The 49,669-nt window shown below is 72.5% G+C and carries 49 protein-coding genes and 1 pseudogene; 30 read left to right on the forward strand and 20 right to left on the reverse strand.

The genetic code is table 11. The annotated features are described in order from the left end of the window. The 7 genes and pseudogenes from AMY39116_RS46665 to AMY39116_RS0335650 form a co-directional block, all read left to right on the forward strand. Positions 1 to 594: pseudogene (locus AMY39116_RS46665) on the forward strand (serine/threonine protein kinase); the annotation flags it as partial. Between the two features lie 15 nt (positions 595 to 609). Beyond that, on the forward strand, positions 610 to 900 hold the full coding sequence (locus AMY39116_RS0335625) for a hypothetical protein (protein ID WP_020422370.1): 291 nt from the start codon (positions 610 to 612) through the stop codon (positions 898 to 900). Between the two features lie 22 nt (positions 901 to 922). Beyond that, a complete protein-coding gene (gene msrB / locus AMY39116_RS0335630) occupies positions 923 to 1,345 on the forward strand; it encodes a peptide-methionine (R)-S-oxide reductase MsrB (protein ID WP_020422371.1) in 423 nt (140 codons plus the stop codon). 43 nt (positions 1,346 to 1,388) lie between these two features. Further along, positions 1,389 to 2,105, forward strand: a complete 717-nt coding sequence (locus tag AMY39116_RS44140) for a TIGR04222 domain-containing membrane protein (protein WP_020422372.1) — start codon at positions 1,389 to 1,391, stop codon at positions 2,103 to 2,105. Next, on the forward strand, positions 2,074 to 2,985 hold the full coding sequence (locus AMY39116_RS47985) for a TIGR04222 domain-containing membrane protein (protein WP_304413089.1): 912 nt from the start codon (positions 2,074 to 2,076) through the stop codon (positions 2,983 to 2,985). The genes AMY39116_RS44140 and AMY39116_RS47985 overlap by 32 nt, the downstream gene beginning before the upstream one ends. Positions 2,986 to 3,080: 95 nt before the next feature. Continuing rightward, positions 3,081 to 3,899: a DUF692 domain-containing protein gene (locus AMY39116_RS0335645; protein ID WP_027936510.1), complete on the forward strand. Its 819-nt coding sequence runs from the start codon at positions 3,081 to 3,083 to the stop codon at positions 3,897 to 3,899. 475 nt (positions 3,900 to 4,374) lie between these two features. Beyond that, complete coding sequence (locus tag AMY39116_RS0335650) at positions 4,375 to 4,707, forward strand: hypothetical protein (protein ID WP_020422375.1); 333 nt, start codon at positions 4,375 to 4,377, stop codon at positions 4,705 to 4,707. Positions 4,708 to 4,728: 21 nt separating this feature from the next. Here AMY39116_RS0335650 and AMY39116_RS0335655 read toward each other — a convergent pair whose 3' ends face one another. The 5 genes from AMY39116_RS0335655 to hemE all read right to left on the reverse strand — a co-directional run bounded on the left by AMY39116_RS0335655 (position 4,729) and on the right by hemE (position 10,036). Next, the gene (locus tag AMY39116_RS0335655) at positions 4,729 to 5,457 is read right to left on the reverse strand and encodes an SDR family NAD(P)-dependent oxidoreductase (RefSeq protein ID WP_020422376.1); all 729 of its coding nucleotides are present in this window, start codon (positions 5,455 to 5,457) and stop codon (positions 4,729 to 4,731) included. An 86-nt stretch (positions 5,458 to 5,543) separates the two neighbouring features. Next, the gene (locus tag AMY39116_RS0335660; protein WP_020422377.1) at positions 5,544 to 6,863 is read right to left on the reverse strand and encodes a CoA transferase; all 1,320 of its coding nucleotides are present in this window, start codon (positions 6,861 to 6,863) and stop codon (positions 5,544 to 5,546) included. Continuing rightward, positions 6,864 to 7,556, reverse strand: coding sequence for a hydrogen peroxide-dependent heme synthase (hemQ, locus tag AMY39116_RS0335665; RefSeq protein ID WP_017983668.1), 693 nt, complete (start codon positions 7,554 to 7,556; stop codon positions 6,864 to 6,866). Positions 7,557 to 7,589: 33 nt separating this feature from the next. After that, complete coding sequence (gene hemG / locus AMY39116_RS0335670) at positions 7,590 to 8,957, reverse strand: protoporphyrinogen oxidase (protein WP_020422378.1); 1,368 nt, start codon at positions 8,955 to 8,957, stop codon at positions 7,590 to 7,592. Next, positions 8,957 to 10,036 carry a uroporphyrinogen decarboxylase gene (hemE, locus tag AMY39116_RS0335675; protein ID WP_027936511.1) on the reverse strand — a complete coding sequence of 360 codons (1,080 nt, stop codon included), beginning with the start codon at positions 10,034 to 10,036 and terminating at the stop codon, positions 8,957 to 8,959. Before hemE ends, hemG begins: the two co-directional genes overlap by 1 nt. 87 nt (positions 10,037 to 10,123) lie before the next feature. Between hemE and AMY39116_RS0335680 the strand changes: the two genes are divergently transcribed. The 5 genes from AMY39116_RS0335680 to AMY39116_RS0335700 all read left to right on the forward strand — a co-directional run bounded on the left by AMY39116_RS0335680 (position 10,124) and on the right by AMY39116_RS0335700 (position 17,205). Then, positions 10,124 to 10,687 carry a DUF3000 domain-containing protein gene (locus tag AMY39116_RS0335680; protein WP_027935123.1) on the forward strand — a complete coding sequence of 188 codons (564 nt, stop codon included), beginning with the start codon at positions 10,124 to 10,126 and terminating at the stop codon, positions 10,685 to 10,687. Between the two features lie 577 nt (positions 10,688 to 11,264). Next, positions 11,265 to 11,918 (forward strand): response regulator transcription factor, encoded by a 654-nt coding sequence (locus tag AMY39116_RS44145; protein ID WP_020422381.1) that lies wholly within the window; start codon positions 11,265 to 11,267, stop codon positions 11,916 to 11,918. A gap of 73 nt (positions 11,919 to 11,991) precedes the next feature. Next, a complete protein-coding gene (locus AMY39116_RS0335690; protein ID WP_369794395.1) occupies positions 11,992 to 13,233 on the forward strand; it encodes an HRDC domain-containing protein in 1,242 nt (413 codons plus the stop codon). 676 nt (positions 13,234 to 13,909) lie between these two features. Further along, positions 13,910 to 15,100: a thiolase family protein gene (locus tag AMY39116_RS0335695; RefSeq protein WP_020422383.1), complete on the forward strand. Its 1,191-nt coding sequence runs from the start codon at positions 13,910 to 13,912 to the stop codon at positions 15,098 to 15,100. Further along, a complete protein-coding gene (locus AMY39116_RS0335700) occupies positions 15,097 to 17,205 on the forward strand; it encodes a 3-hydroxyacyl-CoA dehydrogenase NAD-binding domain-containing protein (RefSeq protein ID WP_020422384.1) in 2,109 nt (702 codons plus the stop codon). The genes AMY39116_RS0335695 and AMY39116_RS0335700 overlap by 4 nt, the downstream gene beginning before the upstream one ends. Positions 17,206 to 17,437: 232 nt before the next feature. On the opposite strand, the gene AMY39116_RS0335705 is transcribed toward AMY39116_RS0335700, so the two are convergent. Next, the gene (locus AMY39116_RS0335705; protein WP_020422385.1) at positions 17,438 to 18,466 is read right to left on the reverse strand and encodes a LacI family DNA-binding transcriptional regulator; all 1,029 of its coding nucleotides are present in this window, start codon (positions 18,464 to 18,466) and stop codon (positions 17,438 to 17,440) included. Between the two features lie 131 nt (positions 18,467 to 18,597). Here AMY39116_RS0335705 and AMY39116_RS0335710 point away from each other — a divergent pair, with 131 nt between their 5' ends. The 6 genes from AMY39116_RS0335710 to AMY39116_RS44150 all read left to right on the forward strand — a co-directional run bounded on the left by AMY39116_RS0335710 (position 18,598) and on the right by AMY39116_RS44150 (position 24,983). Then, positions 18,598 to 19,914 carry an amidase gene (locus AMY39116_RS0335710; protein ID WP_020422386.1) on the forward strand — a complete coding sequence of 439 codons (1,317 nt, stop codon included), beginning with the start codon at positions 18,598 to 18,600 and terminating at the stop codon, positions 19,912 to 19,914. Positions 19,915 to 19,927: 13 nt separating this feature from the next. Continuing rightward, positions 19,928 to 20,806, forward strand: coding sequence for a nitrilase family protein (locus AMY39116_RS0335715; protein WP_020422387.1), 879 nt, complete (start codon positions 19,928 to 19,930; stop codon positions 20,804 to 20,806). Positions 20,807 to 20,811: 5 nt separating this feature from the next. Then, positions 20,812 to 21,990, forward strand: coding sequence for a hypothetical protein (locus AMY39116_RS0335720; RefSeq protein WP_235716281.1), 1,179 nt, complete (start codon positions 20,812 to 20,814; stop codon positions 21,988 to 21,990). Positions 21,991 to 22,001: 11 nt separating this feature from the next. After that, positions 22,002 to 22,781, forward strand: a complete 780-nt coding sequence (locus tag AMY39116_RS0335725) for an alpha/beta fold hydrolase (RefSeq protein ID WP_020422389.1) — start codon at positions 22,002 to 22,004, stop codon at positions 22,779 to 22,781. Positions 22,782 to 23,203: 422 nt separating this feature from the next. Next, positions 23,204 to 24,007 (forward strand): SDR family oxidoreductase, encoded by an 804-nt coding sequence (locus tag AMY39116_RS0335730; RefSeq protein WP_020422390.1) that lies wholly within the window; start codon positions 23,204 to 23,206, stop codon positions 24,005 to 24,007. Positions 24,008 to 24,089: 82 nt separating this feature from the next. Then, positions 24,090 to 24,983, forward strand: coding sequence for a helix-turn-helix transcriptional regulator (locus tag AMY39116_RS44150; RefSeq protein ID WP_020422391.1), 894 nt, complete (start codon positions 24,090 to 24,092; stop codon positions 24,981 to 24,983). 1 nt (position 24,984) lies between these two features. Here the strand turns inward: AMY39116_RS44150 and AMY39116_RS0335740 are convergent, their stop codons facing one another. The 5 genes from AMY39116_RS0335740 to AMY39116_RS0335760 are packed head-to-tail and all read right to left on the reverse strand — an operon-like array spanning position 24,985 to position 29,083. Continuing rightward, the gene (locus tag AMY39116_RS0335740; protein ID WP_027936512.1) at positions 24,985 to 25,896 is read right to left on the reverse strand and encodes an LLM class flavin-dependent oxidoreductase; all 912 of its coding nucleotides are present in this window, start codon (positions 25,894 to 25,896) and stop codon (positions 24,985 to 24,987) included. A 58-nt stretch (positions 25,897 to 25,954) separates the two neighbouring features. Next, positions 25,955 to 26,383, reverse strand: a complete 429-nt coding sequence (locus AMY39116_RS0335745; protein ID WP_020422393.1) for a MarR family winged helix-turn-helix transcriptional regulator — start codon at positions 26,381 to 26,383, stop codon at positions 25,955 to 25,957. A gap of 58 nt (positions 26,384 to 26,441) precedes the next feature. Next, complete coding sequence (locus AMY39116_RS0335750; protein WP_027936513.1) at positions 26,442 to 27,254, reverse strand: aldo/keto reductase; 813 nt, start codon at positions 27,252 to 27,254, stop codon at positions 26,442 to 26,444. Positions 27,255 to 27,269: 15 nt separating this feature from the next. After that, complete coding sequence (locus AMY39116_RS0335755) at positions 27,270 to 28,409, reverse strand: cell wall metabolism sensor histidine kinase WalK (RefSeq protein ID WP_020422395.1); 1,140 nt, start codon at positions 28,407 to 28,409, stop codon at positions 27,270 to 27,272. Continuing rightward, on the reverse strand, positions 28,406 to 29,083 hold the full coding sequence (locus tag AMY39116_RS0335760) for a response regulator transcription factor (RefSeq protein ID WP_017983685.1): 678 nt from the start codon (positions 29,081 to 29,083) through the stop codon (positions 28,406 to 28,408). Before AMY39116_RS0335760 ends, AMY39116_RS0335755 begins: the two co-directional genes overlap by 4 nt. 82 nt (positions 29,084 to 29,165) lie before the next feature. On the opposite strand from AMY39116_RS0335760, the gene AMY39116_RS0335765 reads away from it, so the two are divergent. Continuing rightward, complete coding sequence (locus AMY39116_RS0335765; RefSeq protein ID WP_020422396.1) at positions 29,166 to 29,585, forward strand: hypothetical protein; 420 nt, start codon at positions 29,166 to 29,168, stop codon at positions 29,583 to 29,585. Between the two features lie 178 nt (positions 29,586 to 29,763). On the opposite strand, the gene AMY39116_RS0335770 is transcribed toward AMY39116_RS0335765, so the two are convergent. The 6 genes from AMY39116_RS0335770 to AMY39116_RS0335795 form a co-directional block, all read right to left on the reverse strand. Beyond that, complete coding sequence (locus AMY39116_RS0335770) at positions 29,764 to 30,438, reverse strand: hypothetical protein (RefSeq protein WP_020422397.1); 675 nt, start codon at positions 30,436 to 30,438, stop codon at positions 29,764 to 29,766. Beyond that, the gene (locus AMY39116_RS0335775) at positions 30,435 to 30,986 is read right to left on the reverse strand and encodes a sigma-70 family RNA polymerase sigma factor (RefSeq protein ID WP_020422398.1); all 552 of its coding nucleotides are present in this window, start codon (positions 30,984 to 30,986) and stop codon (positions 30,435 to 30,437) included. The genes AMY39116_RS0335770 and AMY39116_RS0335775 overlap by 4 nt, the downstream gene beginning before the upstream one ends. 23 nt (positions 30,987 to 31,009) lie before the next feature. After that, complete coding sequence (locus AMY39116_RS0335780; RefSeq protein WP_020422399.1) at positions 31,010 to 31,888, reverse strand: SCO0930 family lipoprotein; 879 nt, start codon at positions 31,886 to 31,888, stop codon at positions 31,010 to 31,012. 75 nt (positions 31,889 to 31,963) lie between these two features. Continuing rightward, a complete protein-coding gene (locus AMY39116_RS0335785) occupies positions 31,964 to 33,373 on the reverse strand; it encodes a DUF1996 domain-containing protein (RefSeq protein WP_020422400.1) in 1,410 nt (469 codons plus the stop codon). Between the two features lie 165 nt (positions 33,374 to 33,538). Further along, complete coding sequence (locus tag AMY39116_RS0335790) at positions 33,539 to 34,231, reverse strand: anti-sigma factor (protein WP_027936515.1); 693 nt, start codon at positions 34,229 to 34,231, stop codon at positions 33,539 to 33,541. Between the two features lie 5 nt (positions 34,232 to 34,236). After that, the gene (locus AMY39116_RS0335795; RefSeq protein WP_027936516.1) at positions 34,237 to 34,788 is read right to left on the reverse strand and encodes a sigma-70 family RNA polymerase sigma factor; all 552 of its coding nucleotides are present in this window, start codon (positions 34,786 to 34,788) and stop codon (positions 34,237 to 34,239) included. 170 nt (positions 34,789 to 34,958) lie between these two features. Here AMY39116_RS0335795 and AMY39116_RS0335800 point away from each other — a divergent pair, with 170 nt between their 5' ends. From AMY39116_RS0335800 to AMY39116_RS0335825, 6 genes are all read left to right on the forward strand, one after another. Continuing rightward, complete coding sequence (locus tag AMY39116_RS0335800) at positions 34,959 to 35,474, forward strand: hypothetical protein (RefSeq protein ID WP_039791945.1); 516 nt, start codon at positions 34,959 to 34,961, stop codon at positions 35,472 to 35,474. 58 nt (positions 35,475 to 35,532) lie between these two features. Next, on the forward strand, positions 35,533 to 36,168 hold the full coding sequence (locus AMY39116_RS44155; protein WP_020422404.1) for a DUF4142 domain-containing protein: 636 nt from the start codon (positions 35,533 to 35,535) through the stop codon (positions 36,166 to 36,168). A 14-nt stretch (positions 36,169 to 36,182) separates the two neighbouring features. After that, the gene (locus tag AMY39116_RS0335810) at positions 36,183 to 36,755 is read left to right on the forward strand and encodes a ferric reductase-like transmembrane domain-containing protein (RefSeq protein WP_039791948.1); all 573 of its coding nucleotides are present in this window, start codon (positions 36,183 to 36,185) and stop codon (positions 36,753 to 36,755) included. After that, on the forward strand, positions 36,752 to 36,970 hold the full coding sequence (locus tag AMY39116_RS0335815; protein WP_020422406.1) for a ferredoxin: 219 nt from the start codon (positions 36,752 to 36,754) through the stop codon (positions 36,968 to 36,970). The genes AMY39116_RS0335810 and AMY39116_RS0335815 overlap by 4 nt, the downstream gene beginning before the upstream one ends. Next, a complete protein-coding gene (locus AMY39116_RS0335820; RefSeq protein ID WP_020422407.1) occupies positions 36,963 to 38,204 on the forward strand; it encodes an NAD(P)/FAD-dependent oxidoreductase in 1,242 nt (413 codons plus the stop codon). Before AMY39116_RS0335815 ends, AMY39116_RS0335820 begins: the two co-directional genes overlap by 8 nt. Before the next feature lie 205 nt (positions 38,205 to 38,409). After that, positions 38,410 to 40,023, forward strand: coding sequence for a cytosine permease (locus AMY39116_RS0335825; protein WP_020422408.1), 1,614 nt, complete (start codon positions 38,410 to 38,412; stop codon positions 40,021 to 40,023). Here the strand turns inward: AMY39116_RS0335825 and AMY39116_RS0335830 are convergent, their stop codons facing one another. Further along, positions 40,024 to 40,830 carry a LysR family transcriptional regulator gene (locus AMY39116_RS0335830; protein ID WP_020422409.1) on the reverse strand — a complete coding sequence of 269 codons (807 nt, stop codon included), beginning with the start codon at positions 40,828 to 40,830 and terminating at the stop codon, positions 40,024 to 40,026. Positions 40,831 to 40,900: 70 nt separating this feature from the next. Here AMY39116_RS0335830 and AMY39116_RS0335835 point away from each other — a divergent pair, with 70 nt between their 5' ends. Both AMY39116_RS0335835 and AMY39116_RS0335840 read left to right on the forward strand, forming a co-directional pair. Next, complete coding sequence (locus AMY39116_RS0335835) at positions 40,901 to 41,782, forward strand: NAD(P)H-binding protein (protein WP_020422410.1); 882 nt, start codon at positions 40,901 to 40,903, stop codon at positions 41,780 to 41,782. Then, positions 41,779 to 42,420: an SUMF1/EgtB/PvdO family nonheme iron enzyme gene (locus AMY39116_RS0335840; protein WP_020422411.1), complete on the forward strand. Its 642-nt coding sequence runs from the start codon at positions 41,779 to 41,781 to the stop codon at positions 42,418 to 42,420. Before AMY39116_RS0335835 ends, AMY39116_RS0335840 begins: the two co-directional genes overlap by 4 nt. 550 nt (positions 42,421 to 42,970) lie before the next feature. Here AMY39116_RS0335840 and dxs read toward each other — a convergent pair. After that, positions 42,971 to 44,887 (reverse strand): 1-deoxy-D-xylulose-5-phosphate synthase, encoded by a 1,917-nt coding sequence (dxs, locus tag AMY39116_RS0335845; RefSeq protein ID WP_020422412.1) that lies wholly within the window; start codon positions 44,885 to 44,887, stop codon positions 42,971 to 42,973. A gap of 412 nt (positions 44,888 to 45,299) precedes the next feature. Further along, positions 45,300 to 46,220 carry a LysR family transcriptional regulator gene (locus AMY39116_RS0335850; RefSeq protein WP_020422413.1) on the reverse strand — a complete coding sequence of 307 codons (921 nt, stop codon included), beginning with the start codon at positions 46,218 to 46,220 and terminating at the stop codon, positions 45,300 to 45,302. Between the two features lie 71 nt (positions 46,221 to 46,291). On the opposite strand from AMY39116_RS0335850, the gene AMY39116_RS0335855 reads away from it, so the two are divergent. Genes AMY39116_RS0335855 through AMY39116_RS0335865 form a run of 3 tightly spaced genes read left to right on the forward strand, consistent with a single transcriptional unit; the run spans position 46,292 to position 49,658 of the window. Continuing rightward, positions 46,292 to 46,990, forward strand: a complete 699-nt coding sequence (locus tag AMY39116_RS0335855; protein ID WP_084506212.1) for a succinate dehydrogenase cytochrome b subunit — start codon at positions 46,292 to 46,294, stop codon at positions 46,988 to 46,990. Further along, positions 46,987 to 48,915 (forward strand): fumarate reductase/succinate dehydrogenase flavoprotein subunit, encoded by a 1,929-nt coding sequence (locus tag AMY39116_RS0335860; protein ID WP_020422415.1) that lies wholly within the window; start codon positions 46,987 to 46,989, stop codon positions 48,913 to 48,915. Before AMY39116_RS0335855 ends, AMY39116_RS0335860 begins: the two co-directional genes overlap by 4 nt. Then, positions 48,912 to 49,658 carry a succinate dehydrogenase/fumarate reductase iron-sulfur subunit gene (locus tag AMY39116_RS0335865; protein ID WP_020422416.1) on the forward strand — a complete coding sequence of 249 codons (747 nt, stop codon included), beginning with the start codon at positions 48,912 to 48,914 and terminating at the stop codon, positions 49,656 to 49,658. Before AMY39116_RS0335860 ends, AMY39116_RS0335865 begins: the two co-directional genes overlap by 4 nt. Positions 49,659 to 49,669: the final 11 nt, after the last annotated feature.

Consider the following 49,669-nt stretch of genomic DNA (forward strand, 5'->3'; position numbering starts at 1 on the left):
CCGCCGCAGCGCAGCCCGCGCAACCCGACCGCCGCGTTCATCCCGCCGCCGAAGCCGCCCCAGCAGGCCAAGCAGTCCCCGCTGAAGCGCAAGGGCGTGCTGGCCGGATCGGCGGTGGCCGTGGTCGCCGTGCTCGTCGTCGTGCTGGTCGTCCTGCTCAACGGCGACGACAAGACCAACGGCGGCGCCTCGCAGGCCAACGCGGGCGGCATCACCGCCCCCACCTCCGCGCCGCCCAGCACGCCCAGCAGCGCCGCCCCGGCCGACCTCGGCCAGACGGCCAACACCGGATCGGTGGACTTCGGCTCGGCGGGCCAGGTGGTCAAGGCCTACCTCGACAGCTCGGGATCGCCCCAGGCGTGGGGCCTGCTCACGCCCGCCGCGCAGGCCGTGTTCGGCAGCCAGCAGGCGTTCCAGCAGTACTGGGACGAGCACGAGATCGAGGGCTACAACTCGATCCGCGCGGACAAGGGCGCCAACGCCGACGGTTCCGCCGACATGTCCGTTTCGATCGACGGGGTCGGCCGCGTCTCCTGGCGCGTGGTCAACACCGCGGCCGGGCTGCGGATCGACGCGAACACGAAACTCGGCTGACCTACCCTGGTCGGTATGACCGAGAGCGGCCGCAACCCGCGCTTCGACGACGACCTGGTCGGGCTCGACCCCGACGATCCGGAGGCCCAGGCGTTCGCGCGGCACCTGGACCGGATGCAGCGGTGCGAGCCGGGTTTCACGGTCGAGGGGACCCTGCACAACGTGGCGGAGTTCGCCGAGTCCAGCACCCGGGTCGGCGGGCTGCGGTGGTGGATCGCGGCCACCGTCGTGGTGCTGCTGGTCCTCGGCGTGATCGTCGCCTCGTGGGACATCGTGGTACGGGCCGTGCAGTGGCTCGCCGAGTAGCCTGAAGCATATGAAACCTCGCATGGAACCCGTCGTGGGAGCCACCCCGAAGGTGGTCAAGTCGGACCAGGAGTGGCGCGAGCAGCTCTCCCCCGAGGAGTACGCCGTGCTGCGCCAGGCGGGCACCGAGCGGCCGTTCACCGGCGAGTACACCGACACCAAGACCACCGGCATCTACGAGTGCCGCGCGTGTGGCGCCGAGCTGTTCCGCAGCGACACCAAGTTCGAGAGCCACTGCGGCTGGCCGTCGTTCTTCGACCCGTCCTCCTCGGACGCCGTGCTGCTGCGCGAGGACCGGTCGCTGGGCATGGTGCGCACCGAGGTGCTGTGCGCGACCTGCCACAGCCACCTGGGCCACCTCTTCGAGGGCGAGGGCTACCCGACGCCGACCGACCAGCGGTACTGCATCAACTCGATCTCCCTGCGCCTGGTGCCCGCGGAGTAAAACCCGCGCCACGACACGCACCCGCCCGCTACCCTGCGGGTGTATGGGGGCGTACTGGGGGTTGTCCGCCCGGGAGTTCGCCGCGCTCTACGCGGCGCTGATCCTGGTGCCGCCGGTGGTGCGGCTGCTCGGCCCGGTCCTGCTGCGGTACCGCCGGATACGGCCCGGTGCCGAGCGGGTCACCGCGGTCGAGCTGGCGGTGCTGGCCGGCGGGCCGGACCGGGCCGTCGACCTGGTGCTCGCGGACCTGGTCGCGCGCCGGTGGATCCGCGTGGACGCCGGTGGCCGGCTGACCACCACGACGACGCGGTCCCCAGGGGAACCACTCGCCATCGCCGTGGTGCTGGCGGTGTCGTTCTGGCGCGGCCTGGCGACCGCGCAGACCCTGCGCCTGCACCTGGCGGACAGCCCGCAAATCGGGGAGGTCGTGCGCGGGCTCGCCGCCCGCGGGCTGGTGGTGCCGCCCGGTGACGTGTCCGGCATCCGGGTCGCGTCCCGGGTCCTGCTGGTCGGGGTCGTGATCAGCACGTTCGTCGGCGGCTACGCGGTGGCCGCCATCCCGGTGATGCTGGCCGGGGTGCTCGTCCTCGGGGCGGCCGAGCTCGTCCCGTCGCCGAGGCGCACCGTCGCGGGGAGCCGCTTGCTGCGTGGCGCCACGGTTCTGGGAACCACCGCCGGGCCGGGTCCGTCGAACGGCCAAGTCCGGGGGTGGATTCGGAGGTGGCGGGGTGGCTGGTCCGGTGATCCTGGCGGTCGGTGACGGGCCCGCGTTCTGGGGCCTGCCCGCTTCGACGTTCCTCCCGCTCTTCGCCGCGTTGCTGGTGCTGCCCGTGGTGGTGCGCTTGTTCGGTTCGCGGCTGCTCAAGCGGCGCGGCGGCGGGCCGCACCACCCGCCCGGGCTGATCGAGCTGGGGTTCCTGGCGGGCGGCCCGGTGCGGGCGACCGACACCGCGCTCGCGGATCTCGTGGAGCGGCAGCGGATCCGGGTGAGCAGTGGCGGGAGGCTGTCCACGACCGGCGGCCACGCCCCGGCCGACCGGCTGAGCGCGGCGGTCTGGACCGCGGTGCGCGACGGCCGCGGCACGTGGACCCTGCACGACGTGCGCGCGGCGGTGGTGGGCCGCGCCGAGTTCGACGAGCTGCGCGACCGGCTCGCCGGGGAAGGGCTCCTGGTCACGCCCGGGGCGGTGCGCAACGTCCGGCGGCTGGCGACGCTCCTGCTCTTCGCGGTCGTGGTCCTCGCGTTCCTGGCCTTCCCGGACGGCACGTTCGTGCTGGCGGTGCTGCCGGCCGGGCTCCTCTGGGCGCTCACCGACCGGCGGCCACGCGGCCCGGCCAGGACTTCGACCGGTGACACCGCGCTGCGGGTGGCGGGCATGACCACGGGCGGGGCCGCGCAGGCGGTGGCCCTCGGTGGCCTCGCCCGCCACCCGGACCAGGCCATCGCGCAGGCGCTGCTGTCGGCGCCGCCGCCGCGGAAGCCACGGCGCCGCGGAGGCTGGTCCGGCTCGTCGTCGGGCTACGGCTGCGGGTCGTCGGGCAGCTCCTGCGGAAGCAGCTCGTGCGGAAGCGGTTCGTGCGGCGGAGGCAGCTCGTGCGGCGGCGGTGGTGGTTGCGGGGGTGGCGGCGGTGGTGACTGAGCGCTTCGGGCCGATCGGCTTCACCGACTACGCGGGCCTGCGGGTGGGTGGGCTTGCGGCGGGTTCGACCTCGGGGCTCGACGACTGCGGTGGCGATGGTGGAGGCGGTTGCGGTGGCGGTTGAGCGGCTGGGCGTGGGCATCGGGTGGCGGCCGGAGATCGACCTGTCGATCGCGCGGCTGCCGGGTGTGGAGTGGGTCGAGGTGATCGCCGAGAACCTGCACCCGGGTCGCCTGCCCGCGGCGCTGGTGGAGCTGCGGGAGCGTGGCATGCCGGTGTTGCCGCACGCGGTGTCGCTGTCCCTGGGCGGCGCGGAGCCGCTGGACACGCGGCGGGTGGAGCACCTCGCGGCGGTCGCCGACGAGCTGGACGCGCCGCTGGCCAGCGACCACGTGTGTTTCGTGCGCGCGGGCGGGCTGGACGCGGGGCACCTGGTGCCGCTCCCCCGCACACGGGAGGCGCTCGATGTGCTGGTGGAGAACGTGCGGCTGGCGCAGTCGATCGTGGGCAGGCCGTTCGCGCTGGAGAACATCGCCGCGCTGCTGGAGTGGCCGGACGCCGAGATGAGCGAGGCCGCGTTCCTGGCCGAGCTGACGTCGCGGACCGGGTGCCTGCTGATCGTGGACGTGGCGAACCTGTACGCGAACGCGCGGAACCTGGGCGCGGACCCGGTGGGGTTCCTGGAGGAGGTGCCGCTGGAGCGGGTGGCGTACGTGCACGTCGCCGGGGGCGTCGAGGCCGACGGCATCTACCACGACACGCACACCCACCCGGTGCTGCCGGAGGTGCTCGACCTGCTGAGCGAACTGCGGCGCCGACGGGAGCCCCCCGGAGCGCTCCTGGAACGCGACGGCGCCTACCCACCGGACGACGAACTGGCCGCGGAACTGGCCGCGATCCGGGAGCGCCTGTGAGCGGGCGCGAGGGGCTGGCCGCCCAGCGGGCCGAGCTGCTGCGCGCCCCGATCCGGGAACACCCCGGAACCTACCGGGATGCCCGGCGAGCCAAACTGCTGGCGCCTGGTTGGCCACCGAACCTGCCACGCCCCGGGAGTACCAGTGAGCGGCCGGAACGAGCGCGGCGGCCCGCCAAGCCAACTGCTACACGCCCCGCTGACCCCACCCCGGGAGCACCTGTGCCCAACCGGAAGGAACTCGCGACCCAGCAAGCCGAACTGCCACACGACCCGCCGGCCGCCGAACCCACCGCGACCCGGAAGCACCTGTGCCCAGCCGGGAAGAACTCGCCACCCAGCAGCCAAACGGCTGCGCGCCCGGCCGGCCACCGAACCCGCCACGCCCCGGGAGTACCAGTGAGCGGCCGGAACGACCGCGGCGGCCCGCCAAGCCAACCACTGCACGCCCCGCTGACCGCGACGCGGGAGCACCTGTGACCAGCCGGGAAGAACTCGCCGCCCGGCAGGCTGAGTTGCTGCGCGCCCTGCTGGCCGGCGGGGTTCCTCCGGCGGGCTTCGACCCCGGCCGGGTGGCCGCCGAGGTGCTCGCCCTGCGAGCCAAGCGCCGCTCCATCGTCGCCGACCTCAGGCCCGATCTCTTCCGCCTGCTCGGCGACCGGTTCCGCCCCCTGTTCGACGCCTACGCCGAAGCCACACCCCGCACGGACGGCACCGGCTACCGCCAGGACGCCGCGAACTTCGCCGCCTGGCTCGCCGAGCGCGGCGAACTCCCCCGGCGGCGCTGGTGGTCCCGCTTCACCCGCTGACCGACGGCCACGCCAACCACGCTAGTGCGCCGTGATGCCGCCGTCGACGACGATCTCCGCGCCCGTGACGAAGGACGACTCGTCGGAGGCGAGGAACAGGATCGCCGCGGCGATCTCGTCCGCTGTGCCCGCTCGTTTCATCGGGGTGCGCAGGATGTCGGCCTGCTGGTCGCCCTCGATGTCGAGGATGTCCTGGATCATCGGTGTCGCGATGACGCCGGGGTGCACGGAGTTGACCCGCACCCCCCTCGTCGCGTACTCGACGGCCGCCGTCTTGGTCAGCAGCCGCACCGCGCCCTTCGAGGCGTGGTAGGCCGCGGCCGACCCGCCGCCGATGATGCCCAGGATCGACGACACGTTGACCACCGACGCGTTCCCGCTCGCGCGCAGCAACGGCATCGCGGTCTTCATGCCCAGCCAGGTGCCCTTCTGGTTCACCGCGATCACCCGGTCCCAATCGGCCTCGGCGGTGTCCTCGATGCCCGGCCAGTCCACGATTCCCGCCACGTTGACCAGCACGTCCAGCCTGCCGAAGCGCTCCGCCGTCCTGGCCAGGGCCGCCTGCCAGTCCCGCGCCGAGGAGACGTCGAGGTGCACGCGCAGCGCGTCCTCCCGCTCCGGCCCGCTCCCGGTGACATCACCCAGCACCAGCCGCGCCCCCTCCCGGGCGAACAGGGCCGCCGTGGCCGCCCCGATCCCACCCGACGCGCCCGTGATCAACGCGACCTTGCCGTCCAGCCGTCCCGGCATCCCGCTCCCTACTACCGCTGCCATCACCCCCCGATCCTGCAGCGACGGGAGCGGGCCAGCCAGGGTGCGTTACTCCCAGGACCGCGCTAAAGCCACTCCGCGACCGCACTCCCTGGCAGCGGCGGCCCGGAAGTCCACATCGGACGCGGCACCATCCCACCCGGACAGGTCACGTGACGCACCAAGCCGAACTCACTCCCGGTCTCGGCAAGGAAATCCGAGAAGTCCACAGTGGATCCACCAGGAACCCGGCCCAGTCCGTCGAGCCACCGCCCCGTCCGGGCCAGCGCGAGGCGCACCCGCCTGCTGCCGCCCTCGACGGCCCGGTTCCGCAGCGCGACCATGGCGGCAGCCGCGGCCAGCCAGCCCGTCGCGTGGTCCAGCGCCTGCACGGGCAACGGCCGGGGTTCCTCGGCGCCCCAAGCGATTCCCGACGCCATCTGCGCCAGGCTGTCGAACCCGCGCCGACCCCGCCACGGGCCTTCCCAGCCCCACGCGTTCAGCTCCACCAGCACGATCCCGGGCCGCGCCGCCGCCAGCCGCTCCGCCGTGAACCCCAGCCCGGCCAGCGCGCCCGGCCGGAACGACTGCAACACGACATCCGCGGACCCGATCAGACCCCACAACGCGGAACGCCCGGCCTCGGTGCGCAGGTCCAGGTGCGCCGAGCGCTTGCCCATTCCGGTGTCGACCACCAGCGGGTGCACGACCGGCAGGTGCGCGGCCCCGATGTGCAGGACGTCCGCGCCGTGCGCGGCCAGCACCCGGCCCGCGACCGGACCGGCGATCACGTGCGTCAGGTCCAGCACCCGCACCCCGCCCAGCGGCCGCGGCGACTCCGGCAGTGGCCGCGCCGGGGCCGTCCCCACCAGCTCCTGCACCACGAGCGGTCCGTCCAGCGCCCGCCCCATCGCGCTGTCCAGCCACTCTTCGCGGGTGCGCATGGCTGCCGCCGCCCCGCCCGCGGCGACCACCGCCTCCTGCACGTCCCACGCGTCCCGTGCGGCGACCGCCGACGCCACCGCCGCGCGGTCCTCGGTCACCCCGAGTGCGCGGCACACCGCCGCAGCGTGGTGGGGGTAGTTGCAGTGCAGCCGGACCCAGCCGTCGGCCGCGCGGTAGTCGCCGGACAGCGGCGCCCACGCGTCCCCGGGCGGCTCGCCGTCCACCCGCACCAGCTTCTCGCTGGAGAACGCCGCCGCGGCGTGCCGCGTGTCGGCCGACACCGCACCGGGGTCGATTCCACGCAGCCGCAACAATTCCGCGGCGGCCAGGGTGGCCGCGGCGACGCTCATCGACGCGGCCGCCGCCACCCGGTACGGCCCGGGCAGCACCGTTTCCGGGCCGGTGATCTCGACCGGGCCGGGCGCCTCACCGGTCAGATCGCGCCACAGCGCGCCGAACACCTACGGCAGGTTCAGGATCAGCTCGGCCGGAACGACCTTCGTGCCGGTGTAGAACGGGATCTCCTCCCGCACGTGCCGCCGCGCCTCGGTGCCGCGCAGGTGCCGCATCAGGTCGACGATGCGGTGCAGCTCGTCGGCCTCGAAGGCGAGGATCCACTCGTAGTCGCCCAGCGCGAACGACGCCACCGTGTTGGCGCGCACGTCCGGGTAGTCGCGGGCCTCCTTGCCGTGGTCGGCGAGCATCTTGCGGCGCTCGGCGTCCGGCAGCAGGTACCACTCGTAGGAGCGGACGAACGGGTACACGCAGACGTACTTGCGCGCCTCCTCCCCGGCCAGGAAGGCGGGGATGTGGCTGCGGTTGAACTCCGCGGGGCGGTGCAGCGCGAACTGGCTCCACACCGGCGTCGACACGCGGCCCAGCGGGGTGCGGCGGAACCCGGTGTAGGCGGCCTGCACCTGCTCCGGGGTCTCGGCGTGCCACCAGATCATGTAATCGGCGTCGGCCCGCAGCCCGGCGACGTCGTACACGCCGCGCACCACGACCCCCTTGCCCTCCAGGGCGTCGAGGTACTCGGTGGTCTCGGTCGCGGCCTGGCCGCGATCCTCGGGGAGCCGCCCCGGCTCGACCCGGAACACCGACCAGGCGGTGTAGCGGATGGTGTCGTTGAGCTCCTGATAGTTCAGCCGCGCCATGCCCCCATCTTGGCACTGCCCGGAAACCCGCTGCTAGCGCACCAGCTGTGAGGTGATGCGGGTCGCGGCCGCGGTGGCCGTCGCGATGCACGCCGGCACCCCGACACCGTGCAGGGCGGCCCCGGCCAGCGCCAGCCCGGGCACCTCGGCGACGGCCCGCTCGGCGCGCTCGACGAGGTCCAGGTGCCCCGGCCCGTACTGCGGCAGCCCGCCGCCCCAGCGGGTCACCACGACGTCGAGCGGCTCGGCGGTGATCCCGGTCAGCTCGGCGAGGTCGTCGCGCACCAGGCGGACCAGGTCGTCGTCGTCGCGGTGCAGCGCGCCGGGCTCGCGGAAGCGGCCGACCGAGCCGCGGACCAGCACCGGGCCGGTGTCCAGGTGCGGCCACTTGCGGGTGGAGAAGGTGAAGGCCTTGGCGGCGAACGGCTCGCCGTCCGCGCGGCGTTCCCGCGCCCCGATCAGCACCCCGGACGCGTCCGGCAGCTCGGTGCCCGGTGGCAGGGCCATCGCCACGACCGCCATGGACGCCAGCTCGACCTCGCCGAGCGCCGACGACGCGGCCGGCGCGGCACCGTCGAGCAGCTTGCGGGCCGCCGGCGCGGGCACCGCGAGCAGGACGGCGTCGGCGTCGATCAGCTCGTCGCCGATCTCCAGCTGCCAGCCGCGCTCCCGCCGCCGCAGCGCGGTGACCGGCCGTCCGAGGCGGATGTCCGGCTTGGCCAGCTCGACGAGCCGGTCGACGAGCGTGCCGAGACCGCCGGGCAGGGTGCCGAACACCGGCGCACTGCTGGGCTGGGACGGGATCAACCCGGCCGCCGCAGCGGTCAGCGAGGGCGCGCCGCGGTCGATCGCGGTGGCCAGGGCGGGGACGGTGGCGCGCAAGCCGAGACCGTCGGCGCCGCCCGCGTAGACGCCGCCGAGCAGCGGGTCGACCAGCCGGTCCACGAGTTCGTCGCCGAAGCGCTCGCGTAGCAGGGCGCCCAGCGCGGTGTCGGACTCCAGCGTCACCGGGGGCAGGTCCGGCTCGGCGGCCACGCGCGCCCGGCCCTTGTCCGAGAGCACCTCCGCGACCGCGTCCGGCGAGCCCGGGATGCCCATCAGCGTCCGGCCGGGCAGCGGGGCGAGGTGGCCTCCGGCGCGCACGGTCGAGCGGGCCTTCGCCGGGTGGACCAGCTCCAGCCCGAGCTCGGCGGCCAGTCCCACGCCTTCCGGGCGCCGGGCGAGGAAGGCCTCCGCGCCCACGTCGTAGCGCACGCCCGCGACCTCCGCGGTGCGCAGCTTGCCGCCGAGGCTGTCCGTGGCCTCGACGAGGGTGATCGCCGCGCCGTCGCCGAGCGCGCCGCGCAGCCGGTACGCCGCGACCGCGCCCGACACGCCCCCGCCGACGACCGCGACGTGCATCAGCCCTCCAGGCTGTGGACGAGCTCGACGACGCGGGCCAGCACGTCGGGATCGGTGCCGGGGGGCACGCCGTGGCCGAGGTTGAAGATGTGCCCGGCGGCGGCGCGGCCCTCCGCGGCGATGCGGCGCACCTCGGCCTCGATGACCGGCCAGGACGCCTGCAGCAGCGCCGGGTCCAGGTTGCCCTGCACGACCGGCACGGGCTCGCCGTGCGCGGTCAGCCGCCGCACGGCCTCGTCCAGCGGGACGCGCCAGTCGACGCCGACCACGTCGGCCCCGGCCTCGCGCATGGCGGTCAGGAGCTCGCCGGTGCCGACGCCGAAGTGGATGCGTGGCACGTCCAGGTCCGCGACCGCGCCGAGCACGCGTGCCGAATGCGGCAGCACGAACTCGCGGTACTCGCGCAGCGTCAGCGCGCCGGCCCAGGAGTCGAACAGCTGCACCGCGTCCGCGCCGGCTTCGATCTGGCCGCGCAGGAAGGTCACCGCGATGTCGGCCAGCTGTCCGGCCAGGTCGTGCCACACCTCGGGTTCGGAGCGCATGAGGGCCTTGGTGCGCTCGAAGCTGCGGCTGGGGCCGCCCTCGATGAGGTAGGACGCGAGCGTGAACGGCGCGCCGGCGAACCCGATCAGGGGGGTCTGGCCCAGCCGCTCGACGAGCAGTCGCGTGCCGTCCAGCACCGGCTCGAGCCGCTCGGGCTCCAGCGCGGGCAGGCTGCGGACGGCGGCGGCGTCGCGCACCGGCTCCGCCACGACGGGCCCGGTGCCGGGCACGATGTCGACGTCGATACCGGCGGCGACCAGCGGCACCACGATGTCGCTGAAGAAGATGGCGGCGTCCACGCCGAGGCGGCGGACCGGCTGGAGCGTGATCTCGGCGATCATCTCCGGGTCGAAGCAAGCCTTGAGCATCGGCACGCCCTCGCGCAGCGCCCGGTACTCGGGCAGCGAGCGGCCGGCCTGGCGCATGAACCAGACGGGCAGACGCGCGGGACGACGGCCGCGGGCGGCCGTCAGGAAGGGGGACCCGGCGAGGTCCCGGCGGCCCGTGCGTGGCCGCGACTGCGCAGTAGTGGACATCGTCAACCATGGTGCCACGCGGCCCTGGGGCCCCTTCCCTCGGCGCGTCTGCCGCCCGGTGCCCGTTCGCCGTCCTACAGTCGGGCTGTGACCGCGATGACGCATGCGCCCGAGATGTTCCGTGAAGCTGTCGCGGCGTTGCAAGCGATCCGGCCCCGGCCGGAGATGACCCTCGAACCCGTGCGCGCGCCGCAGCGCCTGGCCCCCTGGTCCTACGCGCTCAGCTGCGACGCGACGGGTCCGGCGGACGTGACGGCCACCGGCCGCCTGGTGCTGCTGCACGACCCGGAGGGCCCGGAGTCCTGGGACGGGGTGCTGCGGATGGTCGTCTACGTGCGCGCGGAGATCGACCGGGAACTGGCCAGCGACCCGTTCCTGCCCGCGGTCGGCTGGTCGTGGCTCACCGACGCGCTGGAGACCTCCGGCGCGTCCTTCACCGCGCTGGGCGGCACGGTCACCGAGACCTCGTCGGCGCGCTTCGGCGACATCAGCGGCCCGGCCCGCACCGACGACCTGGAGCTGCGGGCGTCCTGGACGCCGTCGGACCAGCACCTGCGCCCGCACGGCGAGGCGTTCTGCCAGCTGATGTCGAGCGTGGCCGGGCTGCCGCCGGTCGGGGTCTCGCTGTTCGGCCACCGCCAGAGCGGCTGAACGACCCCCGCGACGCGCCGAGTGTGACGTAGACCTCACTCCGCGGCCCGCGGCGGCGTCGATAGAGTTCGGTCCCGCGGCCTCCGGTCACCCTGGCGATCCCGGGGCGGGGGCTCTCCGTAGATCCACACGAGCCGCCTACGCTGCGCAAAGAGTTCACGTCAGTCGATCTGATGACCCCACTGGTCCAATCGGTGAACGCTGTAGAACACAGTTCGTGAGCAGATGCACGGTCCGTATGCACGCGCAGCAGCCTGCCCCCAAAAAGGCCATATCGCTGGCACTCTGCGACGCGTTAGCCACAGGCAGTTTATTACTCCGAACGTGGTACAACGATGCCAGCTAGTAACTACCCGATCGAGATAGATACCCGTTCGATCCCCCCGCGGAAGGCGATCGGCGGCTAGAGTGCCTCTTCGACGACACCACTTTCGGTCTAGAGCTGGCGCGGCTGATCGGCCGAAAGTACCCGGTGCCGGTCGGGGGGCACGACCGACTCCAGGGAGGTAGTGACGTGGCTGCCGTCGGCTTGTCGCAGGCCGTCAGATCCACGCCAGCCGGTGCTTTGCCGGCGAGCATGGTCCCGCACCCGCGGGAAGAGCTGTTTTCGGTGCGGGTGGTCGACGACCACCCGCTCCTGAGGGAGGCGATTGCCGCACGACTCGCACAGATGGGTGCGGGCACCGTACACGAAGCTGCCTCGGTAGCGGAGGCGAGGGCGCGGGCGACCGCGACGGGTCCGTGCGACCTGGCCATCCTCGACCTCGGGCTGCCGGACGGGAGCGGGATCGACCTGGTCACGGAACTCCGCAGCCAGGGCTGGCCCCGCATCGTGGTGCTCGCCTCGTCCGACGACCCGTATGCCGTGCGCTCGGCCTTCCAGGCCGGTGCCCAGGCGTACCTGCTGAAGTCGGCCTCGCCCATGGTGGTGACCGACGGGGTGCGCCGGGTGCTGGACGGCGGGGTGTACGCGGACCCGAGCGTGGCCCCGGTGCTGGCGACCGGCACGCGGGTGCCGGGCACCGACAACACGCCGCGGGAGCTGTCCGCGCGCGAGGTGGAGGTGCTGCAGCTGGTCGCCGACGGCCAGTCCAACAAGGAGATCGGCGAGGAGCTCAGCCTCTCGGCGCTCACCGTCAAGTCGCACCTGTCCCGGATCGGGCGCAAGCTCGGCACCGGCGACCGGGCGCAGATGGTGGCGCTGGCGATGCGAGCCGGCGTCATCCGCTGATCCCCAGCCGATAACACGACCCAACGGACGGGCGTACCGGTGACGGTGCGCCCGTCCCGTAGGGTTGACCGACGTGGAAACCGCAGATCAAGTGCCTGATACCAGCGAACCGGACGTCCCGGTCACGCTCAAGGAGCCGGCCGACGGGACGCCGGACGTGGTGGCGGACGAGCCGGCGCTGGCGCGTGCCTGCGAACGGCTGGCGGCGGGCACGGGTGCGATCGCGGTGGACACCGAGCGCGCGTCCGGCTACCGCTACTGGCCCAAGGCCTACCTGGTGCAGTTGCGCCGGGAGGGCTCCGGCACGGTGCTCGTGGACCCCATCGCCCTGGAGGGCAGGCTGGGGCCGCTGCAGGACGTGCTGAACGGCGAGGAGTGGGTGCTGCACGCCGCCTCGCAGGACTTGCCGTGCCTGGCCGAGCTGGACCTGGTTCCGGGCAGTCTGTTCGACACCGAGCTGGCCGGGCGGCTGGCCGGCTACGAGCGGGTGGCGCTGGGCACCCTGGTGGAGAAGCTGCTGGGCTACCACCTGGAGAAGGGGCACAGCGCGGCCGACTGGTCGAAGCGGCCGCTGCCGGTGGACTGGCTCAACTACGCGGCGCTGGACGTCGAGCTGCTGATCCCGCTGCGGGAGAAGCTCGAGGCCGAGTTGGACGCCCAGGGCAAGCTGGACTGGGCGCGCCAGGAGTTCGAGGCCGTCCGGACCGCCCCGCAGCCCCCGCCGAGGAGCGAGCCGTGGCGGCGCACGTCGGGGATCCACAAGGTCCGCACCGCGCGGGGCCTGGCGGCGGTGCGCGCGCTGTGGGAGGCCCGCGACGAGCTGGCCCGCAAGCGGGACCGCGCGCCGAGCCGGGTGCTGCCCGACAGCGCGATCGTGAACGCGGTGCTGGCGGAGCCGAAGTCCGTGGCCGAGCTGCAGGCGCTGCCGGTCTTCGGCGGACGCGTCCAGCGGCGCTACACGGGCAACTGGTTCCGCCACCTCCAGGCGGCGCGCCAACTGCCGCGCGACCAGCTGCCCAACCCGGCACAACCGAACGACGGCCCTCCCCCGGCGAACCGCTGGGCGGACAAGGACCCCGACGCGGCAGCCCGCCTGGCCGCGGCCCGCGCCGGGTTGGCGAAGATCGCCGACCACCACCAACTGCCGGTGGAGAACCTGTTGCTGCCGGACCTGTTGCGCCGCACCTGCTGGCGCCCACCAGAGGACAGGAGCCTCGAGGCGGTCTCGGCGGCACTGGCCGCGGGCGGCGCACGCCCGTGGCAGGTGGAGCTGACGGCGCCGGTGCTGGTAGAGGCTCTGCAGGCGACCGCCTGAGCAGCCCCACAGCGAAACGCAAGCCGGCAACGAAAAGCAAGTGACTACCCCAACCAGACCTCCCCCGCCCCCGATCCACAGCCGATCTTTAGTCGCCGACCAGTCGTGTCAAGGCACGCTTTCCCGCCTTGACACGGCTGCTCGGCGACTGAAACACAATCAGGCATCGGGGGCGGGGGTGGTCGGAAGGTGAGCATTTTGAGCGCCGTGAGGCGCATTCCGCCCGCAGGGCGGGCTCTTCGCCGCGCGAAGCCGCGGGTTTAAAGATCAAAAGAGTCCTCGCCGGACGGGCAGGCTCCGGGATGACCAGGGGTTGGGTGCCTCGTCTCACCTCGGGTGGGTGGTCGCTGGGTGGTCATCCCGTCGCCTTCCGGTTTGTGCATATCACCTTGAGCCAGGGCCGCAAGGTTGGCATGTCATCTCACGCGAGCACGGAGGTTGCGGCCCTGGCTCAAGGTGATCGCGCCGGTGTCAGGCGACGGGATGACCACCCAGCTCGGGTTGTGTTCACAGATCAGCTCTCGCCGCTCGAAAAGGTGGTCCTACCCACCACACTGGTTACCCATCGGTAACCGGGGCTAGAGTGGCGTCATTACCGCCGGGTAACCGGCGGTCCCAGAGCTGACAGAGGGAGCACATCGTGGCTGCAACCCCCCTTGCGCCGACCGCGCGGGCGGTGCGCACCGTGGCCTTCGTCGAGGGGGTCCGCACCCCGTTCGGCAAGGCGGGTGACAAGGGCATCTACGCCAACACCAGGGCCGACGACCTCGTGGTCAAGGTCATCCGCGAACTGCTGCGCCGCCATCCGGAACTGCCGCCGGAGCGGGTGGACGACGTCGCCATCGCCGCCACGACCCAGACCGGCGACCAGGGCCTGACGATCGGCCGCACGGCCGCCCTCCTGGCCGGTCTGCCGCGCTCGGTCCCCGGCTACGCGATCGACCGCATGTGCGCCGGCGCGATGACCGCGGTCACCACCGTCGCGGGCGGCATCGGCTTCGGCGCCTACGACATCGCCATCGCGGGCGGTGTCGAGCACATGGGCCGCCACCCGATGGGCGAAGGGGTCGACCCCAACCCGCGCATCGTCGCCGACAAGCTCGTCGACCCGTCCGCGCTCGTCATGGGCCAGACCGCGGAGAACCTGCACGACCGCTTCCCGGCCATCACCAAGCGCCGCGCGGACGAGTACGCCGCGCAGAGCCAGGAGCGCTACGCCGACGCCGTCAAGGCCGGCAAGATCGGCCCCGAGCTCGTCCCGGTCGCGATCCGCTCCGAGCTGGGCTGGGGCCTGGCCACCGAGGACGAGCCGCCCCGCCCGGGCACCACCGTGGAAACCCTGGCGAACCTGAAGACCCCGTTCCGCCCGCACGGCCGGGTCACCGCGGGCAACGCCGCGGGCCTGAACGACGGCGCGACCGGTGCGATCCTCGCCGACGAGGAGACCGCCCGCGAGCTGGGCCTGCCCGTCGCGATGCGGATGGTCGGCTACTCCTTCGCCGGCGTCGACCCCGAGGTCATGGGCGTCGGCCCGGTGCCTGCCACCGAGAAGCTGCTCAAGCGGACCGGGCTGTCCATCGACGACATCGGCCTGTTCGAGATCAACGAGGCGTTCGCCGTGCAGGTCCTGGCCTTCCTGGACCACTTCGGCATCGAGCAGACCGACCCGCGCGTCAACCCGTGGGGCGGCGCGATCGCCTGCGGCCACCCGCTGGCCTCCTCCGGCGTGCGGCTGATGACCCAGCTGGCCCGCCAGTTCGCCGAGCACCCCGAGGTCCGCTACGGCATCACCACGATGTGCATCGGCCTCGGCATGGGCGGCACCGTGATCTGGGAGAACCCTGCCTACGACGGGAGTGACAAGTGACGTTCACGGTTGAGCAGGCCAAGGCCGCCTTCCCGGACGAGGTGGTCACCCGCGCCACCACGCGCCTGATCCGGGTGCCCGGCCTGGACAAGCAGGTCGCGCTGATCACCCTGGACAACGGGCACGACCACACCCGCCCGTCCACGTTCGGCCCGCAGGGCCTGGTGAGCCTGAACGCCGCGCTGGACGAGGCGTTCGCCGCGGAACCGGCGGCCATCGCGGTCACCGGCAAGCCGTTCATCTTCGCCGTCGGCGCGGACCTGTCCGGCGTCGAGGCGATCAGCGACCCGAACCTGGCGCACGAGATCGCCGAAACCGGGCACGCGGTGTTCCGCCGCCTCACCGACTCGGCGATCCCGACCTTCGCGTTCGTCAACGGCGCGGTCATGGGCGGCGGGCTCGAACTGGCCCTGTCCTGCCACTACCGCACGCTGTCGGAGTCCGCCGCGGCGATCTCGTTCCCCGAGGTGTTCCTCGGCCTGTTCCCCGGCTGGGGCGGCACGCAGCTGCTGCCGAACCTGATCGGCCCGGACGCCGCGGTCACCGTGATCATCGAGAACGCGCTGAACCAGAACAAGATGCTCAAGCCGGCGCAGGCCGCGCAGCTGGGCATCGTCGACGAGCTGCTGGGCAGCGCGGACTTCCTGGAGCAGTCGCTGCTGTGGCTGGCGAAGGTCGTCAACGGCCAGGTCACCCCGCAGCGCAAGGAGATCGACCGCGGCGCCGGCTGGGACGCGGCGATCGCCCGCGCCAAGGCCATTGTGGACGGCAAGACCAAGGGCGCGTCGCCGGGCGCGACCACAGCCGTCGAGCTGCTCGAACTGGCCCGCGCCAACGACCTCGACGCAGGCTACGCGGCCGAGACGCAGGCGCTGGCGCAGCTGCTGATGGACGACACGCTGCGCGCCGGGCTGTACTCGTTCAACCTGGTCAACAAGCGCGCCAAGCGCCCGGCCGGCGCGCCGGACAAGTCGCTGGCGCGCAAGGTGACCAAGGTCGGCGTGGTCGGCGCGGGCCTGATGGCGAGCCAGCTGGCGCTGCTGTTCGTGCGGCGCCTGAAGGTCCCGGTCGTGCTGACCGACGTGGACCAGGCGCGCGTCGACAAGGGCGTGTCCTATGTGCACGGTGAGATCGACAAGCTGCTCGGCAAGAAGCGGATCTCGCCGGACGAAGCGAACCGGCTCAAGGCGCTGGTCAGCGGTTCGCTGGACAAGGCCGCCTTCGCGGACGCGGACTTCGTGATCGAGGCCGTGTTCGAGGAGATGGGCGTCAAGCAGCAGGTCTTCGGCGACCTGGAGAACTACGTCAAGCCCGAGGCGATCCTGGCGACGAACACCTCGTCGCTGTCGGTGTCGGAGATGGCGTCGAAGCTGCAGCACCCGGAGCGGGTCGTCGGGTTCCACTTCTTCAACCCGGTGGCCGTGCTGCCGTTGCTGGAGATCGTGCGCGGCGAGCAGACCGACGACGCGGCGCTGGCGACGGCGTTCGCGGTCGGCAAGCAGCTGAAGAAGTCCAGCGTGCTGGTCAAGGACGCCCCGGCGTTCGTGGTGAACCGGCTGCTGCTGCGCTTCCTCGGCGAGGTGCTGACCGCGGTCGACGAGGGCACCCCGTTCGACGTGGCCGACCGCGCGCTGGAGCCGCTGGGCCTGCCGATGTCGCCGCTGACGTTGATGCAGCTGGTCGGCCCGGCGATCGCGCTGCACGTCGGCGAGACGCTGCACGCCGCGTTCCCGGAGCGGTTCCCGGTGAGCGAGAACCTGAAGAAGTTCGTCGCGTCGGGCAAGACCGCGGTGTGGCAGTGGGACGACAAGGGCAACCCGAGCGTCGACCCGGAGGTCGCGGCGCTGTGGCAGCAGGGCGACCGGCCCTCGACCGCGGAGCAGCTGCGCGAGCGGGCGCTGGCCGCGATCGCCGAGGAGATCCGGATCATGCTCGACGAGGGCGTGGTCGCGGAGGCGCAGGACATCGACCTGTGCCTGATCCTCGGCGCGGGCTGGCCGTTCTGGCTCGGCGGCATCACGCCGTACCTGGACCGGACCGGCGTGTCGCAGAAGGTGACCGGCAAGCCGTTCCTGGCACCGGGTGTGGCCTCGGTGCCGGCGTAACCGCCGAACCTGGTGGCCCCCTCGCGCGTCCTACTGCGCGAGGGGGCCTTTCCCCGTCTGGGGAACAGCCACGGCCCACCCGCGAGCACCGCAATCGGAGACCGTCGTCCGCCGACGCTGGGCCGATTCGACCCGGCCCAGCCGGTAGAGGATCGCCCATCCCAGGATGACGCGTGCGTACAAACCCGCCGGGCATGTCGCAGCACGCCCCGGCCCCTGTCGACGGTCGGTCCTACCTGGTCTGGATCGCCTGACCGGTCGTGGACGCCCGGACGAACAACTCCGGCTCCAGGCGCTCGGACTCCGGTGACTGTCCGTTGAGGACGGTGACCAGCAGTTCGAGCGCGCGCCGCCCCATTTCGTGCATCGGGGAGCGGACGCTGGTCAGCGGGACCGGCAGTTCGGCGGCCAGCGGGGTGTCGTTGAAACCCGCCACCGCGACGTCGGCCCCGGGGCGCAGGCCGGCGTCCCGCACCGCGCCGAGTGCGCCGATCGCCGCGAAGTCGTTCACGGCGAAGATAGCCGTCGGCCCGGTCTCCGCCAGGAGCCGCTCGGCCGCCCGGTGGCCGCCGACGGTGTCGAATCCGGAGTGGACAGTCGCGACCTCGAGACCCTCCTCGCGGTACCGGTCGGCGAACCCGGCCGTCCGGTCGATGCCGGTGCTCGCGAACGGCTCCCCGGCGATCACCCCGGCCCGCCGGTGCCCCAGCTCCAGGAAGTGCTCCGCGACCAGCCTGCCGCCGCGGTAGTCGTCGCAGGTGACCGACGGGTGCCCGCCCGCGTGGCGGCTGACCAGCACGAACGGCACGCGCCGCTCGGCCAGCTCGCCGGTGAACTCCCCGTCGTGGTGCGCGTCGCCCAGGATGAGGCCGTCCACACGGCGCGACAGCGCCAGCTCCGTGCGCGCCCGCTGCTCGGCAGGCCGGTCGTGGCTGTTCATCACGAACGTCGCCAGCCCGTGCCCCGCCGCCGCGTCCTCGATGCCCTCGTAGATCGTGGCGAGGACGACGTCGGACAGCCGCGGCACCAGCACCCCGACGAGGTTGCTGCGCTGCGTGCGCAGGCTCTTCGCGTGCGGGTTCGGCCGGTAGTCCAGCCGGGCCGCCCACTCCCGGATCGCGTCGGCGGTCTCCCGGGAGGCGGCGCGCGCGGCGTCCTCCGGCGACCCGTTGAGCACGCGGGACACCGTGGAGATGTCGACCCCGGCGCTCTGCGCGATGGTCCGCAGCGTGGCCGGCCGCTTGCGCTCCGCTCGACCCACTTCCCAGCCTTCCGCCCGGCCACCCCTTGACGGCGGCTCCCGGGCTCCTTGATACTACCCAAACGATTTTCCCAAACGTTTGGGTACACGAGCAACACGGACCCAAACGTTTGCGCAAGGAGAGGAACACCGTGTCGTCATCCCTCGGGACCAGGCTCGCCCCGCCACCCGGCGCCGGCTGGTTCGCGCACCGCCCGGTGGCGGGCCTCGCCGCGGACCTGCGCGCCGGACGGCTCACGCCACGTGACCTGGTCGAGACCGCGCTCGCCGAACTCGCCCGGTGGGAGCCGGTGATCAACGCGTTCGTCACCGTGGACGAGGCCGGCGCCCGGGCCGCCGCCGACCAGGCGGGGCGCGAGCTGGCGGCGGGCGTCGACCGCGGCCCCTTGCACGGCGTCCCGGTCGCGGTCAAGGACGTGATCGACGTGCGCGGGCTGCCGACCACCGCCGGTTCCCGCCAGTTCACGGACCACGTCGCCACCGCGGACGCAGACTGCGTGCGACGGCTCCGCGCGGCGGGCGCGATCGTCCTCGGCAAGACCGCCACCCACGAAATCGCCTTCGGGCCGACGGGTGACCGCGCCGCGAACGGCCCGGCCCGCAACCCCTACGACCCGGGCCGGATGACCGGCGGGTCGAGCAGCGGCTCGGCGGCGGCGGTCGCGGCGGGCGTCGTCCCGCTCGCGCTCGGCACCGACACCGGCGGCTCCGTCCGGATCCCCGCCGCGTGCTGCGGAATCGTCGGCCTGAAGCCGACGCACGGCGCGCTCAGCACACACGGCGTCCTGCCCTTGGCGCCGTCGCTGGACACCGTCGGCCCGCTGGCCCGCACGGCCGCCGACGCGCGTCTGCTGTGGACCGTCGTGAGCGGAGCCAAGCCCGGAAACAAGACATCCCGTGTCGCGTGGCTGCCACCGGACACGATCCACCCGACCGCGCCGGAGGTGACCGCCACCGTCCGCGAGCGCCTGCGTGATCTCGACGAAGTCGTTGTCCCGCAAGCGGAAGCGCTGCGCGCCGCGTACGCGGCGATCCAGGGCAGCGAGGCCTATGCCGTGCACGCGGAGCGGCTCGCCGACCGGCCGGACCTGTTCGGCGACGAGGTCCGCGACCGCCTCCGGGCCGGTGGCGAAGTCCGCGGCTGGGAGTACGTCCGTGCCCGCGAGCTGCGCGACCAGGTCCGCGGCGAAGTGCTGGACCTGCTGCGGGAACACGGGATCTTCGCGCTGCCCACGACCCCGCTGCCCGCCCCGCCGCTCGATGCGCGCACCTCCGACGTCGGCGACGTGCGAGCCGCGCTGCTGTCGCTGACCAGCCCGTGGAGCGTTCTCGGGCTGCCCGCCCTGTCCGTCCCCGCCGGTCTCGTCGGTGAGCTGCCCGTGGGACTGCAGCTCGTCGGCCCGCCCGGCTCCGAGCACGACCTCCTGACGATCGCCGAACACCTCTGAAGGGAACAGCCGAATGTCGACGAGCGCCATCACCGCCGCTGCCGTGCAGTGCGACCCGCAGGTCGGGCTGGAGAACAAGGACAAGAACCTCGCCCGGACCCTCGAACTGGTCACCGAGGCCGCCGACCGGGGCGCGAACCTGGTCGTGCTGCCCGAGCTGGTCAACACCGGCTACTCCTTCGCCACGCGCGAGGAGGCCTACGCGCACGCCGAGGAGCTGTCCGGCCCGACGGTGCAGGCGTGGACCGAGCTGGCCCGCAGCCGCGGCATCCACCTCGTCGGCGGCATCACCGAACTCGACGGGGTCCGCCTGTTCGACACGGCCGTCCTCATCGGACCGGACGGGCTGATCGGGCACTACCGCAAAACCCACCTGTGGCACAAGGAAAAGCTCGTGTTCACGCCCGGCGACCTCGGGTTCCCGGTGTTCGAGACCCGCATCGGCCGGATCGGCCTGCTGATCTGCTGGGACATCTGGTTCCCGGAGGTCGCCCGCCTGCTCGCGGTCCAGGGCGCGGACGTCATCTGCAGCGTCAACAACTGGGTGTGGACGCCGCCGCCGCTGTTCGACGACGCCGGCCGGTGCATGGCCGCCTACCTGACGATGACCGCTTCGCACGTCAACGGTGTGCCGATCGTCGCGGCGAACCGGGTCGGCGAGGAGCGCGGCGCGAAGTTCCTCGGGTGCTCGCTGATCACCGGCACGAACGGCTGGCCCGTGAGCGAGGTCGCCACGCCCGAGGGCGACACGATCGTCTACAGCGGACTCGACCTGATGGCCACCCGGTCCGCGGCGATCTGGAACGAGCTCAACGACCTGCCGCGCGACCGCCGCACCGACCTCTACGATCCGCTGCTGGGGTACCGCGGCGGCCAGGCCTACCCGCGGTGATCCCGGTGCTCACCACGACCCGCCGGGCGACGAAGCCCGCCGGTGCGCTCGGCCGCTGGCTGGCCGGCGCCGCGCTGTTCGGGGTCACCGCGGGGCTCGCCCTGCTGCTGGCCCGCGTCACCGGTTCGCTGCCGCACGTCCTGTCCGCCTACGACGAGTGGCAGGAGCAGGCCTACCAGCAGATCCCGCAGTTCCTGCGCTGGGTCCTGGGCGACACCACCGAGGCGCAGTTCTACAAGTCCGCGCTCGGCGGGGTCGGCCTGCTGGCCGGTGGCTGGATCGCGCACGTCGGATGGCGGCGGGGCCGCCGCTGGGCCGGGTTCGCGGTCAGCGGGGGCAGCGGGCTGTGGCCGTGGGTCACCGCCGCGGCCCTGCTCGGGCTGCTGCTGTCCAACCTGGCCTGGGGGTGGACGATCCCCGCGACCGGCGCGTGGCAGCCGACGTTCGTGGCGTTCGTGTCGGTGCCGCCCATGGTGGTCCTGACCTACGGCGCGGGGTGGCGGGTCGCTGCCACCGGTGCCGTGCTCGGCGCCGCGCTGACCACGCCCGTCGCGTTGCTGCTGGTCAACTTCGTGTGCGTGCCGCTGGGGCAGCCCGCGGTGCTGGGCTCGGTGACCGCGATGTGGGTCAGCGCGCTGATCGCGTTCCCGCTGTGCCGCCGCCTGCCGTGGCTCCCGCGGCCGGTCCCGCCGCCCGCCGCGGAGCACAGCGTGCCGCGGCAAGGGCCGGTGTGGGTGGTGCGGCGCGTGCTCGCCGACTTCACCGAGGCGCCCTTCCACGGCAACGAGATCGCCTCGCTCGGACTGCTCGCCGGGACGGTGCTGACCTACCTGCTCAACCCGCTGACCCCGGTGTACGGCAGCGGTCTGCTGCCCGCCCTGCTCACCGCGCAGGTGCTCACCGCCACGCTCGGCGTGCTGGTGTACCGACGGCAGTGGGCTCGGCTCGGCTGGTACCCGACGTTCGTGCCGGTCGTGTCCGTCGCGCCCGCGGTGGTGCTCACCTACGGGCCGACGTGGCCCGCCGTGCTGAGCGGCGCGGTGCTCGGGGCGCTGGCCGCTCCCCCGCTGGCCGCGTTCGCGTCCCGGCGCATCCCGCTCGGCGTGCATCCCTGCGCGGGCAACATGTTCGCCATGACGGTGTGCACCGGCGTCCTCGTTCCCCTGCTGGACATCGTTCTGTGAAAGGAAAACCGATGGAGATCCTGCGGTTCGACCGCGACGGCACGACGCTGACCGCCGAGCGGCGCGACGGTGACGGGCCGCCGGTGGTCGTGGTGCCCGGCGTGATGGCCGACGCCGCGTCCTGGCGGCCGGTCGTCGACGCGCTCGCGCTGCCGAACCCGGTCGTCGTGCTGAACCGGCGCGGCCGGGCGCCCAGCGGCCCGCTCGGCGACGGGTACTCGCTGCGCACCGAGATCGACGACCTGCACCACGTGCTGGACACCCTCGGCGGCGACGTGGAACTGTTCGGCTGGAGCTACGGCGGGCTGATCGCGCTGGAGGCCGCGGTGCAGCGGCGGGATCTGCGGTCGGTGGTGGCTTACGAACCGGTGTCGAGCCCGTTCGGTGTCCACGCGCTGGAGTCGTTGCGGGCGGCCGAAGGCGATCTGGACCGCGCGGTGGAGATCGTGAACCGCGACGTGTCCGGGTTCTCCGCGGAGTACGTGGCCGAGCTGCGGGAGAGTCCGGTGTGGCCGGTGCTGCGCCCGCTGGCCCATCCGCTCGCGGCCGAACTCGCCGCGCTGAACGCGCACGAGCCGGCCTTCGACCGCTACCGCGAGCTCGACGTGCCGGTCACGTTGCTGCTGGGCGAGGTGAACGAGGGAGCCGAACCGTACGGCACGGCGTTCGCGGTGTTCGTGCGGGCGCTGCCCCAGGCCCGGCGGATGGTCATGCCCGGGCAGGGGCACCTCGCGCACGCCCAGGCACCGGAGGTGCTGGCGAAACACCTCGCGGCGGCGATCCGGCCCTAGGACTGCGCCCCTTGGTGAGGCGAGGGGCCAGGTCCTTGGTCGGCGGCGGCAGGCGCACCAGCATGCTGCTGGCGCCCGGAAAAGAGGGCTGCGCGCCCGGAGTCGAGGCGCTCGCGGTCGACGGGGAAGGACCCGGCCGGTCCCGCGGCCAGACTGAGCACGAAGATCCATCTTGCGATCGATGGGCGCGGGTCACCGACGCGAGTGCTGCTCACCGGCCAGGCCGCATCCCTCGACCCGGCAGGCGATGCGGGACCGGCGAGTCCGATTCACCAGCCCGGAACGGGAGGACACTTCCTAGGCGAGGGGGTCTCACAGTACCTGCATCACCAGGGTCTCCCGGACGTCCAGGACGCGTGTCACTTTGGTTGAGCCGGCTCCCAGCCGGCCGCATGCTTCCACGACAAAAGGGACGAAGACCCATGGCGGACGACCAGTTCACCACCCACGCGGATCTCTTCGATCTGAGTGGGAAGTACTCACTTGTCACTGGTGGCACCAGGGGCATCGGGATGATGATCGCGCGGGGCCTGCTGCAGGCGGGCGCCCGCGTCGTCATCAGCTCACGCAACACCAACGCGTGCACGGAGGCACAGCGTCTGCTCTCCGAATTCGGCGACGTTCAAGCATTCCCCGCCGACCTGTCCAGGTACGACGAGTGTCAGCGCCTCGCTGATCTCGTCAAAGGCGACTCGGATCGCCTGGACATCCTCGTCAACAACGCGGGAGCGATGTGGCGCGAGCCGCTGGAGACGTTCCCGGCCGAGGCCTGGGACACGGTGATCGACCTCAACCTCAAGTCGCCGTTCTGGCTGGTGCAGGCGCTGCTCCCCGCTCTTCGCCGGGCGGGCACCGCCGACGATCCCGCGCGGATCATCAACATCGGCAGTATCGCCGCCATCCACGTCGCCGAGTCGCCCAACTACTCGTACGCCGGCAGCAAAGCCGCGCTCCACCAACTCACCAGGGTGCTCGCCAGGGAACTGGGCCCCCAGCACGTCACGGTGAACGCGGTGGCCCCAGGAGTGTTCCCGTCGCAGATGATGGCGGCCACGCTCGACGCCATCGGCGACGAGATCGCCGCGAAGGCCCCGCTGCGCCGGCTCGGCCGCGACGACGACATGGCAGGTGTCGCCGTGTTCCTCGCCAGCCGCGCCGGGTCTTACCTGACGGGCGCCATCGTCCCGGTCGACGGCGGCATCGCCACGACCGCAACGGGTACCTAGGCGTTTTGCCGGCGGCCCCCGGGCTCGACGGGGGTACCAGCAGAACCTCCCTCCGCCCGCGGACAGGGCCTACGGTCAAGGAGTGGCCAAGATCGATCTGCGCACCGAGATCAAGGAATTCCTGAGCTCGCGTCGCGCGCGAATCACGCCCGAGCGGGCGGGATTGCCCGCCTACGGCGGCAACCGCCGGGTCGAAGGTCTGCGCCGCGAAGAGGTGGCTCTACTGGCGGGGGTGTCGGTCGACTACTACGTGCGCATGGAGCGCGGCAGCCTCACCGGCGCCTCCGACGGGGTGCTCGACGCGTTGGCCTCTGCCTTGCAACTCGACGAGGCCGAGCGCGATCACCTGTTCCACCTCGCGCGGCAGTCCAAGGGTCCACGCCGCCGGCGACCCGCCGTGACCGTGCGCCCGGCCCTGCAGCAGGTGCTCGACGCCATCACCGATGCGCCGGCTTGGATTTGCACTGGCCGTTATGACGTGCTGGCCATGAATCACCTTGCCCGCGCGCTGTATTCACCGGTGCTGGCCGACCCGCGACGGCCGGCGAACACTGCGCGGTTCGTGTACCTGGATCCCGGCGCGGCGAAAACGTTCTTCGTCGACTACGACCGGATCGCCTGCGACGTGGCTGCGAAGCTGCGCATGGAAGCCGGCCGCGATCCGCACGACGAGGAGCTGATCGCCCTGGTCGGTGAATTGTCGACGCGCAGCGAGCTCTTCCGGCAGCGGTGGGCATCCCAGGACGTCCGGCTCCACCGGTCCGGGCGCAAGCGTCTGCACCACCCGGTGGTGGGCCGGCTCGACCTGGACGTCGAGTCGATGGAGATGCCTGCCGAACCCGGCCTGCTCCTGAACGTCTACACCGCGCCCGCCGGCACGGCGACCGCGGACGGCCTGGCCCTGCTGGCGTCGTGGGCGGCCGGCCTTGGGCACCCGCGGTCGGAGCGCAGGCAAGCCCAGCCGGAGTCGCCGTAGCCTAGGCCTCCTTGGCGATCGCCTCCCGGACAGCGGGCACGATCTCCCGGGCCCAGCGGCCGAGGGAGATGTCGTCGTGGGCGGCGTGGCCCGGCGGGAACAGGATGAAGCCGGACATCCCGTGCTCGAGGACGCCCGAGGTCAGCTCCTCGACCCACTGGTCCACGGACCCGCCGATCCAGCGGCCCTCGTCGTCCCGCGTCTTCGCCAGCGGCTTGTCAGTGATGCGGCCAGGGAAGTTCAGGATCGTCCGGACCTCGCTCGGGTCGCGCCCTGCCGCGGCCGCCGCCTCGTCGATCACCGGCCGCGACGTGCGGTACCGCTCGCTCAGCCAGTCCGCCGCGTGGCCCGGCAGCCAGCCGTCGGCGACGCGGCCGGTCGCGGCGAGCGACTTCCGCCCGACCGACCCGGTCCACACCGGCGGCGCGGCCACCGGCGCGGGCTCGATGCCGCGCACCCGGTAGTGCCGTCCCTCGTGGGTCACCGGCTCTCCACCCCCGGCCAGGCTCTTGACCAGCAGGATCGCCTCCTCGAAGGCCTCCACCGCCTCGCCCGGGGTGAACCGCGGCCCGCCCATGTCGGCGATCCGGTCCGGGAGCCCGCCCGCGCCCACCCCGAGCACGACCCGGCCGCCGGACAGCGCCGACAGGGTCGTCACCGCCCTGGCCAGCATCGCCGGGGGCCGCAGCGGCAGGTTGGTGACGTTGGCGAAACCCGCGATGCGCTCGGTGTTCCCCAGCAGGAACCCGATGGTCGCGTAGGCGTCCAGGCGGCTCCCGAAGTAGGGGTGGTCGGACAGCGAGACCAGGTCGAGCCCGTCGGCGTCCGCTCGCCGGACCATGCGCAGCAGGTCGGTCACCTCGTCGACGCCGGTGTGCGCGCCGAACCCGAAAACCACGTCAGGTGCAGTCATGATAATCCCTCCAGTTCGTACTACGAACAATAATGGTTCGGAGTACGAACTGCAAGGTTCAGCGATCCAGGAAGACCGGGGGCACCTCGTTGTCCGTCACGACCCGGCCGAGCAGCCCGGCGAGCCGGTCGCGGTCGGCCGCGTCGAGCCCCGCGGGAAGCTGTTCGATCCGGCGGCAGGTCTCGGCGTAGAACTCCCCCGCCAGCCGCTTCCCCTCCGGCGTGAGCGCGACCAGAACCGCCCTGGTGTCGCGCGGATCCGGCTCGCGGCGGACCAGGCCGTTGCGTTCGGTGCGGTCGACCAGCCCGGTGAGGCTCGACTTCGCCAACCGCAGCACCGCGCCCAGCTCGGTCATGCCGTAGGGCCGCGCCATCAGCACGCACAACAGCTGCCCCTGCGGCATCGTGATGCCGTACTCCCTGGCCGATTCGGAATACACCGCGTTCACCAGGAACGTGGACCGCACCAGGGCGGTCACGATCCCCATCCGGCCGTCATCCTGTGCGGGCATTCCACCAGGTTAACAGTTCGTGGTGCGAATTACCTCAGGCATCGGGGTGGGGGCCGTGGCGGTCGCCGGCCTCCAGCGTCGCCATCCCGGCGATGTCGTGCGAGTCCAGCTCGAAGTCGAAGATGTCGATGTTCTCCCGGATGCGGCTCGGGGTGGCCGACTTCGGGATGACCATGTGCCCCATCTCGATGTGCCAGCGCAGCACCACCTGCGCCGGGGTCTTTCCGTGCTTGCGGGCGATCGTGGTGATCACCTCGTGGTCCAGCTGCCTGCCGCGAGCGAGCGGGCTCCACGCCTCGGTCACGATGCCGTGCTGCTCGTGGAAGCCGCGCAGCGCCGCCTGCTGCAGGCCGGGGTGCAGCTCGACCTGGTTGACCGCGGGCACGACCTCGGTCTCGGCCATCAGCCGTTCCAGGTGCGGGATCTGGAAGTTGGACACGCCGATCGCGCGGGCCCTGCCGTCGGCGAGGATCTTCTCCAGCGCGCGCCACGTCTCCACGTAGCGGTCCTGCCCCGGCACCGGCCAGTGGATGAGGTACAGGTCGACGTAGTCGAGCCCGAGCAGCTCCAGGCTGCCGTCGAACGCCTTCAGCGCCCGGTCGTAGCCGTGCTCGGTGTTCCACAGCTTCGTGGTGACGAACAACTCCTCGCGGGCCAGGCCGGACGACCGCACCGCGGCGCCGACGCCGCGCTCGTTGCCGTAGAGGGTCGCCGTGTCGAAGCTGCGGTAGCCGGCCTCCATCGCCACGTGCATCACCGACTCGACCTCGTCGTCGGGCAGCTTGTACACCCCGAACCCGAGTGCGGGCAGCTCGATCTCGTTGTTCAACCGGAGGGAAGGGACCATGCCCAGCACCGTAACTCAGCGGGTCGCGGGCAGCCGGACGGTGACGGCCAGCCCGCCGCCGACCACCGGTTCCGCGGCGACCAGCCCGTCGTGCGCCTCGACCGCCGCGCGCACGATCGACAACCCGAGACCCGCGCCGTGGCGGGCGGTGCGCGCCACGCCCGCGCGGCGGAACGGCTCGAACAGCTCGTCCACCGTCTGCGGGTCGACCAGCCCGCCGGAGGACCGCACCCGCAGCGTCGACCACTGCTCCCCGGCCTGGGTGGTGACCTCGATCCAGCCGGCGTCGACGTTGTGCCGCACCGCGTTCTCCAGCAGGTTGCCCGCGATGCGCTCGAGCAGCGCGGGATCGCCGGTGGTCCAGGCCGGCTCGACGTGGAAGGTGGTCTTGAGGCCGCGCTGGTCGGCCTCCCCGGACACGGCCCGCCACGCGCTCGCGACCAGCGCGGCGAGGTCGACCGGCTCGGTCACCACCAGCCCGGCGCCGTCGGTGCGGGCGAGCAGCAGCAGCGACCCGACGAGCTGGTTGGCCCGCTCGGTCGCGTCCCGCACCACGCCGGCCATGCGGCGCAGCTCGGCGGCGTCGGCCTGGTCGTCGGCGAGCGTGACGTCCAGTTCGGTGCGGATCACCGACAGTGGGGTGCGCAGCTCGTGGCTGGCGTTGGCGACGAAGTGCCGCTGCGCCTCGAACGCCGACTGCAGCCGGTCGAGCATCGCGTCGAAGGTCTGCGCCAGCTCGGCCAGCTCACCGCGCGCGTCGACCTCGCCGATGCGCTCGCCCAGCGACTCGACCGACAACCGCCGCGCGGTGCCGGTGATGTCGCGCAGCGGGCGCAGCACGCGCGAGGTGAACGTCCACGCCAGGATCGCGGTGGCCAGCACCACGCAGCAGAACGCGATGGTCCCGGCGAGCAGCATCTTGTCCCGCGCGTGGTCCCGCAGGTGCGTGGCCAGCGCGGCGGCGTCCACGTCCACGCCGTCGACGCGCACGACCGTGCCCGGCGGCATCTGCGGCACCGCGGCCACGGCGTCGCCGACCAGCGTCCAGGCCAGCCAGAGCAGCACGAGGCTCACGCCGGCTGCCAGCCCGGTCGCGAGCAGCGTGATGCGCGCCCGCAGGCTGCGCACCGGCGTGCGTGTCGAGCGCGAACTCACCCCTTCGCGGGGCCGGTGTCGCGTGCCCGGTACCCGGATCCCACCACGGTCTCGATGATCCCAGGTTCGCCCAGCTTCTTGCGCAGGGTCATCACCGTCACCCGCACGGTCGTGGTGAACGGGTCGGCGTTCTCGTCCCACACGCGCTCGAGCAGCTCCTCGCTGCTGACGACCGCGCCCTTGGCGGACATCAGGACCTCCAGGACGCCGAACTCCTTGCGGGTCAGGTCGACCGGGCCGCTCGCGCGGCGGACCGTGCGCTTGGCCGGGTCGAGCTCGACGTCGCCGACCGTGAGCAGCGGCGGCGCGGCCGGGGTGGCGCGACGGCCGAGCGCGCGGACGCGGGCGACCAGCTCCGGGAAGGCGAACGGCTTGGCCAGGTAGTCGTCGGCGCCGAGGGACAGGCCCTCGACGCGGTCGGAGACCGTGCCGCTCGCGGTCAGCATGAGGACGCGGGTCAGCTCGTCGGAGGAGACGATCTGGCGGCACAGCTCGTCGCCGGACATCCCGGGCAGGTCGCGGTCGAGCAGCACCACGTCGTAGCGTGTGATGCTCGCCTTCTCGTGCCCCTCGTCGCCGGTGAGGGCGACGTCGACCGCCATGCCTTCCCGGCGCAGCCCGCGCGCGATCGCGTCCGCCAGCGGCGCCTCGTCCTCGACAACCAGAATTCGCACGCAGACAACCGTGCCACAGTTTCCTGAGAGTTACCTGGGCGGCGGTATCCTGGCTCTTCGCGACTGGCTGGGGGTGGCCCGGATGAGCGGTCTGGAGATCTTCGTCGGCGAGTGGACGGTCGAGGTCGGGTTCCCCGGCGCGCCGCCCGCGCGGTCGGTGTTCGAGTGGATCCTGGACGGCACGTACCTGGCGCAGCGCACCGAGGTGCCGCTGCCGGAGGTGCCGGACAGCCTGTCGCTGGTGGGCCCGGCGCGGGACGGCGGGTACACCCAGCACTACTTCGACTCGCGCGGGGTGGCCCGCCTGTACACGATGACCTTCGACGGCGCGCGGTGGACGCTGCTGCGGGAGACCGCGGACTTCACGCCATTGCATTTCGCGCAGCGGTTCACCGGGGTGTTCTCCGCGGACGGCGACCGGATCGACGGCGCGTGGGAGAAGCAGGATCCGGGCGGGGACTGGGAACTGGACTTCGAACTGGTCTACACGCGGGCGGGTTGAGTTTCCGCGGGCCAGTCGCGGTCGGCTGGCCGCGCCGCGCACATCGGCCGGACACCGTTCGGCGGGAAGCCCGCGCCTGCGCGCCGGACCAGCCGGGAGTTCGCAGCGCGCGCCGCGGCGAGGGCGCTGCATCCGAGCGGTCGGCGGAACGGCACCGATCGCGGCACCGCGCTTTGATCTAGAGCGGCACCTCCACGAACCGCCGCCCGTCGAGGGTTTCCACCGCCACCGCGGCCACCTCGGGGGGCGCCACCAAAGCGAAGCCGTCCAGCGAAGTCCCCTCCCGCTCCCCCGCCGGGGACACCAGCCAGCTGCCCGCCTCGACGCGCGAACCGTCGCGGGCGACGACCACCAGCCGGCACTTCTGGCCCGCCGGGATGCCGCCCACGGACGCCGTCAGCCGGACCCATCCGGCGGCAGGCCGGACCGCCACGGACATCGTCGCGCCGGTCGCCGCGTCCGTGCCGGACACCGTTCGCGTGCCCGGCTCCTGCGCGGTCACCGTAGGCGGCGCCGTCGTCCGGCCCAGCACCACGCCGCCGGCGCCCAGCGCGACCGCCACCGCGACCGCCGCCACCCCGGCCACCAGCCGGTTTCGCCGCACCCGCGAGTCGCGTTCGCGGCGGACCTGGCCGAGCGTGCGCTGCAGCAGCAGGTCCCCGCCGTCGGGCGGCCCGTCCAGCATCGCCTCCGGCGGGACGACCTCCAGCGCCGCCCGCGCCATCCGCAGGGACGCCACCTCGGCCTGGCAACGACGGCAGGAGTTCAGGTGCCGCTGCATCGCTCGCATCTCCTCGTGCTCGAGCGCTTCGAGCAGGTAGGCGGCGAGCGCTCCGGGATCGTGGATCGTCATCCGGCCACCTCTCCGACCGCGGCCCCGTGGCCGCCGAACGTCTGGCGCATCGCTCTGAGCGCGTAGTACGACCGCGACTTCACCGTGCCCGGCGGGACCCCGAGGGTCGCCGCCGCCTCGGCGACGCTGCGGCCGCGGAAGTAGATCTCGGTCAGCACGTCCCGGTGCTCCGGCGACAGCCGGTCCATCGCGTCGAGCACGACCATCGAGTTCAGCACCGCGTCGGAATGGTCGGCCGCGACCGGCGGCGCCGCGGGTGCCTCCGCGACCTCCGCCGGCCGGGCGGCCTTCGCGCGGAACCGGTCGGTGACGATGTTGCGCACCACCGTCAGCAGCCAGCCGCGCACCGAACCCTTGCCGTTGACGAGGGTCTCCGGATGCCGCCACGCCCGCACCAGGGTTTCCTGCACGGCGTCCTCGGCCGCGGCGTGGTCGCCGGTGAGCCGGGCGGCGTAGGCGAGCAGCGCCCGCCCGTGCTCCTCGTACAGCGTCCGGATCAGGGCCTCGTCGGCGACCGCCGTCCGTTTCGCGGCGCGTAGCACCGGCATCCGCACTCACTCCTCGCTGGGGATCAGTAACTGCTCGGCGCGGCCGCGAGTGGTTTCTTCTCCGCGGCGACCTTGCAGCCGTTGGTCTCGATGGCGAACCAGGTGCCGCCGACGGTGTGGCCGTTCGCCTGGCCGGGCGCGGTGTCCTGGGCGTAGGTGTAGACCGGCCAGCCGCCGACAGTGACCTGCTCGGTCCCGTCCGGCCGGGTGACCGTGCCGACCAGCTCCGGGGCGACGCCTTCGATGCGGGTCTCCCCGCGCGCCACGACCGGGGGCCAGGTGGTGGCGCACTGGCCCTCGCACGTGGTCTTCGGCGGGTTCTTGCCGTCCTTGGTGAACAGGTAGATCGTGCGGCCGTCGCCGTCGGTGAGGACGGTGTCCAGGCCGGGGATGTTCGTGGTGCGGATCGCGGTCTCCGGGGTGGCGGCCTTCGCCCCGGTCGGCGTGATGGCCGCCCAGGTGCCGCCGACGCCCTGGCCCTTGGCCTCGCCGGCCACGGTGTCCTTGGCGTAGCGGTAGACCGGCCAGCCGTTGACCGTGACCTGCTGGGTGCCGTCGGCGCGCGCGACCGTGCCGACGAGCTTCGCGTCGACCCCGCGCACGTCCACCGCGCCGGTCGCGATCACCGGCGGCCAGGTGGTGGCGCAGTCGCCTGCGCAGGCCGACTTGGGCGGCCGCGCGGTGTCGCGGTCGAAGCGGTAGAGGGTCAGGCCGTTGGAATCGGTGAGGACCGGGCCGAGCCCGTCGACGTCGGACGCGACCAGCCCGACGGCCGGCTGGACGGCGGCCGCCTGCTGGATCGCGACCGGGCCGGCGGCCGGGCCGGGCTCGCCCTGCCCGCACGCGGTGAGCAGGGCGAGTCCGGCGAGTGCGGCGGCGGGCAGGACGATGCGCGCGGTCATGGTCGTCTCCTTCTCGGGGAATTCGCTTCCGGCGCAATGCACACGTCCGCCGCCGCCGCGCGGTTCAGACTTCTTTCACTCGCTGCAGGTGCGGTCGCGGTTGATGCACCACACCAGGCGGTTCATGATCCGTTGCGACATCACGTTGGCGAAGTCGTCGTGGTCGGACCGCGGGTTGTGGCTCTCCTCGGGGAAGGAGTCCACTTTGTACTGTCCGGCGACCTGGACGTCGCGCGGGATGTCGTAGACCAGCGTGATGCGCAGCTGCGGCACGGCCACGAACCCGCGCTTGCACCGGCCGTTCGCCTCGGGGAAGACGATGTGGTCGCGGTGGTTGGCGCTGTCGATGTTGCGGCCGTCCCAGCAGCTCGGGAAGTCGTGGATGCGCTCGACTTTGCTGCCTTCCGGGCAGATCGGGTACTTGTCGATGAGCCGGTCCTCGAACCCGGTGCACGTCCAGCTGGCGCGGGCGTTGCGCGGGCCGTTCGTGCCCTGCTTGGCGTCGCCGTAGAGCACGCGCAGGAACTTCGGCATGGCCCGCACCGGGCCCACCGGGCTGCCGCGGAAGGTGATGTTCACCGACTCGGGCAGCTGGATCTCCCCGTCGTTGCCGCCTATCTCGCTGTTGTCGTCGGAAGGCGGCTGTTCGGCGTCGTCGCCGTCGCTGTTCTCGTCGCCGTTGGGGATTCCCTGCCGCTGGGCGTCCTCGACCGCGCAGGTGGCCTGTGCGGGGTCGACGGGCTGCCCGGTCGCCTGGCTGATGCGGTCCAGGCTCGCCGATCGCTGTTGCCGCAAGGGTTCCAATACAGCTGCCTCGGCGGCGGGGTCGGCCGCGATCCGCTCGTCGGCGGCCGCCTCCTGCTGGTCCAGCGCGTCCAGCTCGGTGTCCACGGTCGACATCGCCTGCTCGGGGACCTCGGCGAGCTGACTGGCCACGTCCGGGCACTCGACCTGCGCGACGTCCTCGGTCTGCTCAGCCTCGGCGCGCTGGGCGTCGAGCTCGGCCTCGTCCTCGGGCGGGTTGGCCTCCTCGGCGTCCTCGCGGTCGATCCGCACCACCGGCCAGAAGTAGGCGGACTTGTCCCCGTTGCGGCAGGTGGTCCCGGCGCGCAGCAGGCTTTCGTTGGTGGAATCGGCGTTGGTGGAGAGGTTGCCGACGTAGTCGTGCAGGTGCTGGGCGCCGTTGCGCACGCCCGGCTGCGCGATGAAATTGTCGGGGTTGTAGTGGCCGTTCTCGTTGCGGCCGCAGTCGACCGTGAACGTGCCGGTGGAGGCGCGGCGGTTCGGCCGCACCTCGGTCACGTTCGGGGCGACCGTGGTGATGTCGACGAAGAACGCCGGGTCGACCTCGTCGGCGCCGGCCTGACCGGTGTCGCCCGCGGTGGTGGCGACGGTGACGCCCGCGGCCGCGAGCGCCAGTCCGACCGCGAGGGTCGCGATCTTGGTCCGGCGTGCGACGCGGTGCCGGCCTTCGTTTCGAGCCATGGATGTGCTCACCTCGAATCAGCCCGGCGGCGCACGCGCGCGCCGGGTTGTGGCGTGGGATTGGAACGAAACGGCTCCCCCGAGCCCGTCACAGGGGGATACGTACGTCGCGCCCGCCGAGTTCAAAACGCGATCCGCGCGTTATCGCGTCGTTATAATGCCTGCTCAGCGCTCGATGCTGGCGAGCACCGCGCCGGACTCGGTGCGGATCTGGAACTTCTCGATGTCCCCTGGACCGAACGCGGTGCCGCCGGAGATGAGCAACGGGTCCACCGCGCCGGCGGGCACCGTCCAGCTCGCGACGGTCTCCTCGTGCCCGCTCCAGTCGACGGCGACGAGGTGGCAGCGCAGCGGGCCGGCGACGCCGGTCAGGTCGAGCCGGACCGCGGCGCCCCAGCTGGTCGGCATCACCAGCACCTCGGTGCGCAGCGCCTGGCCGGTCTCGCTGCCGGTGAACCGGCTCGCGCCCGGCGACGAGGGTGACGACGGCGGGGGTGGCGGCGTACTGGCCGCGACCGGCGCCGGGGTCTGCGACGGGACGACGGCCAGCGTCACCAGCGGCCCGGCGATGATCAGCAGCAGAGCCGCGACGGCCAGCACCCGGCGCACCAGGGTGCGGCGGCGGCGGATCGCGGCGACCTCGTCGAGCATCGGCGCCAGCACCCGCGGCGCGGGAACCGGCGGTTCCGGCCAGTAGCGGCGGATCTCGTCGAGCAGGTCCGGCAGCTCGTGCATCTCCAGGAGGTCGAGCTGGCAGTTCGGGCAGTCCAGCAGGTGCGCCTCGAACGCCGCGTTGTCGGCGTCATCGAGCACGCCGAGGACGTAGGCGGCGATGTCGGTGTGCGCCGGTTTGCCCATGCCGCTCACCCCCGCTCCCGCAGCGAGCGGCGCAACGCCCGCACGGCGTGGTAGATCCGGGACTTCACGGTCCCCGGCGGCACACCGAGCGTCTCGGCCGCCTCGTTGACCGTGCGGCCGTGCAGGTAGGTCTGCAGGACCGCCTCCCGGTGCTCCGCGGACAGGGTCTGCAGTGCTTCGTACAGCATCATCGCGGCCAGGGTCCTGTCCGATTCGTCCGGCACCCCGACGGAGTTCGCGTCGGGCTCCTCGACCTCCTGGGGCCGCGCGCGGCGGCTGCGCCAGCCGTCGATCACGATGCGGCGGGCCACGGTGTGCAGCCACGCCCGCAGCATCTCCGGCTCCCGGTCGAGCTTGTCGGCGTTGCGCCAGGCCCTGATCAGGGTCTCCTGCACGACGTCCTCGGCCCACAGACGGTCACCCCCGGTCAGGGTGATCACGAACGCGAGCAGGGGGCGGCCGAACTCCCGGTAGAGGGCGGTGGCCAGGTCGTCGTCCTGGCCCGCGTCGGGCACCGGCTCGACCACGGTGCGGAGAATTCGGCTGTGGCGTCCCACGGCGGACATCTTTGCGGTATTCCGGTCGCGGAGTCCAGTGCGAAATTCGCGGAAAAATTCTTTGAACCGCTTCCGCGCCGCCGTCGTATACCCCGCTGACAGTTCCCGGGCCGATCCCCCGCGACCCGGACCTTTTCCGTCCACTGTGGATTCCAGGAAGGCGTCCCGACGTGCCCCGATCCCCTGCGCTGACACCGCTGGCCACCGGTTGCGTGGCCCTCGCGGTGATCACCGCGTGCGACACCGGCTCCCCCGCGCCGCTGCCGCCGCAGTCCGTTCCCGCGGCGGAGGCCGCGCCGGCGCTCAACGCCGTGCGCGCCTTCGACCTCGGCCGCATCGTGGTCGACGGCGCGGGATTCACCTTGTACCGCTACGACAAGGACACCACCGCCCCGCCGCGGTCCGCGTGTGACAGCGCGTGCACCCGGACGTGGCAGCCCGTGCCCGCGACCGCGGCGCAGCAGCTGCGCGGCATCGACCCGGCGCTCGTCGGATCCCTCACCCGGGCCGACGGCACGGACCAGGTGACGCTCGCCGGGCACCCGCTGTACCGCTACCGGCCCGACGAAATGCCCGGCGAAACGGGCGGGATGGGATCGGGCGACGCGTGGTTCCCGGTCACCCCGGACGGGAACAAAGTGCAGGCCGCGAGCGATCCGGGACGAACTGATGCGTTCGGCCTCTAGACGATTCCTGACCCTGATCCTGGTCGTGTTGTTCGTCCAATTGGCCGTACCACGGAATGTGACCGCGCAGACCGAATTGAGCGCCGCCGACCGCGATCTGCTGATCCGCGTCCGGCAGGCCGGGCTGTGGGAGATGCCCGCGGGCGACTGGGCCCGCACCCGCGCCCGCGACGAGCACGTGAAGGACGTCGGCATGACGTTGATGGTCGACCACGGGCGGCTCGACGTGCAGGTGCGCGACCTGGCCCAGCGGCGCGGCGTGATCCTGCCCGACCAGCCGACGGCCGACCAGCAGCGCTGGCTCGTGGAGATGCGCGACGCGCCGACGGCCGCCGACTTCGAGCGGGTCTTCGCCAACCGCCTGCGCGCGGCGCACGGCGTGGTGTTCGGCGTCATCGCGCAGGTGCGCGCGAACACCCGCGACGACGAGATCCGCGCGTTCGCCGCCGCCGCGAACCAGGTGGTGCTCCGGCACATCACGCTGCTGGAGAGCACCGGCCTCGTCGACTACACGCAGCTGCCCCAGCCGCAATCCGGCACGGCGTCCGCCTCCGCTGGCGCGGCCCTCGACCTGGCGGCCACCGACGTCATCACCACCGTCGTGCTGGCCGCGCTGCTCTGCGGAGCGACGGTGCTCGTGCTGTGGCTGATCCGCCACCCCGCCAGACGACTGAAAGCTGGAGACAAGACGTGACACTCGAGTCCCTGATGCCGCTCGCGCAGCAGACGGCCGACACCGGTTTGCGCGGTGTCGCGGCCTTCTCGGCACGGCTGGCGTACGCGTTCATGTGCCTGACGCTGTGCTGGGGCGTGCTGACCGCGACCGGCTGGGTCCGCAACATCACCGGCCGGAAAGCGCTGCGCAGCGGGCACATCGCGCTGGCCACGCTGGCGCTGGCCTTCGGCGCGATCCACGCCCTGTCGTTCCTGTTCCTGACCAGCGGCGCGTTCACCGTGGCGCAGCTGACCGTGCCGCTGACCGGGCTGGCGCGGCACAGCTTCGGCATCATCGGCATCGAGCTGATGCTCGCCGTCGCGCTCACCGCGGGCCTGCAGCGCTACACCGCCTATCGCCGCTGGCTGTGGGTGCACCGGCTGGCCTACCCGGCGGTCGCGCTGACCGCGCTGCACTCGTTCTTCGGCGCGATCGCCAACGGGCACCTCGCGCTGCTGTGGCTCGGCGGGATCACGCTGCTGGTGCCCACGGTGACGCTGGCCGTGCTGCGGTTCCTGCCCGCGCGGGTCCTGGAGCGCATCGGACTGGTCGAGGAGCTGGTGTGAAGCTGCGCAAGGGACCACGCGTGAGCGTGAACAACGAGCGGTGCGAGCTGTTCGGCACCTGCCAGTGGGAGGCGCCGGGACTGTTCGAGCTGGAGCGCAACGGCCGGCTGCGGTACCGGAGCCGGCTGACGGACGAGGACTGGGAGCCCGCGGTCGCCGCCGCCCGCAGCTGCCCCATGCAGGCCATCCAGATCAAGGGGATCTCCGATGAGTGACGGCGACCGGATCGTGATCGTGGGCGCGGGCGTGGCCGGGCTGCGTGCCGCGGAACGGTTGCGGGAACTGGGTTTCGACGGCGAACTGGTGATCGTCGGCGACGAGGCGCGCAAGCCCTACCACCGGCCGATGGTGTCCAAGCAGCTGATGATGGGCACGGTCCGCCCGTCCGACGCGACGTTGCAGACCTACACCGACCTCGACGCGCACTGGCGGCTGGGCACCCGCGCGACGCACCTGGACACGCTGCAGCGCGTCGTGCACCTGCCCGGCGGCGAGGAGCTGTGGTACGACGGGCTGGTCATCGCGACCGGGGTGGTGCCGCGGCACCTGCCCGGTTCGCCGCGGCACGATCCACGGGTGCGGGTGCTGCGCACGGTCGAGGACGCGGCCGCGGTGCGGAAGGCGCTGGCGGCCAGCAACAAGCCGGCCGTGGTGATCGGCAGCGGGCTGATCGGGTGCGAGTTCGCCGCGAGCATGCGGCAGATGGGCCGCGACGTGACGCTGGTCGGGCACGCGCGGGCGCCGCTGCACCGGTTCGGCACACGCATCGCCGAAGCGGTCACCGACATCCAGCTGAAGCACCGCGCGAGCCTGGCGATGCGGTCGGAGGTGCGGCACTGGATCGAGACGAAGGACGCGTTCGGGCTGCACCTGACCAACAACAAGCTGGTCGTGGCCAGTTGCGTGATCCTGGCGATCGGCAGCGTGCCCGCGGTCGACTGGCTGCGCGGTTCCGGGCTGGTGATCGACGACGGGGTGCTGTGCGAGTCGACGCTGTTCGCCGTCGACGCGGACGACGTCGTGGTCGCCGGGGACATCGCGTGCTGGCCCAACCTGCGGTTCGACGAGGTGCCGCGGCGGGTCGAGCACTGGCTCAACGCGGTGGAGTCCGGTCGCGCGGCGGCGGAGAACCTGATGGCGGGCCGCCGTGCCGCGCAGCCGTTCACGCCGATGCCGCGGGCGTGGTCGAGCCTCTACGACGCGCGGCTGCAGATGGTCGGCATGCCCGCGCTGGCGGACGACACGGTGCAGCTCGCGCAGGGCGTGACGGGTTTCGTGCGCGGCGGGAAGCTCGTCGGGGCCGCCGGGTGGGACCGCCCGCGGGCGATGCTGAACTGGACCGCGGAACTGCACCGCCGGCTGCCTGCCCCGGCGACGGTTCCGGCGCCCGAACCCGCCGACACCGAGCGAGTGCCGGACTCCCCGGCGGAGTGGCTGTCGGTGGGCTAGCGGGCGCCGGACTCCCCACGGAACGGCTGTCGGTGCGTCAGCGGCTGCCGCACTCCCCCACGGAACGGCCACCGCCGGGCCAACGGCTGCGGGTGCCTCCGGTGCTCCGCCGGAGGCACCCGCGGATCGCCGGGTAACACGGGGAAACCTGGCCGTCACCGGGGGACAAACCGTTGGCAACAGCGGCTTCCTAGCGTCGCCGGTCATGGATGCGACGACGGCTCCACCGGTTCAGCGCCAGGCCACCAAGGAAACCCTGGAGGACTACACCCTCCGCTTCGCGCCGCGGACCTACCGGCGGTGGACGCCGGCGGTCGTCGGCGCCTCGGCGCTCGGCGGCATCGCGTACATGGCCGACTTCTCGATCGGCGCGGGCATCGGCCTGACGCACGGCACCGGCAACGCCCTGCTCGCGATCGGCGTGGCGGCGGTCGTCATCTTCGTCACCGGCTTCCCGCTGGCCTACTACGGCGCGCGCTACAACATCGACCTCGACCTCATCACCCGCGGCTCCGGCTTCGGCTACTACGGCTCGGTCATCACCAGCGTCATCTTCGCCAGCTTCACGTTCATCTTCTTCGCCACCGAGGGCTCGATCATGGCGCAAGGGCTCCGCTACGCGCTGGGCCTGCCGCTGTGGCTGGGGTACCTGGTGTCCACTTTGGTCATCATCCCGCTGGTGATCTACGGCATGAAAGCGCTTGCGAAGCTGCAGAGCTGGACCAACCCGCTGTGGCTGCTGCTGATGGTCGCCCCGCTGGTGTTCCTCATCGTCCAGGACCCGGATTCGGTGTCGCGCTGGCTGTCGCACGAAGGCACCGGCGGTTCCGGCCTGAGCACGGCGGCGGTGATGCTCGGCGCGGGCGTGTGCCTCTCGCTGATGGGGCAGATCGGCGAGCAGATCGACTACCTGCGCTTCATGCCGCCGCGCACGGCCGAGAACCGGCGCGCCTGGTGGACGTCGGTCGTGCTGGCCGGGCCCGGCTGGGTGCTGTTCGGCGCCGTCAAGCAGGCGATCGGCGTGTTCATGGCGGTCTACGTCCTCGACGCCGTCGGCGCGGCGGCCGCGGTCGAGCCGATCGAGCAGTTCACCGGCGTGTTCAAGCAGATGATGCCGCCGTGGCTGGTCGTCCCGCTGGCGCTCGTGCTGGTCGTGCTCAGCCAGGTGAAGATCAACGTCACCAACGCCTACTCCGGGTCGCTGGCGTGGACGAACTCGTTCACCCGCGTCACCAAGCACTACCCGGGGCGCCTGGTCTTCGTGCTGGTCAACCTCGCGATCGCGCTGGTCCTGATGGAGGCGAACATGTTCAGCTTCCTCAACAACGTGCTCAGCTTCTACTCCAACTGCGCGATGGCCTGGGTCGTCACGGTCGCCACCGACATCGGGGTCAACAAGTACCTGCTCAAGCTGTCGCCGAAGCAGCCGGAGTTCCGGCGCGGGATGCTCTACGCGGTCAACCCGGTCGGGGTGGTGTCCTTCGTGGCCTCGTCGGCCCTGTCCATCGCGGTCTACTTCGGACTGTTCGGGGACGCGATACAGCCGTACTCGCCGCTGGTTGCGGTGGTGATCGCGGTGGTGCTGACCCCGCTGGTGGCGATCCTGACCCGCGGCCGGTACTACCTGCGCCGCACGGACGACGGCATCACCGAGCCGCTGCTGGACGCCGACGGCAACCCGAGCGGCACCCGCTACGACTGCGTGGTGTGCGGCGAGCCCTACGAGCGCCCGGACATGACGGCGAGCGCGGCCGGCGGCACGATTTGCTCGCTGTGCCTGAGCACCGACCGCACGGGCGCGCACGTGCTGCCCGCATAGTCAACCGGACAGGGCCCGCGCCGCGATCGCGACGAAGTCCTCCAGGTGCGGGCGCCGGTGCCCGTCGGCGACGGCGAGGCAGATTTCGAACTCCTCGGCGTCGCTGATGGTCCGGTGGACCACGTCCGGCCGCGAGTAGTAGCGCGCCACGCTGCGCGGGATCATCGTGATGCCGAGACCGGCCGCGACGAGCTCCAGCTTCTCCTCGATCGTGCTGATCCGCCTGGTCTGCGCGTCGATGACGTGTTCGCCGTCGAGATCGGCGTGCCGGACGCGTCGCCGCGCGGCCAGCGGGTGCGCGGCGGGCAGGCACACGACCTTCGGCTCGCTGCCGACGCGGAGGGTCTTCAGGCCGGCGCGGTCGAACGGCTGTCGCAGGTACCCGACGTCGGCGCGGCCGTCACGCATCGCCTCGGCCTGTTCGAACCAGTTGAGGTGCAGCAGCTCGACCTCGACGCCCGGGTGCGCCTGCGCGAACGCCCGGACCGCGGGCGAGACGGTGAGCCCTGGCGCGAACCCGAGCACCAGCCGCCGCGCACCCCGCGCCGCGCCGTACGCCCGGCGGGTCGCGGCCACCGCCGCCGCCAGGACGCCGGGCGCGTCCGCGTACAGCTGCTCACCGGCCGGCGTCAGCCGCACCGAACGCGTGGTGCGCTCGAGCAGCTCGCAGCCCAGTTCCCGTTCCAGCGCGCGGATCTGCCTGCTCAGCACCGGCTGCGCGATGTGCAGCCGCTCGGCCGCGCGGCCGAAGTGCCCGTGCTCGGCGACGGCGGTGAAGTACCGCAGCTTGCGCAGATCCAGATCCATACCGGAAGGGTATCAATGTCCGCGAAGAGGTATTGGACGATCGGCGCCGTGCGGGCGGAGGGTGGATCCCATGATCGTGGTAACCGCACCGACCGGCCGCATCGGCCGGCAGCTCACCGAATCCCTGCTCGCCGCGGACGCGCCGGTTCGCGTCATCGTGCGCGACCCGTCCCGGCTCACCGCGGAGGTCCGCGAAAAGGCCGAGGTCGTCATCGGCTCGCATGGCGACCCCGAGACCGTCGGCAAGGCGTTCGCGGACGCCGACGCGGTCTTCTGGCTCCTCCCGCCGAACCACTCCGCCGAAAGCCTGGACGCCGCGTTCCTGGACTTCACCCGTCCCGCGTGCGAGGTGTTCCGCGCCCGGGACCTGCGGGTGGTCGGGGTGTCGGCCGTCGGTCGCGGCGTGGCGGTCAACGCCGGGCACGTGTCGGCGTCGCTGGCGATGGACGACCTGATCGCGAGCACCGGCGTCCAGTACCGGGCGCTGACGATGCCGACCTTCATGGACAACCTCCTCTGGCAGGTGCCGTCGATCGCGCGGGACGGGGTGTTCGCCGAGATGGCCGTCCCGGACCACCGGCGGCCACTGTGCGCGACGAAGGACATCGCCGACGCCGCCGCCCGGCTGCTGCTCGACGATTCGTGGAGCGGCCACGGCGAGGTGCCGGTGCTCGGGCCGGAGGACCTCACTTATCTGGAGGTGGCGGAGATCATGTCGGACGTGCTGGGCAAGCCGGTGCGGTTCGAGCAGCTCTCGGCCGAGGCGTTGAAGGCGGGTCTGCGGCAGCGGGGCTGGTCCGAGGCGATGGCGCAGGGCATGATCGACATGGCGGCGGCCAAGAACGCGGGCCTGGACAACGCGGAACCCCGCACGCCGGAAGCCACCACGCCGACGACGTTGCGCCAGTGGTGCGAGGAGGTTCTGCGGCCGGCGGTAGCATCCGCTGGGTGAAGATGATCGCCGTTCCGGGCGGGAGTGTGACGGTGTCCGACCGGCGCACGCAGCGCAGCTGGGCCGTCGAGGTGGCGCCCTTCCGGATGGCGGCGCACCAGGTGACGCAGGCGCAGTACGCGGCGGTGACCGGTTCGCGTCCCAGCGCTTCCCGGGGTTCGGAACTGCCGGTGGAGAGCGTGACGTGGTCCGACGCGGTGCGGTTCTGCAACGCGTTGTCCGTCCATCAAGGACTGTCCCCAGTGTACTCGTTCGGGGATGACGTGGAGTGGGACCAGGATGCGGACGGCTACCGCCTGCCCACCGAGGCGGAGTGGGAACACGCCTGCCGCGCCGGAACGGACGGCCCGCGGTACGGCGACCTGGATGAGATCGCTTGGCACCGCGGGAATTCCGGCGAGCGGATCCACGAGGTCGGCGAGAAGCGCCCGAACGCGTGGGGGTTGCACGACATGATCGGCAACGCGTCGGACTGGTGCTGGGACGTCTACGACGCCGAGGTGTACGGCCCGTACCGGGTCCTGCGCGGCGGCGGCTGGTTCGACGAGCACTGGAGCTGCCGAGCCTCCGTCCGGCGGCGCAGCCACCCATCCTTCCGCAGCGACGACGTCGGTTTCCGGGTGACCCGCTCCGGCTGACCGCGGCGCGGGTCCGGCTGGTCTACGCCAGTGTGGTGCCGCCCGCCGCGCAGTGGCACACCCGGGGCCCGCCGGTGCCGTGGAAACGGCCGCGCTCCGCCCGGCCTTTTCCGGTGGCCAGCTCCGACAGAGCGGGGCGCGGGGCTCTTGTGCTGTCGCCGGTCTACGCCAGCGTGGTGCCGCCCGCCGCCCAGGCGGGCCGGCCTGCGCACCGCTCGGTGGCCGCGCCCCGCTTGGTGGCCACGCGTGAGATGGCCACCGGACAGCGCCTCGCCCGGGCCGGCCTCGCCCGGCCAATACCATGCGCGGCTGGGCGGGGCGCGCGGATCCAGCGCTGTCGCTGGTCTAAACCACTGAGGTGCCGCCGCCGCGCAGCCGGGACAGCCCGTGCCCTGGAAGTGGTCGCGCCCTGATCGGTGGCCGCGCGTGAGCACGACCAAGCCGCGCTCACGCGCGGCCACTCACCGGCACCGGGCCGGTGCTTCTCCACCGATGAACCCACCGCCGCGGGCCGCGCCCCACCCGGAGCGCGGCCCGCGCGGTGTCCGTCCTACTCGGTCGGCGCCTCGGCCGCCGCCGGCTGCGCCTCGCCGATCAGGTTCGACGCCCACTCCGTCACGCGCCGCGCGACGTCTTGCGCCGTCAGGCCCACGCTGGCGAGCACCTCCTCGCGCGAGGCGTGCGGCAGGAACTCCTGCGGCACGGCCAGGTCCCGCAGCGGCACGTCGCACTCGGCGTCCCGCAGCACGGATGCCAGCGCGCTGCCGAAACCGCCGTGCCTGCCGCTGTCCTCGACCGTCACGACCAGCCGGTGCTCACTCGCCAGGCCGACCAGCTCGCGCGGCACCGGCAGCACCCACCGCGGGTCGACGACCGTCACGCCGATGCCCTGGTCGGCCAGCCGCTCGGCGGCGGCCAGCCCGAGCGGCGCGAACGCGCCCACCGCGACCAGCAGCACGTCGGCGCCCGCGCCTTCCCGCGGCCGCCGCAGCACGTCGACCACGCCGATGCGCTCCACCGCGGGCACCGACTCGGTCACGCTGCCCTTGGAGAACCGCAGCGCGGTCGGCCCGTCGGACACCGCGACCGCCTCCCGCAGCTCCTCGCGCATCGTCTGCGCGTCGCGCGGCGCGGCGACCCGGATGCCGGGCACCATGCCCAGCAGCGACAGGTCCCACATGCCGTGGTGGCTCGGCCCGTCCGGCCCGGTGATGCCGGCCCGGTCCAGGACCAGCGTGACCGGCTGGCGGTGCAGCGCCACGTCCATCAGCAGCTGGTCGAACGCCCGGTTGAGGAACGTCGAGTACACCGCCACCACCGGGTGCAGCCCGCCCATCGCGAGACCCGCGGCCGAGGTCAGCGCGTGCTGCTCGGCGATGCCCACGTCGAACCAGCGGTCCGGGTGCCGCTCGGCGAACTCGTGCAGTCCCGTCGAGCGCAGCATCGCGGCGGTGATCGCCACGACGTCCTCGCGCTCCTCGCCGATGCGCGCCAGCTCGTCCCCGAACACGGCGGTCCAGCTCAGGCCCTTCGGCTTGGGCAGGCCGGTCTCCGGGTCGATCGGGTCGGTCTGGTGCATCTGGTCGGCCTCGTGGTTCACCGCGGGCGGGTAACCGTGGCCCTTCTCGGTGACCGCGTGCACGACGACCGGCCCGCCGAACGCCTTCGCCGCCTGGAACGCCTTCTCCAGCGCCGCGATGTCGTGACCGTCGACCGGGCCGAGGTACTTCAGCTTGAGGTCGGAGAACATCTCCTGCGGGCTCAGCGCGTCCTTGATGCCGGCCTTCGCCGCGTGCAGCGCCGCGTAGATCGGTTTGCCCACCACCGGCGTGTTGAGCAGCAGCTCACGCCCGCCGTCGAGCATGCGCTCGTAGCCCGGCTGCAGCCGCAGCGAAGCCAAGTGCTCGGCGAACCCGCCGATCGTCGGCGAGTAGGACCGGCCGTTGTCGTTGACCACGATCACCACGGGACGGCCCGGCTCGGCGGCGATGTTGTTCAGCGCCTCCCAGCACATGCCGCCGGTCAGCGCGCCGTCCCCGACGACCGCCACCGCGTGCCGCCCGCCGCCGGCGAGCTCGAACGCCTTCGACAGGCCGTCCACATAGGACAACGCGGTGGAGGCGTGGCTGTTCTCCACCAGGTCGTGCTCGCTCTCCTCACGGGACGGATAGCCCGAGGGCCCGCCCTGCTGGCGCAGCAGGTCGAACTCGGTGTGCCGGCCGGTCACGATCTTGTGCACGTAGCACTGGTGACCGACGTCCCAGACGATCGCGTCCTTCGGCGAGTCGAACACCCGGTGCAGCGCCAGGGTCAGCTCGACCACGCCGAGGTTGGGGCCGAGGTGGCCGCCGGAGCGGCGGACCTTGTCGACCAGGAAGTCGCGGATCTCCCCCGCCAGATGCTCGAGCTGGCCGTGTCCCATGCGCTTCAGGTCGGCCGGTCCGTGCACGGACTCCAGCAGCGTCACTTTCCACCTCACCCGCATAGATACCTCGCCCTGCCCGCCAGGGCGCGTCCAGTCAGTCTACGGAGAACCGTAGTCCTCCGGCCGCCCCGCGCGTCCCGGGTCACTGATCACGCGGTGAGAAGGTGCCTGCCGCTGCCGCGACCGTGTGAACACTGTCTCACTGACATGACGCACCGGGGTGCGCACGTGGTGACATCCCGTGAGATCGGGTCCGGCCAGGCGTGGCGTTACATCAGGCCACGGGATTGCTGAACCGATCAAGACTGGTGTGGGTGGCGGGGCGGGCGAGATCAGCCGCGGGCCAGGTGCCGACGACCAAGCGGACCGAGCGTGCGGGTGACGGGTTGGACCCGGGCGCTGCGGGGTGGGTGCCGTCAGTGCGGCTGCCGCGGCTCGGGGTCAGCACAGCGGCTCACCGCCCGGCCAGCTCCACCCCGGCAGGCAGCGTCCCGGCCCGGTGCAGCTCGTCCAGGTGGGTGAGCAGCGTCTCCCGGAACGCGCGGGCCGCGTTGGTCGGCGCCACGTCCGTCCGCTGAGCCAGCGCGATCGTCCGGGTGATCTCCGGTGCGGTCAGCGGCGTCCCACGCAGCGCAGGCCGCCCGGCGAGCACCGGGCTCGGCACCACCGCGACCCCCAGCCCCACCTCGACGAACCGGAGCACGGCGTCCATCTCCCCGCCCTGCGCCGCGAACACCGGCGTGAACCCGGCGGCGAGGCAGGCCTGCAGGGTGGTGTCCCGCAGGTCGTAGCCCTCCCGGAACATCACCAGCGGCCGGTCGCGCAGCTCCGCCAGCCGGACCTCCTCGCCCAGGTCCACCCCGGCGGGCGAGGCCACCACCAGCCGCTCCCGCAGCAGCGGCACTGTCGTCAGGGCCGCCTCCTCCCCGGCCGCGATCAGCACCGCCAGGTCCAGCTCGCCGTGCGTCAGCGCCCGCACCAGGTCCTTCGACCCGCTCTCCTCGACCACCAGCTCGATGCCCGGGTACTCGCGGTGGAAGCGGTGCAGCACGTCGGCGAACACGGTGACGCACAGGCTCGGCGTCGCGCCCACCCGGACCCGGCCGCGGCGCAGTCCGACCAGCTCGGCGACCTCCAGCCGCGCGGTGTCGACGTCGGCGGCGATGCGCCGCGCGATCGGCAGCAGCGCCTCGCCGGCCGGGGTGAGCGTGACGTTGCCCCGCGCCCGGCTGAACAGCGGCGCGCCCAGCTCGTCCTCCAGCGCGCGGACCTGCTTGCTCAGTGAGGGCTGCGCCACATACGTGCGCTCGGCGGCGCGCGTGAAGTGCCGTGTCTCGGCCACGGCCAGGAAGTACAGCAACTGCTGCAAGGTCATAGCTTCAGGCTATCGTCTCTAGCGCTTCGATATATTGGACGACTCGTCACCGCGGGCCGCACGCTGCCCACGTGGCCCTTCTCGAACGTTCCGCACCACCACGACCACGCCGGCTGTGGTCCTCGACCGTCGGGCAGAAGGTGATCATGGCCGTGACCGGCCTGCTCCTGCTGCTCTTCGTCATCGCGCACATGCTGGGCAACCTGAAGTTCTTCGTGTCCGCGGCGAGCTTCGACCACTACGCGGCCTGGCTGCGCACGATCCTGGACAGCGTCCTCGGGCACTCCGGGTTCCTCTGGGTGCTGCGCGCCGGGCTGGTCGTCTGCGTCGTGCTGCACGCTCTCACCGCGGCTCGTCTCGCGCGTCGCGCCCGGGCCGCCCGGCCGGTCCGATACGCCCACCGCGGGCGCGTCCAGGGCGACTACGCGGCACGCACCATGCGCTGGGGCGGGGTGATCCTCGCGTTGTTCGTCGTCTACCACGTGCTCGACCTGACCACCGGGCACCTCAACCCGAACGGCGTGCCGGGCGCGGTGCACGACAACGTCGTCGCCGACTTCCGGCTCTGGTACGTGACGCTGTTCTACACGCTGGCCGTGGTCGCGCTCGGGTTCCACATCCGGCACGGCCTGTGGAGCGCGCTGCAGAGCCTGGGCACGTCCGGCGCCGCGCGACGCACCGCGCAGGGCGTCGCGCTCGGCGTCGCGGTCGCCGTCACCGCCGGGTACCTGTCCGTCCCGTTCGCCGTCGTCACCGGATTGGCCGGGTGAGCACCGTGTTCGTCGAAGGAACCCCGATTTCCGACACCCGCGCGCCGGACGTCCCGCTCGAACAGCGCTGGGAGCGGCGGCGGTTCACCGCCCGCCTGGTCAACCCCGCCAACCGGCGACGGCTCTCGGTCATCGTGGTCGGCACCGGCCTGGCCGGCGCGTCCGCCGCGGCGACCCTGGCCGAACTGGGCTACCAGGTCCGCTCGTTCTGCTACCAGGACAGCCCGCGCCGCGCGCACAGCATCGCCGCTCAGGGCGGGATCAACGCGGCCAAGAACTACCGCGGCGACGGCGACAGCGTCCACCGGCTCTTCTACGACACGGTGAAGGGCGGCGACTTCCGGGCGCGGGAGTCCAATGTGCACCGTCTGGCCGAGCTGAGCGTGCGGATCATCGACCAGGCCGTGGCCCAGGGCGTGCCGTTCGCGCGGGAGTACGGCGGGCTGCTGGACACGCGCTCGTTCGGCGGGGCGCAGGTGTCCCGGACCTTCTACGCCCGCGGGCAGACCGGGCAGCAGCTGCTGCTCGGCGCTTACCAGGCGATGGCGCGGCAGATCCACCTCGGACGGATCGCGATGCACCCGCGCACCGAGATGCTCGATCTGGTCGTGGTGGACGGCCGGGCACGCGGGGTCGTGGTGCGGAACCTGGTCACCGGCGAGATCTCCACACACGTCGCGGACGCGGTGGTGCTGGCCACCGGCGGGTACGGCAACGCCTTCCACCTGTCCACGAACGCCAAGGGCTGCAACGCGACCGCGATCTGGCGCGCGCACCGGCGGGGCGCGCTGTTCGCCAACCCGTGCTTCACGCAGATCCACCCGACGTGCATCCCGGTCAGCGGCGGGCACCAGTCGAAGCTGACGTTGATGAGCGAGTCCCTGCGCAACGACGGGCGGGTGTGGGTGCCCGCCGCGGCCGGTGACACGCGGCCGCCGTCGCAGATCCCGGAAGCGGAGCGCGACTACTTCCTGGAGCGTCGGTACCCGGCGTTCGGGAACCTCGTGCCGCGCGACATCGCCTCCCGCGCGGTGAAGAGCGTGTGCGACGCGGGCCGCGGGGTCGGGCCCGGCGGGCTCGGGGTGTACCTGGACTTCGCGGACGCGCTGGAGCGGCTCGGCCGGGACGGCGTGGAATCCCGCTACGGCAACCTGTTCGCGATGTACGAGCGGATCACCGGGGACGACCCGTACCGGGTGCCGATGCGCATCTACCCGGCCGTGCACTACACGATGGGCGGGCTGTGGGTCGACTACGACCTGCGCAGCACCATCCCCGGCCTGTTCGTGATCGGCGAGGCGAACTTCTCCGACCACGGCGCCAACCGGCTCGGGGCGAGCGCGCTGATGCAGGGCCTCGCGGACGGGTACTTCGTGCTGCCCACGACGATCGGCGACTACCTGGCCGACGGCCCGTTCCCGGCGGTCGGCGACGTGTCCGGGACGCAGGCGGAGGTCGAGGACCGGATCGCGCGGCTGCTGGCCGTCGACGGGGACCGGTCCGCGGAGGACTTCCACCGCGAGCTGGGCGCGGTGCTGTGGGAGCACTGCGGGATGAGCCGCAGCGAGACGGGGCTGCGGAAGGCGCTGGAGCTGATCCCGGCGCTGCGCGAGGAGTTCTGGTCGCGGCTGCGGGTGCCGGGTTCGGGTGCTTCGCTCAACCAGTCGCTGGAGAAGGCCGGGCGGGTCGCGGACTTCCTGGAGCTGGCGGAGCTGATGTGCGTGGACGCGTTGCACCGCACCGAATCCTGCGGCGGGCACTTCCGGGAGGAGAGCCAGACCGCCGACGGCGAGGCGCGGCGCGACGACGCGGCGTTCTCGTACGTGGCCGCGTGGGAGTTCACCGGGGTGGGCCGGCCGCCGGTGCTGCACCGCGAGGCGTTGTCGTTCGACCATGTCACACCCAGTCAGCGGAGCTACTCGTGAAACTCGTGTTGAAGATCTGGCGGCAGAAGGACGCGGCGGACCGCGGCCGGCTGGTGCGGTACGAGGTGGACGACCTGTCGCCGGACATGTCGTTCCTGGAGGTGCTCGACGTGCTGAACGAGCGCCTCACCGCCGCGGGCGAGGAGCCGGTGGCGTTCGACCACGACTGCCGGGAGGGCATTTGCGGGGCGTGCGGGGTCGTGATCGACGGCACGGCGCACGGCCCCCAGGCCGCGACCACCACGTGCCAGCTGCACCTGCGGCACTTCGCGGACGGGCAGACGGTGACGGTGGAGCCGTGGCGGGCGAGGGCTTTCCCGGTGGTCAAGGACCTGGTGGTGGATCGCGGGGCGCTGGACCGGATCATCGAAGCGGGCGGGTACATCACCGCGCCGACCGGCAGCGCGCCCGACGCCCACGCGACGCCGGTGCCGAAGCCGGCGGCGGACATCGCTTTCGAAGCGGCGGCGTGCATCGGCTGCGGCGCTTGTGTGGCCGCGTGCCCGAACGGTTCGGCCATGCTGTTCACCGCCGCCAAGGCGACGCACCTGGGGGTCCTCCCGCAGGGCGAGCCGGAACGGCCGGCGCGGGCGGTGTCGATGGTGGCCGCGCAGGACGCGGAGGGCTTCGGAGGCTGCACCAACAGCGGCGAGTGCACGGCGGTGTGCCCGAAGGGCATTCCGCTGGACACGATAGGGCGGCTGAATCGGGACGTGCTGGGAGCCGCGTTGCGGTCCGGGTGATGGGCTGGCGG

Source organism: Amycolatopsis sp. ATCC 39116 (assembly GCF_000231075.2).
Lineage (GTDB): Bacteria > Actinomycetota > Actinomycetes > Mycobacteriales > Pseudonocardiaceae > Amycolatopsis_E > Amycolatopsis_E tucumanensis.

Coding starts and splice junctions, on each gene's coding strand:
- AMY39116_RS0335625 (WP_020422370.1), top strand. CDS start 610: ATGACCGAGAGCGGCCGCAACCCGCGCTTCGACGACGACCTGGTCGGG.
- msrB (WP_020422371.1), top strand. CDS start 923: ATGGAACCCGTCGTGGGAGCCACCCCGAAGGTGGTCAAGTCGGACCAG.
- AMY39116_RS44140 (WP_020422372.1), top strand. CDS start 1,389: ATGGGGGCGTACTGGGGGTTGTCCGCCCGGGAGTTCGCCGCGCTCTAC.
- AMY39116_RS0335645 (WP_027936510.1), top strand. CDS start 3,081: ATGGTGGAGGCGGTTGCGGTGGCGGTTGAGCGGCTGGGCGTGGGCATC.
- AMY39116_RS0335655 (WP_020422376.1), bottom strand. CDS start 5,457: ATGCCGGGACGGCTGGACGGCAAGGTCGCGTTGATCACGGGCGCGTCG.
- hemQ (WP_017983668.1), bottom strand. CDS start 7,556: ATGGCGCGGCTGAACTATCAGGAGCTCAACGACACCATCCGCTACACC.
- hemG (WP_020422378.1), bottom strand. CDS start 8,957: ATGCACGTCGCGGTCGTCGGCGGGGGCGTGTCGGGCGCGGTCGCGGCG.
- hemE (WP_027936511.1), bottom strand. CDS start 10,036: ATGTCCACTACTGCGCAGTCGCGGCCACGCACGGGCCGCCGGGACCTC.
- AMY39116_RS44145 (WP_020422381.1), top strand. CDS start 11,265: ATGGTCCCGCACCCGCGGGAAGAGCTGTTTTCGGTGCGGGTGGTCGAC.
- AMY39116_RS0335715 (WP_020422387.1), top strand. CDS start 19,928: ATGTCGACGAGCGCCATCACCGCCGCTGCCGTGCAGTGCGACCCGCAG.
- AMY39116_RS0335725 (WP_020422389.1), top strand. CDS start 22,002: ATGGAGATCCTGCGGTTCGACCGCGACGGCACGACGCTGACCGCCGAG.
- AMY39116_RS0335730 (WP_020422390.1), top strand. CDS start 23,204: ATGGCGGACGACCAGTTCACCACCCACGCGGATCTCTTCGATCTGAGT.
- AMY39116_RS0335740 (WP_027936512.1), bottom strand. CDS start 25,896: ATGACTGCACCTGACGTGGTTTTCGGGTTCGGCGCGCACACCGGCGTC.
- AMY39116_RS0335745 (WP_020422393.1), bottom strand. CDS start 26,383: ATGGGGATCGTGACCGCCCTGGTGCGGTCCACGTTCCTGGTGAACGCG.
- AMY39116_RS0335750 (WP_027936513.1), bottom strand. CDS start 27,254: ATGGTCCCTTCCCTCCGGTTGAACAACGAGATCGAGCTGCCCGCACTC.
- AMY39116_RS0335765 (WP_020422396.1), top strand. CDS start 29,166: ATGAGCGGTCTGGAGATCTTCGTCGGCGAGTGGACGGTCGAGGTCGGG.
- AMY39116_RS0335770 (WP_020422397.1), bottom strand. CDS start 30,438: ATGACGATCCACGATCCCGGAGCGCTCGCCGCCTACCTGCTCGAAGCG.
- AMY39116_RS0335775 (WP_020422398.1), bottom strand. CDS start 30,986: ATGCCGGTGCTACGCGCCGCGAAACGGACGGCGGTCGCCGACGAGGCC.
- AMY39116_RS0335780 (WP_020422399.1), bottom strand. CDS start 31,888: ATGACCGCGCGCATCGTCCTGCCCGCCGCCGCACTCGCCGGACTCGCC.
- AMY39116_RS0335785 (WP_020422400.1), bottom strand. CDS start 33,373: ATGGCTCGAAACGAAGGCCGGCACCGCGTCGCACGCCGGACCAAGATC.
- AMY39116_RS0335790 (WP_027936515.1), bottom strand. CDS start 34,231: ATGGGCAAACCGGCGCACACCGACATCGCCGCCTACGTCCTCGGCGTG.
- AMY39116_RS0335810 (WP_039791948.1), top strand. CDS start 36,183: ATGCCGCTCGCGCAGCAGACGGCCGACACCGGTTTGCGCGGTGTCGCG.
- AMY39116_RS0335820 (WP_020422407.1), top strand. CDS start 36,963: ATGAGTGACGGCGACCGGATCGTGATCGTGGGCGCGGGCGTGGCCGGG.
- AMY39116_RS0335825 (WP_020422408.1), top strand. CDS start 38,410: ATGGATGCGACGACGGCTCCACCGGTTCAGCGCCAGGCCACCAAGGAA.
- AMY39116_RS0335830 (WP_020422409.1), bottom strand. CDS start 40,830: ATGGATCTGGATCTGCGCAAGCTGCGGTACTTCACCGCCGTCGCCGAG.
- AMY39116_RS0335835 (WP_020422410.1), top strand. CDS start 40,901: ATGATCGTGGTAACCGCACCGACCGGCCGCATCGGCCGGCAGCTCACC.
- AMY39116_RS0335850 (WP_020422413.1), bottom strand. CDS start 46,220: ATGACCTTGCAGCAGTTGCTGTACTTCCTGGCCGTGGCCGAGACACGG.